This window comes from Roseburia lenta, assembly GCF_014287435.1.
GTDB lineage: Bacteria > Bacillota > Clostridia > Lachnospirales > Lachnospiraceae > Pararoseburia > Pararoseburia lenta.
This window is the reverse complement of record NZ_JACOPG010000001.1, coordinates 1-57,671: the sequence shown is the minus strand read 5'-3', so window position 1 is coordinate 57,671 and position 57,671 is coordinate 1. Positions and strand designations below refer to the sequence as shown.

The 57,671-nt window shown below is 45.5% G+C and carries 60 protein-coding genes and 1 tRNA gene (1 of these 61 running past the window's edge); 1 reads left to right on the top strand and 60 read right to left on the bottom strand.

The genetic code is table 11. From position 1 onward, the window contains the following. The 29 genes from nrdD to H8R94_RS00170 form a co-directional block, all read right to left on the bottom strand. Positions 1-1,626 carry the 5' portion of an anaerobic ribonucleoside-triphosphate reductase gene (gene nrdD / locus H8R94_RS00310; RefSeq protein WP_118281291.1) on the bottom strand. It extends 495 nt beyond the left edge of the window, so 1,626 of the gene's 2,121 nt are visible here — the first part of the coding sequence; it begins with the start codon at positions 1,624-1,626; the stop codon falls past the left edge of the window. A 113-nt stretch (positions 1,627-1,739) separates the two neighbouring features. Continuing rightward, on the bottom strand, positions 1,740-2,732 hold the full coding sequence (locus H8R94_RS00305; RefSeq protein ID WP_118281292.1) for an NAD(P)H-dependent glycerol-3-phosphate dehydrogenase: 993 nt from the start codon (positions 2,730-2,732) through the stop codon (positions 1,740-1,742). A gap of 63 nt (positions 2,733-2,795) precedes the next feature. Continuing rightward, positions 2,796-3,446: a glycerol-3-phosphate 1-O-acyltransferase PlsY gene (gene plsY / locus H8R94_RS00300; RefSeq protein WP_118534834.1), complete on the bottom strand. Its 651-nt coding sequence runs from the start codon at positions 3,444-3,446 to the stop codon at positions 2,796-2,798. Positions 3,447-3,448: 2 nt separating this feature from the next. Continuing rightward, on the bottom strand, positions 3,449-4,771 hold the full coding sequence (gene der, locus H8R94_RS00295) for a ribosome biogenesis GTPase Der (RefSeq protein WP_118281294.1): 1,323 nt from the start codon (positions 4,769-4,771) through the stop codon (positions 3,449-3,451). Between the two features lie 16 nt (positions 4,772-4,787). Continuing rightward, complete coding sequence (locus H8R94_RS00290) at positions 4,788-6,104, bottom strand: DUF512 domain-containing protein (RefSeq protein WP_186853567.1); 1,317 nt, start codon at positions 6,102-6,104, stop codon at positions 4,788-4,790. 22 nt (positions 6,105-6,126) lie between these two features. Beyond that, positions 6,127-6,957, bottom strand: a complete 831-nt coding sequence (pgeF, locus tag H8R94_RS00285; protein ID WP_186853566.1) for a peptidoglycan editing factor PgeF — start codon at positions 6,955-6,957, stop codon at positions 6,127-6,129. Further along, entirely contained in the window at positions 6,954-7,295 is a 342-nt protein-coding gene (locus tag H8R94_RS00280) for a YraN family protein (protein ID WP_186853565.1), read from the bottom strand. The genes pgeF and H8R94_RS00280 overlap by 4 nt, the downstream gene beginning before the upstream one ends. Positions 7,296-7,318: 23 nt before the next feature. Continuing rightward, a complete protein-coding gene (locus H8R94_RS00275; protein ID WP_186853564.1) occupies positions 7,319-7,627 on the bottom strand; it encodes an EscU/YscU/HrcU family type III secretion system export apparatus switch protein in 309 nt (102 codons plus the stop codon). A gap of 2 nt (positions 7,628-7,629) precedes the next feature. After that, entirely contained in the window at positions 7,630-9,306 is a 1,677-nt protein-coding gene (locus H8R94_RS12310) for a flagellar hook-length control protein FliK (RefSeq protein WP_186853563.1), read from the bottom strand. 21 nt (positions 9,307-9,327) lie between these two features. Beyond that, positions 9,328-10,098 (bottom strand): ribonuclease HII, encoded by a 771-nt coding sequence (locus H8R94_RS00265; RefSeq protein ID WP_118281300.1) that lies wholly within the window; start codon positions 10,096-10,098, stop codon positions 9,328-9,330. A gap of 21 nt (positions 10,099-10,119) precedes the next feature. Then, on the bottom strand, positions 10,120-10,704 hold the full coding sequence (gene lepB, locus H8R94_RS00260; RefSeq protein WP_118281301.1) for a signal peptidase I: 585 nt from the start codon (positions 10,702-10,704) through the stop codon (positions 10,120-10,122). 1 nt (position 10,705) lies between these two features. Further along, the gene (gene ylqF / locus H8R94_RS00255) at positions 10,706-11,575 is read right to left on the bottom strand and encodes a ribosome biogenesis GTPase YlqF (RefSeq protein ID WP_118281302.1); all 870 of its coding nucleotides are present in this window, start codon (positions 11,573-11,575) and stop codon (positions 10,706-10,708) included. A gap of 8 nt (positions 11,576-11,583) precedes the next feature. Further along, positions 11,584-12,213: a signal peptidase I gene (gene lepB / locus H8R94_RS00250; RefSeq protein WP_118281303.1), complete on the bottom strand. Its 630-nt coding sequence runs from the start codon at positions 12,211-12,213 to the stop codon at positions 11,584-11,586. A gap of 112 nt (positions 12,214-12,325) precedes the next feature. Further along, positions 12,326-12,679, bottom strand: a complete 354-nt coding sequence (gene rplS / locus H8R94_RS00245; RefSeq protein ID WP_118281304.1) for a 50S ribosomal protein L19 — start codon at positions 12,677-12,679, stop codon at positions 12,326-12,328. Between the two features lie 112 nt (positions 12,680-12,791). Continuing rightward, positions 12,792-13,526, bottom strand: coding sequence for a tRNA (guanosine(37)-N1)-methyltransferase TrmD (gene trmD, locus H8R94_RS00240; RefSeq protein ID WP_178010240.1), 735 nt, complete (start codon positions 13,524-13,526; stop codon positions 12,792-12,794). A gap of 4 nt (positions 13,527-13,530) precedes the next feature. Beyond that, positions 13,531-14,043: a ribosome maturation factor RimM gene (rimM, locus tag H8R94_RS00235; protein ID WP_118281306.1), complete on the bottom strand. Its 513-nt coding sequence runs from the start codon at positions 14,041-14,043 to the stop codon at positions 13,531-13,533. Positions 14,044-14,125: 82 nt separating this feature from the next. Further along, entirely contained in the window at positions 14,126-14,353 is a 228-nt protein-coding gene (locus tag H8R94_RS00230; RefSeq protein ID WP_118281307.1) for a KH domain-containing protein, read from the bottom strand. A 39-nt stretch (positions 14,354-14,392) separates the two neighbouring features. Then, positions 14,393-14,638: a 30S ribosomal protein S16 gene (rpsP, locus tag H8R94_RS00225; protein WP_118281308.1), complete on the bottom strand. Its 246-nt coding sequence runs from the start codon at positions 14,636-14,638 to the stop codon at positions 14,393-14,395. A 43-nt stretch (positions 14,639-14,681) separates the two neighbouring features. Beyond that, positions 14,682-16,034: a signal recognition particle protein gene (gene ffh, locus H8R94_RS00220; RefSeq protein ID WP_118534842.1), complete on the bottom strand. Its 1,353-nt coding sequence runs from the start codon at positions 16,032-16,034 to the stop codon at positions 14,682-14,684. 1 nt (position 16,035) lies between these two features. Beyond that, positions 16,036-16,380 carry a YlxM family DNA-binding protein gene (gene ylxM / locus H8R94_RS00215; protein WP_118281310.1) on the bottom strand — a complete coding sequence of 115 codons (345 nt, stop codon included), beginning with the start codon at positions 16,378-16,380 and terminating at the stop codon, positions 16,036-16,038. A gap of 87 nt (positions 16,381-16,467) precedes the next feature. Continuing rightward, entirely contained in the window at positions 16,468-17,679 is a 1,212-nt protein-coding gene (gene ilvA / locus H8R94_RS00210) for a threonine ammonia-lyase (RefSeq protein WP_118281311.1), read from the bottom strand. 11 nt (positions 17,680-17,690) lie between these two features. Further along, positions 17,691-18,620: a signal recognition particle-docking protein FtsY gene (gene ftsY / locus H8R94_RS00205; RefSeq protein ID WP_118534843.1), complete on the bottom strand. Its 930-nt coding sequence runs from the start codon at positions 18,618-18,620 to the stop codon at positions 17,691-17,693. 11 nt (positions 18,621-18,631) lie between these two features. Continuing rightward, entirely contained in the window at positions 18,632-22,192 is a 3,561-nt protein-coding gene (gene smc / locus H8R94_RS00200) for a chromosome segregation protein SMC (protein ID WP_186853562.1), read from the bottom strand. A 19-nt stretch (positions 22,193-22,211) separates the two neighbouring features. Then, on the bottom strand, positions 22,212-22,910 hold the full coding sequence (gene rnc, locus H8R94_RS00195) for a ribonuclease III (protein ID WP_178010234.1): 699 nt from the start codon (positions 22,908-22,910) through the stop codon (positions 22,212-22,214). Positions 22,911-22,976: 66 nt separating this feature from the next. After that, complete coding sequence (gene acpP, locus H8R94_RS00190) at positions 22,977-23,207, bottom strand: acyl carrier protein (protein WP_118281315.1); 231 nt, start codon at positions 23,205-23,207, stop codon at positions 22,977-22,979. Positions 23,208-23,222: 15 nt separating this feature from the next. Next, positions 23,223-24,242: a phosphate acyltransferase PlsX gene (plsX, locus tag H8R94_RS00185; RefSeq protein WP_186853561.1), complete on the bottom strand. Its 1,020-nt coding sequence runs from the start codon at positions 24,240-24,242 to the stop codon at positions 23,223-23,225. 139 nt (positions 24,243-24,381) lie between these two features. Then, the gene (rpmF, locus tag H8R94_RS00180; RefSeq protein ID WP_118281317.1) at positions 24,382-24,561 is read right to left on the bottom strand and encodes a 50S ribosomal protein L32; all 180 of its coding nucleotides are present in this window, start codon (positions 24,559-24,561) and stop codon (positions 24,382-24,384) included. A gap of 6 nt (positions 24,562-24,567) precedes the next feature. Beyond that, a complete protein-coding gene (locus H8R94_RS00175) occupies positions 24,568-25,092 on the bottom strand; it encodes a YceD family protein (RefSeq protein WP_186853560.1) in 525 nt (174 codons plus the stop codon). Positions 25,093-25,166: 74 nt separating this feature from the next. Then, positions 25,167-26,363, bottom strand: coding sequence for an acetate kinase (locus H8R94_RS00170; protein WP_118281319.1), 1,197 nt, complete (start codon positions 26,361-26,363; stop codon positions 25,167-25,169). A 210-nt stretch (positions 26,364-26,573) separates the two neighbouring features. On the opposite strand from H8R94_RS00170, the gene H8R94_RS00165 reads away from it, so the two are divergent. Further along, positions 26,574-27,815 carry a tRNA(Met) cytidine acetate ligase gene (locus tag H8R94_RS00165; RefSeq protein ID WP_186853559.1) on the top strand — a complete coding sequence of 414 codons (1,242 nt, stop codon included), beginning with the start codon at positions 26,574-26,576 and terminating at the stop codon, positions 27,813-27,815. Positions 27,816-27,867: 52 nt separating this feature from the next. Here H8R94_RS00165 and H8R94_RS00160 read toward each other — a convergent pair whose 3' ends face one another. From H8R94_RS00160 to H8R94_RS00010, 31 genes are all read right to left on the bottom strand, one after another. After that, positions 27,868-29,046, bottom strand: coding sequence for a phosphoribosylaminoimidazolecarboxamide formyltransferase (locus H8R94_RS00160; RefSeq protein ID WP_118281321.1), 1,179 nt, complete (start codon positions 29,044-29,046; stop codon positions 27,868-27,870). Between the two features lie 31 nt (positions 29,047-29,077). Beyond that, a complete protein-coding gene (locus H8R94_RS00155; RefSeq protein WP_118281322.1) occupies positions 29,078-29,791 on the bottom strand; it encodes an IMP cyclohydrolase in 714 nt (237 codons plus the stop codon). 217 nt (positions 29,792-30,008) lie between these two features. Beyond that, positions 30,009-30,770 (bottom strand): hypothetical protein, encoded by a 762-nt coding sequence (locus H8R94_RS00150; RefSeq protein WP_178010230.1) that lies wholly within the window; start codon positions 30,768-30,770, stop codon positions 30,009-30,011. A 109-nt stretch (positions 30,771-30,879) separates the two neighbouring features. Further along, positions 30,880-31,560, bottom strand: coding sequence for a uracil-DNA glycosylase (ung, locus tag H8R94_RS00145; RefSeq protein WP_178010228.1), 681 nt, complete (start codon positions 31,558-31,560; stop codon positions 30,880-30,882). 14 nt (positions 31,561-31,574) lie between these two features. Continuing rightward, complete coding sequence (gene hisF, locus H8R94_RS00140; protein ID WP_178010225.1) at positions 31,575-32,336, bottom strand: imidazole glycerol phosphate synthase subunit HisF; 762 nt, start codon at positions 32,334-32,336, stop codon at positions 31,575-31,577. A gap of 22 nt (positions 32,337-32,358) precedes the next feature. Then, positions 32,359-32,964 (bottom strand): imidazole glycerol phosphate synthase subunit HisH, encoded by a 606-nt coding sequence (gene hisH, locus H8R94_RS00135; RefSeq protein WP_118534852.1) that lies wholly within the window; start codon positions 32,962-32,964, stop codon positions 32,359-32,361. A 17-nt stretch (positions 32,965-32,981) separates the two neighbouring features. After that, positions 32,982-34,718: a hypothetical protein gene (locus H8R94_RS00130; protein ID WP_186853558.1), complete on the bottom strand. Its 1,737-nt coding sequence runs from the start codon at positions 34,716-34,718 to the stop codon at positions 32,982-32,984. A gap of 76 nt (positions 34,719-34,794) precedes the next feature. After that, entirely contained in the window at positions 34,795-35,712 is a 918-nt protein-coding gene (locus H8R94_RS00125) for a chemotaxis protein (RefSeq protein WP_118534855.1), read from the bottom strand. A 37-nt stretch (positions 35,713-35,749) separates the two neighbouring features. After that, entirely contained in the window at positions 35,750-36,430 is a 681-nt protein-coding gene (locus H8R94_RS00120) for a hypothetical protein (RefSeq protein WP_186853557.1), read from the bottom strand. A 94-nt stretch (positions 36,431-36,524) separates the two neighbouring features. Continuing rightward, on the bottom strand, positions 36,525-38,009 hold the full coding sequence (locus tag H8R94_RS00115) for a sensor histidine kinase (RefSeq protein WP_243238422.1): 1,485 nt from the start codon (positions 38,007-38,009) through the stop codon (positions 36,525-36,527). Then, positions 37,993-38,679: a response regulator transcription factor gene (locus H8R94_RS00110; protein WP_118281330.1), complete on the bottom strand. Its 687-nt coding sequence runs from the start codon at positions 38,677-38,679 to the stop codon at positions 37,993-37,995. Before H8R94_RS00110 ends, H8R94_RS00115 begins: the two co-directional genes overlap by 17 nt. 85 nt (positions 38,680-38,764) lie before the next feature. Then, complete coding sequence (locus H8R94_RS00105) at positions 38,765-39,493, bottom strand: hypothetical protein (RefSeq protein WP_186853556.1); 729 nt, start codon at positions 39,491-39,493, stop codon at positions 38,765-38,767. 13 nt (positions 39,494-39,506) lie between these two features. Next, the gene (locus tag H8R94_RS00100; protein WP_186853555.1) at positions 39,507-40,841 is read right to left on the bottom strand and encodes an Hpt domain-containing protein; all 1,335 of its coding nucleotides are present in this window, start codon (positions 40,839-40,841) and stop codon (positions 39,507-39,509) included. A gap of 1 nt (position 40,842) precedes the next feature. Further along, positions 40,843-42,186 carry a methyl-accepting chemotaxis protein gene (locus tag H8R94_RS00095; protein ID WP_186853554.1) on the bottom strand — a complete coding sequence of 448 codons (1,344 nt, stop codon included), beginning with the start codon at positions 42,184-42,186 and terminating at the stop codon, positions 40,843-40,845. A gap of 1 nt (position 42,187) precedes the next feature. Next, positions 42,188-42,691 carry a chemotaxis protein CheW gene (locus tag H8R94_RS00090; RefSeq protein ID WP_118534860.1) on the bottom strand — a complete coding sequence of 168 codons (504 nt, stop codon included), beginning with the start codon at positions 42,689-42,691 and terminating at the stop codon, positions 42,188-42,190. A 16-nt stretch (positions 42,692-42,707) separates the two neighbouring features. Next, a complete protein-coding gene (locus H8R94_RS00085; RefSeq protein ID WP_186853553.1) occupies positions 42,708-44,858 on the bottom strand; it encodes a chemotaxis protein CheA in 2,151 nt (716 codons plus the stop codon). A gap of 13 nt (positions 44,859-44,871) precedes the next feature. Next, a complete protein-coding gene (locus H8R94_RS00080) occupies positions 44,872-45,264 on the bottom strand; it encodes a response regulator (protein ID WP_118281336.1) in 393 nt (130 codons plus the stop codon). Between the two features lie 18 nt (positions 45,265-45,282). Further along, complete coding sequence (locus H8R94_RS00075) at positions 45,283-46,314, bottom strand: protein-glutamate methylesterase/protein-glutamine glutaminase (RefSeq protein ID WP_186853552.1); 1,032 nt, start codon at positions 46,312-46,314, stop codon at positions 45,283-45,285. Positions 46,315-46,325: 11 nt separating this feature from the next. Next, positions 46,326-47,135, bottom strand: coding sequence for a CheR family methyltransferase (locus tag H8R94_RS00070; protein ID WP_186853551.1), 810 nt, complete (start codon positions 47,133-47,135; stop codon positions 46,326-46,328). Positions 47,136-47,170: 35 nt separating this feature from the next. After that, a complete protein-coding gene (locus H8R94_RS00065) occupies positions 47,171-48,232 on the bottom strand; it encodes a response regulator (RefSeq protein WP_207722441.1) in 1,062 nt (353 codons plus the stop codon). Positions 48,233-48,246: 14 nt separating this feature from the next. Beyond that, positions 48,247-49,680: an ATP-binding protein gene (locus tag H8R94_RS00060; protein ID WP_186853550.1), complete on the bottom strand. Its 1,434-nt coding sequence runs from the start codon at positions 49,678-49,680 to the stop codon at positions 48,247-48,249. Positions 49,681-49,788: 108 nt separating this feature from the next. Beyond that, the gene (locus H8R94_RS00055) at positions 49,789-51,342 is read right to left on the bottom strand and encodes an ABC transporter substrate-binding protein (RefSeq protein ID WP_186853549.1); all 1,554 of its coding nucleotides are present in this window, start codon (positions 51,340-51,342) and stop codon (positions 49,789-49,791) included. A gap of 46 nt (positions 51,343-51,388) precedes the next feature. Continuing rightward, a complete protein-coding gene (locus tag H8R94_RS00050; protein WP_186853548.1) occupies positions 51,389-52,147 on the bottom strand; it encodes an ABC transporter ATP-binding protein in 759 nt (252 codons plus the stop codon). Between the two features lie 3 nt (positions 52,148-52,150). Next, on the bottom strand, positions 52,151-52,930 hold the full coding sequence (locus H8R94_RS00045; protein ID WP_178010473.1) for an ABC transporter ATP-binding protein: 780 nt from the start codon (positions 52,928-52,930) through the stop codon (positions 52,151-52,153). After that, positions 52,930-53,766, bottom strand: coding sequence for a nickel transporter permease (gene nikC, locus H8R94_RS00040; RefSeq protein WP_186853547.1), 837 nt, complete (start codon positions 53,764-53,766; stop codon positions 52,930-52,932). Before nikC ends, H8R94_RS00045 begins: the two co-directional genes overlap by 1 nt. Next, positions 53,763-54,707 carry a nickel ABC transporter permease gene (gene nikB, locus H8R94_RS00035; protein WP_243069533.1) on the bottom strand — a complete coding sequence of 315 codons (945 nt, stop codon included), beginning with the start codon at positions 54,705-54,707 and terminating at the stop codon, positions 53,763-53,765. The genes nikC and nikB overlap by 4 nt, the downstream gene beginning before the upstream one ends. 138 nt (positions 54,708-54,845) lie before the next feature. After that, positions 54,846-55,751 carry a LysR family transcriptional regulator gene (locus tag H8R94_RS00030; protein WP_158575176.1) on the bottom strand — a complete coding sequence of 302 codons (906 nt, stop codon included), beginning with the start codon at positions 55,749-55,751 and terminating at the stop codon, positions 54,846-54,848. 140 nt (positions 55,752-55,891) lie between these two features. Then, complete coding sequence (locus H8R94_RS00025; RefSeq protein ID WP_118534865.1) at positions 55,892-56,203, bottom strand: hypothetical protein; 312 nt, start codon at positions 56,201-56,203, stop codon at positions 55,892-55,894. A gap of 12 nt (positions 56,204-56,215) precedes the next feature. Then, a complete protein-coding gene (locus tag H8R94_RS00020) occupies positions 56,216-56,611 on the bottom strand; it encodes a hypothetical protein (RefSeq protein ID WP_186853546.1) in 396 nt (131 codons plus the stop codon). 146 nt (positions 56,612-56,757) lie between these two features. Then, positions 56,758-57,330 (bottom strand): rhomboid family intramembrane serine protease, encoded by a 573-nt coding sequence (locus tag H8R94_RS00015; RefSeq protein ID WP_186853545.1) that lies wholly within the window; start codon positions 57,328-57,330, stop codon positions 56,758-56,760. A 93-nt stretch (positions 57,331-57,423) separates the two neighbouring features. Next, a tRNA-Trp gene (locus H8R94_RS00010) sits at positions 57,424-57,494 on the bottom strand. Between the last annotated feature and the right edge of the window lie 177 nt (positions 57,495-57,671).

Sequence of the window (57,671 nt, the reverse complement as noted above, 5' to 3'; positions counted from 1 at the left end):
GTCTTCTTTTTTAAACTCATTGATCTTGTCATTGATGTGCTCCAAGACCTCTACCGCAAACTGTCCGTCCTCTACCAGGGACTTGCCATTGTAGAGTTCCTGCAATTCGTTGAATGCAGTAATGCCGAAAGAAGCTGTAGCTGTCTTTAAGATTGGTTTGATCTTGTCATTGTATTTCAGATGTCCGCCATAAAATCCGCCTTCACAATATGCCAGTGGATTGGTGGATGCACGCATCTCACCAAGATAAGCATAGGTACGGATATGGAGTTTACGGATAAGTTCCAGATAGTAATCCAACACTTCGTAAAAGTCGCGGCTCTCCTGTCTTGCCTTTGCCAAGATCATTGGCAGATGCAGGCTGACGGCTCCGATATTAAATCTGCCGACAAAGACCGGACGATCCTGATCGTCTGCCGGATACATACCGCCTCTTTCATACCAAGGAGAAAGGAAGGCACGACAGCCCATCGGACTGATGATCTCTCCGTATTGCTTATACATGCTGGCGATATAGCCCTTACCGGTCAGGCTCAGCCAATCCGGATACATGGTCTTTCTGGAACATTCGATGCCTGCTTCAAAGACATCTTCCAATTCCTTGCCCGGTCCGTGTAAATTCTCATCATATAAAAATACGATCTTCGGGAAAAGTACCGGTTTCTTATGTCCCTTTTTGCCCTGTCCGTTCATGCGGACACGGAGCATGCAGATGGTCGCCATCTTGGCAAAACGAGTCGTTCCGGTTCCGGCGGTCACCGTGATAAACGGATAATCTCCACGGCTGCTGGCAACGGTATTGAACTTGTACTCCCAGCCCTGGAAGCCCTGTTCAAAGTCACGTTCTACATCTGCCATAGCGGTTGCTTCTGCCTTTTCTTGGGAAAGTCCAAGACCTGTATATTTTTCCACATACTTGGCAAAAGAGATCTCTGCGTATTTATCCAGGATCAGATCTGCGCTTGGCACCGTAAAGCCGCCATACTGCTGGCTGGCAGCACTCAGCACGATATCTCCGATCACGTCAAAGGCAACATCCAGGGATTTCGGCTCATTGTACCAGATATTTCCCATCTCAAATCCGCCCTCCAAGACTGCTTTGACATCAAAAAGGCAGCAGTTCATGGTATCACGTCTGGCTGACATATCATGGATATAGATATAGCCGTCACGAATGGCTTGGATCTCCTCTGTCGTCAGGAAGAATTTCTTGTATAATTCACGGTTGAACTCGTTAAAGATCAGGCTTCGCTTGGTAGATACCAAAGCAGAGTCCGTATTGGCATTTTCCTTGTCACCGATATACATAATGGACTGGCTCTTGGTATAGACATCGTCTAACATCTGCACAAAGTCCTGCTTATAATTACGGTAATCCCTATAACTCTTGGCTACCACCGGATTGACTCTTTCCAGTGCGCCCTCTACAATGTTATGCATCTGTGCGATCTCGATGCGGTCGATACCGAGAGCAAATACTTTTTCTTCTACAAACTGGCAAATAAACTTTTCTTCTTCTTCTGTAAAATTGATCAATACCCTGCATGCAGATTTGTTGACTGCATCCACGACTTTTTGTACGTTAAAATCCTCTAATGTTCCGTCTTTTTTTACTACTTTTATCAACGCTTACGCTCCCTTTCTTATCTATATGTCGATATAGCACATCCTGCAACATACTATATCTTGTGCTCCGTTTCTACATTCTAGCATCATAGGAAATGGCAGTCAATAGATTTTTAAGCAATCTCTGATTTTTTGTCACGTTCCATGAGACTGCGCACGGCAAGGCGGGGATCTACGTCATGAAACAAGACCTCATTGACCTGTTCTATGATGGGCAGACTGACCTGGTATTTTTTTCCCAGCGCCAGTGCCGCCTTGGCTGAATAAACACCTTCTACGACCATATGCACCTGATCCATGGCATCCTTTGGACGCAAGCCCTGACCGATCAGCATACCTGCCTTACGGTTTCTGCTGTGACGGCTGGAACAGGTCACGATCAGATCCCCTGTGCCTGCAAGACCACTGAGGGTCTGCGGAAGTCCTCCCATGGCAAGTGCCAAGGAAGATATTTCCTTGATGCCGCGTGTGATCAGTGCCGCCTTGGTATTGTCCCCATAGCCCAGACCATCCGACATACCGGCAGCCAGTGCGATGACATTCTTTAAAGAGGCACCGATCTCAATCCCGGTCACATCCGTGCTGGTATAGACACGGAAATTTTCATTCATAAAGGCATTCTGTAAAAATTCTGCCACGGCTATATCGCGTGAACCGGCAACCACAACGGTCGGCAGACCTTTTACGACTTCTTCTGCATGAGACGGACCGCTTAGAACGCCCACCTTAGCATCCTTCCCCAAGACATCTTCTAAAATACCGCATTGGGTCAAAAGGCTATCTTCCTCGATTCCCTTGGAAACACTGCAAAGGATCTGGTTCTTTTCCACATAAGGCTTGATCTTTTCTGCGGTCTCTCTGGTTGCCGTAGAAGGAACCGCTAAGACCAGAAGATCCTTGCCCAAAAGACAGGAAGAAAGATCCCAGGTCAGGCTCATTTCCTTTGGAAGCATGACTCCCGGCAGTTTGTCACACTCCCCGCTTGCCTGCATCTTTTCGATCTGTTCCCTTCTATGTCCCCACAGACTCACCTGACATCCGTTATTCTGTAATAAAATTGCCAGCGCACATCCCCAACTTCCTGCGCCGATGACACCAACTTTCATTTTTTGCTCCTTTACTTCCATGCAAAAGAACCCTGCCAAAAGCAGGATTCCTTGACTGATTTGCTAGTCTCGTTTTGATTTAAAAGAAAACTTGTTTTCATTACCTGCCAAAAGTCGCTTGATATTGCCCCGATGCAATACAATGGCAAGGATACAGGCAAAAGATACTAAGATCTGGGCTTCTAAAAGATCCGACGTGGCAAATGCCAGCCAGCCCTTTGCCCCAAAGATCCAGATCTGTACCATGAGTCCCAGCGCCGCCAGGATAGATCCCAGAGACACATAGCGTGTGATCGCCACTGCCAGAACAAAGATCAGAACACAAAGTGGCAGACACTGCGGAAAGAGGGCTATGATCATACCAAAACTACAGGCAATGCCCTTGCCCCCCTTAAACTTCATAAAGAAAGGGAAATCATGCCCCAGTATGGCACCCAGTGCCCCGTATAATTCCAACAAGACAATATGCTCCGGGTATGATGTGCGAAAAAGAAGCCAGACGACTACCACTGCCGCCACACATTTTAAGCAGTCACACACCAGTGTCAGCGCACCTACCTTGATGCCTAAAATACGCATGGTGTTGGTCGTACCAATATTGCCGCTTCCCTGTTTGCGGATATCCACATCTTTTTTCTTGCCAAAAAGATAGCCCGATAAGATCAATCCAAAGGCATAACCGATCGCAAGTGCGACGAGCCTCATCAATTCCATAATTAGTCGTCCTTTCTCTCCCTGATGATAAACTTAAGGGAAGTCCCCTCAAATCCAAAGGCATCACGGATACGGTTCTCCAAATATCTGGTGTAGGAGAAATGCATCAATTCCTTGTCATTGACAAAGATAACAAATGTCGGCGGCTTGACTGCCACCTGGGTCACATAGTAGATCTTGAGACGCTTGCCCTTATCGGATGGCGGTTGCTGCATAGCAACAGCCTCGGTCACGATCTCATTTAAGACACCTGTCGCAACACGCATAGAATTATTCTCGATCACGGCATCGATGGTCTCATAGATCTTTGGCAGACGCTGTCCCGTCAAAACGGAAATAAACATGATCTGCGCATATGGCATAAAGGATAAGGTCTGTCTGATCTTTTCTTTATGCTTGTAAATGGTCTTGTCATCCTTTTCGATGGCATCCCACTTGTTGACTGCAATGATAATGCCCTTGCCGCGCTCATGTGCGATCCCGGCGATCTTGGCATCCTGCTCTGTCACGCCCTCGGTCGCATCGATCATCACGATCACGACATCTGCCTTTTCTACGGCAGCAACGGCACGAATGATACTAAATCGTTCCAATTCTTCCTTGATCTTGCTCTTGCGGCGCAATCCTGCCGTGTCGATAAAGATATATTCCTTGCCATGGAACTTGACCTTGGTATCGACCGCATCTCTGGTAGTTCCAGCCACATTGGAAACGATCACACGGTTCTCTCCCACCAGACGGTTGACAAGGGATGATTTTCCTACGTTTGGTTTGCCAACGATCGCGATCTTAGGAATATCCTGATCCTCATCTGCGCCAGCATCTTCCGGGAAATGTGCGATCACCTGGTCTAGCATATCCCCCAGTCCTAACATAGAGGAAGATGAGATTGGAATCGGATCCCCGATACCCAGATTATAAAATTCATAGACATCCGCCATGTATTTTTCAAAACTGTCAACCTTGTTGACTACCAAAACGACCGGTTTTTTGGAACGGCGCAGCATATCCGCTACTTTTGCATCCGCATCCACCAGTCCCTGTCTGACATCTGTCATAAAGATGATGACATCTGCCGTATCAATGGCGATCTGCGCCTGCTCACGCATCTGGCTGATGATAATATCTTTTGATTCCGGCTCAATACCACCGGTATCGATCATGGTAAATTCATGCTTCAACCATGTAACATCTGCATAGATACGGTCTCGGGTCACTCCCGGCGTATCTTTTACAATCGAAATCCTCTCTCCTGCCAAGGCATTGAACAAAGTAGACTTTCCTACATTTGGTCGTCCTACAATGGCAACTACAGGCTTACTCATATTTTCCTCCATCTATTTATAATGTAATTAATTGTTTCACGAGATCTTGTCCGCTTGATTTTACAATATCCACCTTTACTTGTAAAGCGTCACTTAACTGGGCGACCGTCACATCATCCAAGAAATCCTGTTCCTCGGCACGCACCATATTCTGCGGTAAGAGCAGGTGGCTTCCCAGCGGCTGTCCCTTGAGTTGTGCCATCAGATCCTGTCCTGTGATCAGACCAGAAACCGTGATCTTTTCGCCAAAGAAATCGTTGCGGATCTCATAGACATACACGGTGACCTTGGGAAATTTCTCCATGAATTCCTGACACAGCATGCGGATAAAAGGGGCTGCCAGCCTTCCGGTCGCGATCGCACATTCTTTTTTCCGCATAAAAGGATGCTTTTTCTCTTTGGCTAAGGCTTCCCGGAATTCGTCCATCAAAAGCCGGATCATGCCGACACCGTTTTCCAACTGGGTATAGCCGTCATAGCGTTCTTCCGTCGGCAGGTCATAACCGGCGATCAGATACCATTCATCCGATGCCTGCACAAAATGTGTGCCGTACTTTTCAAAACTGATGTCCTGCCATTTGTGGATGGTAGCAAGCACTTCGCGCGCTTCTTCTCTTTCAAAAGGTTCCAGCGGGTACAGCCCCTCTCGAAACTTGGTCAACCCTACCGGCACTACAGACATGCTCTGCATCTGCGGGTAAAAAGATAAAAGATCTCCGATGGAACGATCCAGTTCTGCCCCATCATTTTCTCCCTTGCACAAAACGATCTGGGCATTCATCTCAATATCGGCATCCGCTAACATCTTGATCTTGTCTAAGATGTCACCGGCAAAACGATTGTGGAGCATTTTGCAGCGCAGTTCGGGATTGGTCGCCTGCACAGAGATATTGATGGGTGCCAGATGATAGTGGATGATACGTTTGAGATCTTCCTCCTTCATGTTGGTCAGGGTCACATAGTTGCCCTGTAAAAAAGAAAGCCTGGTATCGTCATCCTTAAAATATAAGGTTTCCCGCATGCCCGGCGGCATCTGGTCAATGAAACAGAACATGCATTTATTGTGGCAGGACCGATAATCGTCCATCAGTCCATTTTCAAAGGTGATACCAAGATCTTCGCCCTCTGATTTTGTGATATGCACAAGATGTCTTGTCTGATCCGGCTTTTCGATCAGCATCTCAAATGCTGGTTCATCCTCGTAGTAATAATAATCAAAGATATCGATCAGTTCGACACCATTGATCTCTTTTATGATATCCATCGGTTCCACTCCTGCAAGTGCCGCGGGACTCCCGGATCTTACAAAAGCAATCTGATGTGATGTGCTCATAAATCTATCCTCATCTTTCTCGTCACTCGGTAAGCATCAAAAATGCTCCCAGATTTCCTCGTTTCCCCTTGCTGGCTCTGTGCGAAAATAATATACTGCTGTTGCAGCAGGTACAAAGCCCTGCAAGGTCTATATGCTCTTTCAATACACCTGCCTCTGTCAATACGATCTCATTGGCTTTCCACAGATCCAACTGGTATTTGCCGAGCGCTCCTGCCTGTAAGATCTCCTTTTCATGGGTCGGAAATGCAAATATAAATGCCTCTGCCACATCCCGGCTCACCTCATAGCAGTCCTGGCAGATGGATGGACCGATGGCACAGAGCAGGTCTTTCGGCTGACTTCCAAAGGATCTTTCCATGGCTTCTACCGTCGCCTGTCCCATACGTCCTACCGTCCCTCTCCAGCCGGAATGGGACAGACCGATCGCCTTATGCACCGGATCCACAAAATAAAGCGGGACACAGTCTGCATAGAAAGTGGCAAGCAAAACACCCGGCTGGTCTGTGATCATGCCGTCCACATCTTTATAATCGCGTGGGCGCGTGATCCCCTTGCCAAGATCTTCCTTTCCCACAGGTCTCACATTGGTCGTGTGGGTCTGGTCGCTCGTCACGATATGATCTATGGACGTCCCCAGTGCCTGAGCCACCCTTCGGTAGTTTTCCAAAACTGCCGTCTCGTCATCCCCTCTGGTAAAACTTAGGTTCAGGCTTTCATAGATATCCTTGCTGACACCGCCCTCTCTGGTCGTAAACATATGCCGGATATAAGGCAGTGCCTCATAGCTTGAAAAGGAAAGATAAGGCAGAACATATCCTTCCTCTGATCTGTAGTTTCTTGTTTCTATCATAAGCCGATATAAGGAAAGGCATTGGTAAGAAGTGTGATCTCGTCCTTTAAAATGGCAACGACATCAAAGCGGATCTGTAGATCTGCCCACTGTCTGTGCGTCAAAAGGAAATGATCCGCCACCCGACAGATGACCGTCTGCTTTCGCCAGCCGACCGCCTCCAAAGGATCTCCGGCGGCAGCATCCTTGCGGTACTTTACCTCCACAAAACAAAGGTAGACCCCGTCCCTCGCCACGATATCGATCTCACCCTTGCGGTTGCGATAATTCATAACAAGGATCTCATAGCCCTGACGCCTTAAATAGTCTGCCGCTTCTTTTTCATACCTGCTCCCCACACTTCTTTTATTTGCTTTCGTTCCTATTTCCTCCCGTCCAGTTTTGCTTTCACCTTTTCCATGCCGTCCACAAAGACCAGTATCTCCGCAACGACCTCATATAATTCCGGTGGAATGGCTTCTCCAATGTCAAATTTGGATAAGGTATCTGCCAGTTTTCCATCCTGATAAAAAGGCACATCATTTTCCTGGGCGGAGGTAATGATCTTTTCCGCCACATGTCCCTTGCCCGTTGCCACGATCTTTGGTGCAATATCATTTGGATCATAGAATAGGGCGACTGCTGTCTTTTCTTTTGAAAAATCCTGGGGTTTCCACTCTTTATTTTCCATACTTATGCCCTCACATCAAAGGAATACCGATGCACCTCGCCGCTGCTTTTCTGGTCTGCCTTTAAAAAATCTTCCACAAAATCGATCTTTTTGGCATCCTGTTCCAATTTCATGCTACAGGTGTAACCCTTTTTTTCTAAGCGCTCCGTCAAAAGATGCATATTCTCCTCCAAAAGCGTCAGACTGTCTGCATCCTCTAAGTACCAGTTGGCAGATACATTTTTTTGGAGCATATTGACCGAAATATCCACACCGCCCAGATTGTCCATATCAAAATGTAAAAAAGCCGTCAGTTCATCGTCTGCCCCCTTGTCGCGCCCCCCGTTGCGATAAACAAAAAGTTCGCTGTTGACATTCTGTCCGCGCAGGCGTATCGGCACCTGCACATAGGAATACATCTGGCTTAACTGGTTCATGAATTCTATATTTTGTGACAGGGAATTGGCTGTCCCCTGTATGGTCTCTTTGGCACTTGGAAATTTGTCTGCCAGTTGTTCCAGATCATGGATCTGCTGCGACATTTTCTCATACAGGTGGCTGATACTGTGTTCTTTTGGCAAATCCTGCGGCGCAACCGTCCACTCTTTTGTCACCAGATCAGAAAATAACTTCTGATAGCCCCTGGAACGTAAAAGATCTTGCACACTCTCCTTGGAAAGCCCGCCGGCATTTTGCTCTAAAAAAACAGAGACTTCCTGCAAAAAAGCATCCACCTTGGTCTGTGGTAGAAGTTGCCCCTCTGCCGTAAAAAAGTTGGCGTGTTCCTTGATAAAAGACGGCATCTGTCCCAAGACATTTTGCAGGTCTGCAAATGTCCCCAGATCCAGACTATTGCCAAGTGTTCCGGCTTCATAGGCATCCATATCCTCCAGTGTCTGCGAGAAGATCCCCGCCCTCTGGGATAAGTATTCCAGATCCACAGACTCCTGCCCTTCTGCGGGTAGCATTTCCTCTGCATAGACCGCTTCGCCTGTGGCAAACGCCTCCTGCATGGAAGGATCTCCGAAAAATGCCACCAGCCGGTTGTTCTGCCCGACCATCGTCTGGGTATCTACCGCATCATCTAAAAGAGACTCTCCCAATACCGCCACCAGATCCTGCACCTGACTTAGGACTTGACGCCTGTCCGCCTTATAATTTTCAAACTGCTCGACACTGTTGGCATCGATGGGAAGTTGTAATTTCTGCATCTGCACAATGGTCTCCGGCTGACTGCCCGGGACACTGCCGATCTGTCTTGCCATATTTTGCAGGCTTTTGGAATCGATCGACATGCCTTCTTTCATCATGGCATTTACCATGTTTAAGTTACGCTCGCTCACTGCCAGACTTGCGGCATCCAGTGCCTGCATCAGTGTCGGATTGCCCTGACCTGCTCCCATGGAGATCGGCTTGATCCGGATCTGTTCTCCGTCATTGGATTTCACCTGAAAAAAAACAGACTGCCCCTTAGAAAGAGACAAGCCCGCGTCCAATCTGGCTGTAATATTCTGTCCACTGCTCAGCCCTAATATTACCTGAGTACCGCGTATGCTATTTACGGTTCCCTCAAAGATATTGCCTGTCTTTAATTGTTTTACCGTCTCGACTAATTGCTCTATCCCCTTTGTCTTGGTGGAGACCTCACTGCCGGAAGATAAATTGTTTTGATACTGTGTCAGCAAATCAGAAACCTGCACTTCTCTTCCCCCTTAGAAAAGTTACTCACATTCCACAAAATGACCGATAAAGGACTTTCTGTGGATAGGACTTGGTCCGTACTTCTGTAACGCTTCGATATGTTCTTTCGTGCCATAGCCCTTGTTCTGTGCAAAGCCATACTCCGGCATGATGGCATCGTATTCTTTCATCAGTCGGTCTCTGGTCACTTTTGCAATGATACTTGCCGCCCCGATGGAAATGCTCTTGGCATCCCCCTTGATGATCGGCACCTGTTTGACGGATACCTCCGGTATGGTCACGGCATCATTTAACAAAAGATCCGGCGCAACCGCAAGTTCTGCGATTGCCTGACGCATGGCAATATAAGTCGCCTGTAAAATATTGACCTCATCGATCTTTTCCGGCGAAGCAAAACCAAGACCTACTGCAACTGCTTTTTCCATGATCTCATCATAGAGCGCCTCACGTCTTGCCTCCGATAATTTCTTGGAATCATTGATATAAAGGATCTCACAATCCCTTGGTAAAATGACTGCCGCCGCACACACCGGCCCGGCAAGCGGTCCTCTGCCCACCTCATCAATGCCACAGATCATAGGGTATGCATCTTCATAGCGGTGCTCATAAGTCCGCAAGACCTCCAAACGCTGCCTTTCCTGTTCCAACCGGTCCAGTCTTTTTTTCGCCTGCCCGATGATCTTGGCAACACCCGGTCTACCGTCTCTTATGTATTCTTCAATAAAATCCGGCAATTCCAGATCGTCTTTTTCCTTGTATTCCTGCTGGATATCTTTGATCTTTTTTTCCATATCCACGACTTCTCCTAAATGCTACTGGTGTTTGATGACCATGATCTTGTTGAATGGATAGATACGCACCCATGCCTTACCGATGATGTCCTGACGCTTGATCGCTCCTACCGAGGCAAAACGGCTGTCGGTACTGTTGTTGCGATTGTCACCCATAACAAAGTATTCATCATCGCCCAGTGTGATGGGTTCCGATGCCAGTCCCGGATTCTGGATGGTCTCCAGTCCGTAATTTTCTTTCAAAAGAGTGCCGTTGATATAGATCTCTCCGGCATCATTGATGTAGACCGTCTCGCCCGGAAGACCGATGATACGCTTGATATAATAGGTGTTTTCTTCATATTGATAAGGGAAGATGATGATATCAAAACGCTCAGGATCATGTAAGCGGTAAGAGATCTTATCCACGATCAGATTGTCCCCATCGGAAAGTGTCGGTTCCATGGAAGAACCACTCACGCGGGATCGCTGTCCCACAAAGGTTATGATCAAAAAACAGATTCCAAAAACAATAACGATATATAAAAGCAAACTTAAGATCTCATGTGCCGGTGATGTCTGCTCTGCCTGATCCGGTTTTTTTGTACTTTTTTGTTCTTGTGTCATTTTATACTTCCGTCTCTTCCTTTTTTATTTTCTCCGGAAATTCCAGAGAAATCTTGCCGATCGTTCCGCTGCGGAAATCATCGATCACCAGAAGGGCTGCCTTGCTGTAATCCAACTGGTTTCCCTTAGAGCGGCAATTCCGATTTTCAGCGATCTGCTCTAAGAAAGTAAGAACTTCTTTTGTCTCATCGATCTGATAACGCCCTGCCAGAGCCCCCGGATACTTGTCCTTTAAGATCTTGCAGAGTTCTAAGGCGAGTTCTTCTGTCTGCAAAAGTTCATCTTTGATCGAGCCGATGCATGCTAAATGCAGTCCGACCGTCTGATCTTCAAACTTTGGCCATAAGATGCCCGGTGTATCGAGCAATTCGACATTTTTATTGAGGCGTATCCACTGCTTGCCCTTGGTAACGCCCGGCTTATTGCCGGTCTTGGCGCAGGCTTTTCCAGCATAAGAATTGATAAAGGTCGACTTTCCTACATTTGGAATACCTACGACCATAGCACGCACCGGTCGGTTCTTGATCCCTCTCGCCCGGTCTCGTTCGATCTTTTTGGCACAGGCATCCATGACGACCTGTGTCACTTCCTTCATGCCCTTGCGATTGCGGGAATCCAGGGTTACGACAAAATATCCCTTATCCTGAAAATATGTTTTCCAGCCTGCTGTCACCTTAGGGTCTGCCAGATCTGCCTTATTCAGCAAGATCAGTCTTGCCTTCTGCTTGCCCAGTTCGTCTATATCCGGATTGCGGCTGCTCAGGGGAATCCTTGCATCCACCAGTTCGATCACCAGATCGATCAGTTTTATGTCCTCCTGCATCTGTCTTTTTGCCTTGGTCATATGACCCGGGTACCATTGAAATTCCATATCTACTCCTAGTTTACCGGTCCGAATCCCTTGAGGGATAAACAGAACCATACCTTTCCTATCATTTCCTTGCGCGTCACATTGCCAATGGATTCGTAGCGGCTATCCTCACTGTTGTTGACATTGTCACCCAGTACAAAGTACTCATCATCCCCTAAGGTGATCTCCGTCTCAGCCCGTCCGGCATCCTTAATAGACAATCCGGTCTGTTTGAGGTTTGTGGCTGTTCCGTTGACATAAAGTCTACCACTTTTGATCTGCACCGTATCCCCCGGCACCGCCACGATACGCTTGACATTATCGTTGGCACTGGTATTGCCCTTTGGTGTAAAAGCCACGACATCCCCTTTTTTCGGTGACCGGATGTGATATGCCACACGATCGACCAGCACACTGCCATTTTCCACAACTGCCGGTGCCATGGATTCTCCCGAGCAGGAGATTCTTTTGCCATAGCCTAAGGTAACAAGAAAGGCTAAGGCGATAACAGCTAAGATCTCTGCGATCCAAATACTGACATAGCGGACTTTTTCACCCTGTATCTTGCGACGTCGGCGGCGGAAATTCAGCCCACTTCTACCAGTGCCTATTTTTTTCCCTACCTGCCTCGCCATGCGTATAATCTGTCTTTTATTCATAATTCATCCTATTATCATATCTCATTTATCGGATATATAACAATCCTATATTACTATACACGATATGAAAAAAAAGAACAACCACATTTGTGGTTGCTCTCTTCTGGTCTTACTACTGAACTAATTCTTTAACCTTAGCCTTCTTGCCGATACGATCTCTTAAGTAGTTAAGTTTAGCACGTCTTACCTTACCACGACGTACTACTTCGATCTTCTCTACGTTAGGGCTATGCACTGGCCATGTCTTTTCTACTCCAACACCGTTAGAGAACTTTCTAACAGTAAATGTCTCACGATTGCTTCCACCCTGTCTCTTTAAAACAGTACCTTCGAATACCTGGATTCTTTCACGGTTACCCTCTTTGATCTTAGCGTGTACCCTAACAGTATCACCTACGTGGAACTCGTCTACTTCAGACTTTAACTGTTCTGCTTCAATGTTCTTGATGATTTCATTTGCGTTCATTTTGTGACCTCCTAATTAAATTATCTTGACGTTCTTAATACATGCGTACCAGAGGACCATCTCTTTTCACAACTCGTTGATAATATCATAAACCCGTGCAAAAGGCAAGTATTTATTCTATTTCCTTACATTTTTCTAAAAATTCCCGATCTTGTTTTGAAAGATCCGCTGCTGCCAGAAGATCCGGTCGCCTCTCTTTTGTACGAAGCAGGGATTGTTCATGCCGCCAGGCATCCACCTTGGCATGATCTCCGGATAAAAGAATGGCAGGCACCTTCTTGCCATTCCATTCTTCCGGTCTGGAATACTGTGGATACTCTAAGAGATTATTTTCAAAACTCTCCGTCTCTTTGGAGTCTCCATTGGAAAGCACGCCCGGAACCATACGGGAAATAGCATCGACCATGACCATGGCAGGAAGTTCACCACCGGTAAGGACAAAATCCCCAATGGACATATAATCGGTAACAACCTCCTCTAATACCCGTTCATCGACGCCTTCATAATGGCCGCAAAGCAGGATCAGATTTTCCTCCTTAGCCAGTTCCTTTGCATCGTTCTGTACAAAAGTCTTTCCTTGGGGGGTCAGATAAATGGTGCGTACACTGCCTTCCACACGATCGACAACAGACTTCCACGCATCGTAGATCGGCTGCGCCTGCATGACCATGCCCGCACCGCCGCCATAAGGATAATCATCCACTTTACCATGTTTTTCTGTCGTAAAATCTCTGATATTTACTGCTTCGATGGATATTTTTCCCTTCTCAACGGCGCGACCGATAATACTTGTATGCAATCCCTGCATTACCATCTCCGGGAATAAAGTCAAAATGAAAAATTTCACGTGATTACTCCTCATCCAACAGTCCATCCAGCAAATGAACCGTCATTTTTCTCTCGTCATCATTTACCTGTAAAATACAGTCATGAATGGCAGGAATCAAAAGTTCTTTTCCCGACTCCATCTTTACTGCATAGACATCATTTGCCCCTGTTGTAATAACATCTGTCAGTGTACCAAGTACACTTCCATCATCCGTCACAACTGTAAGTCCGATCAGATCTGCAATAAAATACTCATCCTCATCACATGCAACACGATTTTCTTTTGTCACATACAACTTGGCGCCCTTGTACTTTTCTACATCATTGATGCTGTCATAGCCCTTGAACTTTAAGATCACCAGATTTTTCTGTGGTCTCGCCGAGGTCACCTCCAGCGTAATCTGCTCTCGACCGGTATCTAAGATCAGATCTTTCATATTTTTAAAGCGCATCACATCATCCGTCAAAGGAAATACCTTGACCTCGCCCCGGACGCCATGCGTCTGAGTGATCGCGCCCACCTGATACAAATCCATACTTCTCTCCCAAAATTATTCTTTTATATAAGAAGAAATCCCCAACCGCCATACATTCGCATGGCAATTAGGGATCTTAGTCTTATACAATATCTACAACGACTTTTTTATCCGACTTTGAGGCTGCTGCCTTCACTACGGAACGGATTGCTTTTGCAATACGTCCCTGCTTGCCGATTACCTTGCCCATATCTGATGAAGCCACATGTAACTCAACAACAATGGTCTTGTCATTTTCTGTTTCTGTAACAACAACTTCCTCCGGGTAATCTACCAGTGACTTTGCAATTACTTCAACTAATTCTTTCATCACCTAATACCTCGTTCTTTCAATGCCTGTTTTTATGGATTATTTCTCAATACCAGCCTGCTTGAAAATTCTTGCTACAGTCTCTGTTGGCTGTGCTCCGTTAGCGAGCCACTTCTTTGCCAACTCTTCGTTTACATGATATACGGAAGGATCCTGATTTGGATCGTATGTTCCGATCTCCTCGATGCACTTACCATCTCTAGGTGATCTGGAATCTGCTACTACGATTCTGTAGAAAGGATTCTTCTTCTGTCCCATTCTTCTTAATCTAATCTTTACTGCCATTTTGTTTTCCTCCTAAGAAATTAAAAATTATAAATTTATGTTGTTAAAAAGGAAATTTCATTCTTCCTCTTTTACCACCCATCATGCCCGGCATTTTTTTCATCATCTTTTTTGTCTGATCGAACTGTTTGATGAAACGGTTGACTTCTGCAATGTCAACGCCGGCACCTCTTGCCAGTCGCTTTTTACGACTCGGATTCATAAGTTTTGGATTGGCTCTCTCCTCCGGTGTCATCGAAAGGATGATTGCCTCGATGTGTGCCATCTTTTTGTCATCAATAGCGCCCTCTAACTGTGAAACCTGCGCACTGTTCATGCCTGGGATCATCCCCGGCATCATACCAAGCACACTGCCGATACCGCCCATTTTCTTCATCTGCGCCATAGAGTCGAGATAATCATTGTAATCAAATTCTGCCTTGCGCATCTTGCGGGATAAGTCCTTTGCCTTTTCCTCATCAATGGATGCCTCTGCCTTTTCGATCAGAGAAAGCACATCACCCATGCCAAGGATACGGGATGCCATACGATCCGGATAAAACTGCTCCAGATCATCCAGTTTCTCCCCCATACCACAGAAAAGGATCGGCTTGCCTGTCACGGCACGAATGGAAAGTGCCGCACCACCTCTGGTATCACCATCTAACTTTGTAAGAACAACGCCATCAATACCGATCTTCTCATCGAAAGTACCTGCTACATTGACAGCATCCTGTCCGGTCATGGCATCGACAACCAAAAGCGTCTGTGCCACATCTACGGATTCCTTGATCTCTACCAACTCATCCATCATGCCCTCATCGATATGCAGTCGACCTGCAGTATCGAGGATCACAACATTAAAGCCGTTTTTCTTTGCATGCTCGATGGATGCCTTTGCGATATCTGCCGGCTTGTTCTTGTCTCCCATGGAAAATACCGGTACACCCTGCTTTTCCCCGTTGATCTGTAACTGGGTAATGGCAGCCGGACGATATACATCACAAGCAACCAAGAGCGGCTTCTTGCCTTTTTTCTTTACATGACCTGCTAACTTGGCAGTCGTAGTCGTTTTACCGGCGCCCTGCAGACCTACCATCATGATGACTGTAATCTGCTGTCCCGGACGATAAGCAATCTCCGTCGTCTCAGATCCCATCAGATTCGTAAGTTCTTCATTTACGATCTTGATGACCATCTGTCCCGGATTCAGACCGTTCATGACATCCGCACCGATCGCACGCTCCTGCACTGTCTTGACAAAGTTCTTTACGACTTTGAAATTGACATCTGCTTCTAAGAGTGCCATCTTGACTTCCTTAAGAGCAGCCTTGACATCTTCCTCGCTCAGACGTCCCTTACCACGAAGGTTCTTGAATACATTTTGTAGTTTGTCTGAAAGACTCTCAAATGCCATCTTATAACTCCTCTAGGATATCGTTGGATATGATTGTGATCTGTGCTAAGATCTCTTCCACAGAATGTTGATCGGTAGTGTGAACCAAAGTATCGATCGTCCTCACTTTGTCTCTGATATGAACAAACTTTTCAATCAGATGTAACTTGTCCTCATATTCTTCTAATGTTCGAGTGGATCGCTTGATCACATCATGCACCGCCTGACGACTGATGCCTCGATCGGCTGCGATCTCTCCCAAAGACAGGTCATTTAGTACGAAATCTTCATAGATGCTTCTCTGATGATCGTTTAAAAGTTCACCATAGAAATCATAAAGATCTCCCTGCTCAATCTTATCGTTCATATCATCACCTCGTATAATATACTATAGCAAAAAGCAGGTGTCAAGTATTTTTTCTTGACACCTGCTTGTATTTTTTATATTTTGCTCTTACAAACTCGTTCTCACAATCTTTGGCTGATAATCGCCCTTTTCAAGGGCATCTAAAATCTGGTTCTTATGATCTGTGCCAAATGCCTCCAAGGTGATGCGAAGTTCTACGGCTGCGTTACGGTTGGTCGTTACAAACTGGTTATGCTCCAATTTGATGACATTGCCCTGTACCCCTGCGATCGTCTCTGCGACTCTTGCAAGTTCTCCCGGCTTGTCCGGAAGCAGTACGGATACAGTAAAGATACGGTCTCTAAAGATCAAGCCCTGCTGAACGACAGATGACATGGTGATGACATCCATATTACCACCACTAAGGATAGAAACCACACGCTTGCCTTTGACATTTAATTTGTTTAAGGCTGCCACGGTAAGCAGTCCGGAATTTTCTACGACCATCTTGTGGTTTTCTACCATATCCAGAAAGGCTGCGATCAGTTCATCATCCTCAACTGTGATGATATCATCCAAATTTTTCTGGATATATGGGAAAATATTGCTTCCCGGTGTCTTTACAGCTGTACCATCTGCGATCGTATTGACCGTCGGAAGGGTTGTAACTTTTCCGTTTTTGATGGATGCCTGCATGCAATTTGCCCCTGCCGGCTCTACACCGATCACCTTGATCTTTGGATTTAAAAGTTTTGCCAGTGTTGATACACCGGTAGCAAGTCCGCCGCCACCGATCGGAACCAGGATATATTCTACCAGCGGTAACTCCTTAAAAATCTCCATAGCGATCGTACCCTGTCCTGTTGCAACTGCCAGATCATCAAAAGGATGGATAAAGGTATATCCATGCTCATCTGCCAGTTCGTAAGCCTTTGCGCATGCCTCATCATAGACATCGCCATAAAGGACAACTTCTGCCCCTAAATTCTTGGTACGGTTTACCTTGATGAGCGGTGTTGTGGTCGGCATAACGATCGTTGCCTTTGCTCCAAATTTCTTTGCGGCATATGCAACACCCTGCGCATGGTTACCTGCGGACGCTGTGATCAGTCCCTTCTTTCTTTCCTCTGCTGTCAGTGTGCTGATCTTATAATAAGCGCCTCTTACCTTATAAGCCCCGGTCAACTGCATATTTTCCGGTTTCAGATAAATGCTGTTACCACACTTTTCACTCAGAAAATCACTGTAGATCAACTTTGTCTCCAAAGTAACTTCGCTGACGATCTTACTTGCTTCTTCAAACTTGTCTAATGTCAACATCTTTTTCTCCTTTACTGTTCTTCTGTATAAAACAATGCATTCACAAATTCTTCTGCATTAAACTTCTCTAAATCCTCAATCGACTCACCGACACCAATATACTTGACCGGTATGCCAAGTTCTGCCTGGATCGCCACCGCGATACCACCCTTGGCTGTACCGTCCAACTTGGTAAGCACGATACCGCTTAGATCAGTGACCTCCGAAAACTCCTTTGCCTGATTGAGCGCATTTTGTCCGGTCGTACCATCTAAGACAACCAAAGTCTCCCGATAAGCCTCCGGGAACTCGCGGTCAACGATATTGTTGATCTTCCGCAGTTCTTCCATGAGATTTTTCTTATTATGAAGTCTGCCTGCGGTATCGATCAGGAGCACATCACACCCTCTTGCCTTTGCCGCAGATACAGCATCATAGACAACGGAGGCCGGATCAGAGCCTTCCTGTCCGCCGATCATATCCACCTGGGAACGGTTTGCCCATTCTTTCAACTGCTGACCTGCCGCCGCACGGAAAGTGTCCGCTGCTGCCAGAAGAACCTTTTTATTCTGTGCGCGCAACTTGGCTGCCAATTTACCGATCGTGGTCGTCTTGCCCACACCATTGACACCGACCACCAAAACGACCGATGTACGGTTTTCAAATTCATATGCCGCCTCACCGATATCCATCTGCTGTCGGATGCTCTCTATAAGCAGTTCCTTACACTCTGCCGGCTCTTTGATCTTTTGTTCTTTGACCTTGCGCTTTAAATCTTCTAAGATATTTTCCGTTGTGGTAACACCAATATCACCCATGATCAGGATCTCTTCGAGTTCCTCATAAAACTCATCATCAATATTGGTAAAGCCCCGGAAAATATAGTCCATGTTTTTGACAAAATTATCTCTGGTCTTTGTAAGTCCTGCCAGTAATCGTTTGAAAAATCCGCCTTCTGCCATTTTTTCTCTCCTTATGCATCCAAATCATTTTCGATCAGGTTGACGGATACCAGTGCAGATACACCCTTTTCCTGCATGGTAATACCATAGAGTCTGTCTGCCGCATTCATCGTACCTCTTCTATGAGTAATGATAATAAACTGCGTGTTCTTCGTCAACTTATGTAAATAATTTGCAAAACGTCCTACATTCGAGTCATCCAGTGCCGCCTCGATCTCGTCCAAGAGACAGAATGGTGACGGTTTTAAGTTCTGGATGGCAAAAAGAAGCGCGATCGCCGTCAGGGACTTCTCTCCACCGGATAACTGCATCATATTCTGCAGTTTCTTGCCTGGCGGTTGTGCGATGATACGGATGCCAGTCTCAAGGATATCCTCACCCTCGACCAATTCCAGTGTACCCTTGCCTCCGCCAAAGAGTTCTTTAAATGCCTTATCAAACTCTCTTTGGATATCGGCAAAACCTTCCGTGAACTGTTTGCGCATACCCTCGTCCAGATCGTCGATAATACCCATCAAAGTCTGTTCTGCCTCAACCAGATCGTCATGCTGTCCCTTTAAGAAATTGTATCGTTCCGATACTTCCTTATATTCCTCGATCGCATTGACATTAACATTTCCCATGCGACGGATCTCATCCTTGACACCGGATGTTGCCCTTCGCATCTCATCCAAATTATCATATTCCGGATCGCGAAGTTTTTCTGCCCCACGCTGGGTCAGTTCATATTCTTCCCACATATAGGTGTTCTGATAATTGATGGCTTCTTCCAACTTTTCACGCTGTGAATTCAAGCGGTAGATTTCTTTATCCAAAGCAGAAATGCGGTCTGCGATCTCTTCTCTCTGTCCGAAAAATCCCTTGTATTCCTGGTTCATAGCATCCTTTTGTTCCAAGGCTTCTTTCAGACGTTTTTCCAGTGTTGCGAAGTTGTCATCGCTGGCGATCATGGTCTTTTTGATTTCTTCAATATCGCCGCGTTTTTTATTGGCATCTTCCTTGCCATTTTGGGCTTCTTCTACCAGACGAACGATATCGGCTTCCTTCTTCTCGATCTCGCTTGCGACACGCTGGCAGTTTTCCATGACAAAAGTAACTTTTTGTCTGGCACTGGCTTCTTCGATCTGTGCCTCGGAAACATTGCGGGCTGCCGATGTCTCCATATAGGTCTTTTCATCCAAAAGTTTCTGATATTCCTCGGTCTGCTCTTTTAAGGATTGTTCCTTTTGGGCAGCTTCGCTACGCTCGCGCTCGATCTCTTTCTTGCCGGCAGCGATGTCACGCAACTGACGCTCCATCTCCTCGCTCTCGGTATTCAGACTGGAGAAAGCATTCTGGCTTTCGGACTTCTGCTCCTGCACACGCTGCAAATGGATCTGCGCCGTGTTGCAGGCAAGTGCATTTTTCTCCATCTCGCTGCGGTTTTCTTCGCGGTCTGCCTCCAAGAGCGCCTGTGCGGTCTCAATCTCTGCGATGCGGTCCTTTGCTGCCTTTTTTTCATCCCGCAGGGATGCCAGTTTCTTTTCCAGATCATCAATCTCACGGTTTCTTCCTAAGAGATTGCTGTTGTTCTTGAAACGTCCACCGGAAAGAGATCCACCCGGACTGAAATACTCGCCTTCGAGTGTAACGATATGTAAAGAATAATGATTCTTCTTTGCCAATGCGATACCATGATCGACCGTATCGACCACGATCACACGTCCCAACAGATAAGAAAGAACATTGGCATACTCTGCATCTGCCTCCACCAATTCGTTGGCAAGCCCCAGCACACCCGTATCGGATAAAATGCTCTTATCCTTGGCAAAGCCCTTGCCGGAAACGCTGGTCAGTGGCAGGAAAGTCGCACGTCCCAGACGATTTTCTTTCAGATAAGTGATCATCTTTTTGGCGGTTGCCTCATCCTTGGTCACGATATTTTGGATATTACCGCTAAGTGCCGTCTCAATGGCAATCTCATACTTTTTCTCTACATGGATCAGATCGGAAACAACACCAATGATGCCCGGATTGCTGTCCTTTTGCTCCATGACCTTGCGGATACTGTTGCCGTAGCCGTCATAGCGCTCAGCAATATTCTTTAAAGCCTCCAACTTGGAAGATAATTTATTATAGTCATCCTGACTGCTTGTCAGACGGTTCTGGGCTTCCCTGCGCTTGTTCTTCCACTCAACCGCCTTATGTCCGTATTCTTCTTCCTTATGCTTGCTGGCATCTAAGGCAGACTTGGCGTCTTCATATTCCTTCTGGCAACACTTTAGTCTTTCATTCAGATCTTCTTCCTCTGTCTTACGCTGTAAGAGTCGCTGGTTGAGTTGTGCCTTGCGGATATTGATCTGCTCTAACATGGTATCCAGACGCTGCTCTTTGGATTGGATGGTTCCCTTGCTATTTAAAAGTTCCATCATAGCCTGATTGTTCTGCTCGATCCCATCCGTGTATTTCTTGATGTCTGCCTGCAAGTCATCATTGAACTTACGCACAGAAGCAAGACGTCTTTCTACTTCTTCCAACTGCTCCTGCAACTGGGCTTTTTCAGTCCCGTAGGCATCTTTTTGACGGATATATTCTTTCTTTTCCGCCTCTAAGGCACCCTTTCTTTCCGAAAGATTCTCATCAGCACTCTCCGCAAAACGGATCTGTTCTTCCAAAATGCGGATCTGGTTTTCCAGTTTGCCCTTCATAAGCGTTGTATTGCTCTGTTCCTCACGGATACCCTGAATCTGCTCATCCATGGCATTTAATCCTTCTTCCAGAGATGCATACTGGTCTTTGATCTTTTCCTGCTTGTCCTTATTTTCCGTCATCTGCGTTTCGGCGATCTGATAATTTTTCTCGATCTCGGAAAGACGACGGTTCATATCTTGAATCTCAAGCAAAAACATATTGACTTCTAAGGTCTTTAACTCCTCTTTTTTCTTTAAGAAAAGTTTGGCATTCTCTGCTTGACGCTCCAAGGGTCCTACCTGACGCTCCAATTCGGATAAAATATCATTGACACGCACCAGATTTTCCCGCTCATGTTCCAGTTTTTTGACTGTTGCGGCTTTGCGCTTTTTAAACTTAACAATGCCGACCGCCTCGTCAAAAAGTTCACGGCGTTCCTCCGGCTTGCCACTCAGGATCCTCTCGATCTGTCCCTGACCAATGATGGAATAACCTTCCTTACCGATACCGGTATCATAGAAAAGTTCATTGACATCTTTCAGACGGCAAGGCGAACCGTTGAGCAGATATTCACTCTCACCCGAACGGTAGACACGTCTGGCGATCGTCACTTCCTCATAATCAATCGGAAGCAGATGATCCGAGTTGTCCATCGTGATCGCTACATAAGCGTAACTGAGCGGCTTACGGTTCTCTGTTCCTGCAAAGATAACGTCCTGCATGCTCGCACCACGCAACTGCTTGGCACTTTGTTCACCAAGTACCCAGCGGACCGCATCGGAAACATTACTCTTTCCACTGCCATTCGGTCCTACAATGCCGGTGATGCCGTTATGAAAATCAAATACGATCTTATTTGCGAAGGACTTGAATCCATACATTTCAATGCTTTTTAAATACATATTCTTCCCCAAAAACTTTCTATTTGTTCTGACTCTCCTGCCGCTTTAAATACAAGAGTCCATGATAAGCGGCTTCCTGCTCGGCTGCCTTTTTCGTACCGCCGCTGCCGTCGCCCAATTTGTGATCTCCCACCGTCACATCCACATGGAATACTTTGGCGTGATCCGGTCCGCTCTCTCCCAGAAGATGATAGGTCACATTCTGGTGGAACTTTGCCTGACACACTTCCTGTAAAATGGTCTTGCTGTCATAAAACATGCGCTTGTGCTCAATATCCGTCATGATATAACGGAGCACAAAGGCTTTGGCAGCGTCAAAACCGCCATCCAAAAAGATAGCACCGATCACTGCCTCCAAGGCATCTGACAAGACCGATTTGCGGGTCCTGCCCCCTGTCATGTCCTCTCCTTTGCCCAGATAGATATAAGATCCCAGATCGATCTCTTTGGTACAATAGGCAAGAGTCGGTTCACAGACCATACTTGCACGAAGTCTCGTAAGATCTCCTTCCGGCAGATCCCTGTAATTCAAAAACAAAAATTCACTGGAAACAGCCTCAAGCACAGCATCGCCCAAAAATTCCAACCGTTCGTTGTCGGATAACTTTTTCATATGCTTTTCATTCGCATAAGAACTGTGGGTCAGTGCCTGGCGCAATAAACTTTCGTTTTCAAACTCATATCCTATTACTTCCTGAAACTCTTTGATTGTCTTCACTTTTTTCTCCTTAACAGAGCAAAAGCCCTTGAACCAAGGGCTTTTGTCATCTAACATTCTGTTCGATTAACCAACCGTCTTTTTGATCAATTCTACAGCATCGCCAACGGTCACGATCTTTTCAGCCTCTTCTACATTCACTTCAATGTCAAGTTCTTCTTCAATTCCCATAATAATCTGGAAAACATCAAGTGAATCTGCTCCAAGATCATCCACAAATGTGGTATCCATTGTGATCTCTGCCTGATCTACATTCAAGACCTCGGCAATGACCTTTCTCAGCATTTCTAATTCCATCTCGAATTACCTCCTCTATTCTGTCTTATCTCCCACGCAAATGTTTGCTTGTATTTTACCACTAATATCCTGTTCTTTAAAGGACACACATTGAATAATTGAATTTTTGATCTCTTTTGCTTTGGAACTGCCGTGGGTCTTAACGACCAGCCCCTTCAAACCCAAAAGCGGTGCTCCGCCATATGCGGATGCATCAAATGCCTTCAAGGTGTTCTTCAAAGCCGGCAAAGCCAGTGCCGCTCCGATCTTGCTCCTTAAGGTACTCATCAAACCTGTCTTTATAACACCGATCAGTGTCGAACTGAGTCCCTCGTATAATTTCAAGATCACATTGCCCACAAATGCCTCACAGACAATGACATCCGCCTGTCCCGACGGAATATCTCTCGCCTCAATACTTCCTATAAAATTGATGTCCTTACATTCTTTTAATAAAGGATAGGTCTCCTTGACTAAAGCATTTCCTTTTTCTTCCTCAGCGCCAATATTGACAATGGCAACTTTCGGATTCGGGATACCTACGACATGCTCCATGTAGATTGATCCCATACGCGCAAACTGTACCAGATGGGAAGATCTCGCATCCACATTGGCTCCACAATCGATCAGAAGCGATACGCCTTTCTTGGTCGGTATCAATGGTGCCAAAGGTGCACGTTCTACGCCCTTGATCTTACCAACGATCACTTGTCCGCCCACTAAGACCGCCCCGGAACTGCCTGCGGAAACAAAGCCATCCACCTTGCCTTCCTTGACCAGTTTTAATGCCACAACGATCGATGAATCTTTCTTTTTGCGTATTGCCATAACCGGTGGTTCTGCTGTCTCGATAACCTGACTTGCCGGCACGACCTCGATGCGGTCTGTCGGATAGGTGTATTTGGTCAGTTCTGCCTGAACCACATCTGCAAGCCCCACCAAAAGGACTTTGATGTCTTCCCGCTCCTTGACTGCCTCTACACATCCCTTGACGATCTCTACCGGCGCGTTATCACCACCCATAGCATCTACTGCTACGACTTTTATATTATCCATGATACGCCTTCCTCCTATGCATAAAAATGCATCATAAGAAAAATATACTATAAGTGTACCTATAAATCAACACCAAATCTCCCCAGAAAAGGAGCAAAAAAATAAGGCTTTCCGTAGTCGGAAAGCCTCCTGTTTCATCTTAGTCCTGAGCGATGATCTCTTTCTTATTGTAGGAACCGCAGTTCTTACAAACTCTATGTGGAACCATTAACTCTCCACACTTGCTACATTTTACTAATGTAGGAGCTGTCATCTTCCAGTTTGCTCTTCTCTTATCTCTTCTACCCTTAGAAGACTTATTCTTTGGACAAATTGACATATCGGGTCACACCTCCTTAAATTCATTAAAGATATCTTGGAACTTTGCCATTCTTGGATCTATTACCTGACGATCACATCCGCAGTCCTGCTGGTTCAAATTCTGACCACACACCGGGCAAATACCCTTGCAATCATCCTTACACAAGACTTTTGTCGGCCAGTTCACCAAGATTTCGTCATAAATCAGTCTGTCAACATCTAACTCATGTTCCTCCAGAAAGGTATTTTCCTCGTCCTCTGCAAATTGCACATGACCATCTGCAAGCATAACCTTGCGATCAATGGCAATCCGGAGTGTAACATCGACATCCGACAGACATCGATCACACGGAACTACCACATCCAGAGTAGTGTCACCTGAAATCAATAATTGCTTATTGTTATCATTTGTCAGACATATACTGAATGGCTTAATGTCGGTAATAGGAAATCTTCCTCCGCTCACAGAAACTTCTGACATCTCTGTTGTAACAGGTATCTCCCGTTTCTTATCGGCTGTAGAAATGACATCTAAAATATCAAACTTCATAGTCTCTCCTATTCACACTCAAACTATTATACATAGATGTCAGGCGCTTGTCAACAACTTTTTCGCCCTATTTCTTATTTTACAAGTGCTACCGTTTCTCTTGCAATAGCAAGTTCTTCGTTGGTAGGGATCACGCATACCTTAACCTTGCTGTCCGGTGTAGATAAGGTAACTTCATCACCGAAAGTCTTAAGGTTGGTCTCCTCATCAATAGCGATACCAAGATAACCTAAGTATTCGCATACCTTGCGGCGGACAAGTGCAACATTTTCACCGATACCGGCGGTAAATGCGATGGCATCCACACCATTCATGGCTGCTACATAAGAACCGATGTATTTTGCTACACGATAACAGAATACTTCAACAGCGTCTGCTGCCAACTGGTTGCCAGCCTTGATCTCAGCCTGCAGATCACGGAAGTCGCTGGATCCGCCCTTTGTCATACCGGAAAGACCGGACTTCTTATTTAATACAGTAACCATCTCTTCGATGTTTAAGTTTTCTTTCTTTGCGATGAACTCCATGATTGCCGGATCAATATCACCAGAACGGGTTCCCATGACAAGACCTTCAAGCGGGGTCAGTCCCATGGAAGTGTCTACACACTCGCCGTTTAAAACAGCACTGATAGATGCGCCGTTTCCAAGGTGTGCTACGATGATCTTGGAATTTTTCAGATCCATGTCTAAGTACTCTGCACATCTCTTAGATACGAAACTATGGCTGGTTCCGTGGAAACCATAACGTCTTACTGCATACTTCTCATAATATTCATATGGAAGTCCGTACAGATAAGCCTTTCTCGGCATGGTCTGATGGAAAGCAGTATCAAAAACACCTACCATAGGTACGTTTGGCATAAGTTCCTTGCAGGCATTGATACCGATCAGGTTTGCCGGATTATGCAGCGGTGCAAGATCATTACACTCTTCGATGGTCTTTAATACTTCATCGGTAAGTACAACGGAAGATGCGAACTTTTCTCCGCCATGTACGACACGGTGTCCAACGGCATCAATCTCCTCCAGGCTCTTGATCGCGCCTGTCTTGTCGTTGATAAGTGCCTCGATCACAAGTTGGATTGCCTGCTTATGTGTTGGCATATCTGTCTCAGTGATCTCCTTATCCAGACCGGTCTTCTGATATACAAGTCTGCCGTCAATACCGATACGTTCACAAAGTCCCTTTGCAAGTACAGATTCGCTTTCAGAATCAATGAGCTGATACTTCAAAGAAGAACTTCCACAGTTGATAACTAAAATATTCATCGTTTATCTCTCCATTTCTTATTTCCTTTTCTTGGGACAAGCCCAAACTTAAATCTATTATACTATCAAATATTTTTTGGTACAAGATACCAGTATGGATTTATTTAAGTTCAATCTGCATGGCAGAATATGATTTGTCGCTTGTCGCCCGATCGCCTTTATGCTATCGTTTTAATATCAATATTGCATTTATCTTCAAGGAGACCATACATGAAAGTCGTAGGCATCATTGCAGAATACAATCCATTCCATAAAGGACATGCATACCAAATCCGCTATGCCAAAGAAAGGCTCGGCGCAGACTATGTGATCGTTGCTATGAGCGGTCCTTTTACCCAGCGTGGCACGCCGGCACTTTTTGACAAGTACAGCCGGGCAGGCCATGCCCTTGCCTGCGGTGCCGACCTGGTCTTGGAACTTCCGGTCGTCTATGCGACCGCCAGTGCCCAGGTCTTTGCTACCGGCGGTGTGGCTCTTTTGCAAAATGCAGGGCTGGTGGATACCCTCTTATTCGGCAGCGAATGTCCTGATCTTGCGGCTTTAAAAAATATCGCAGACAGGCTATCTGAAGAATCCCCTGCCTATCAGGCGCTCCTGCGCCAGGCTTTGCAGGGGGGATCCTCCTATGCCGCTGCCCGCGCAAAAGCCATAGAAAATCCTGCCTATGCCGAGATCTTAGCCCAGCCCAACAATATCTTAGCCATAGAATATCTAGGGGCTCTCTCCCGCTTAGATTCTTCCATGACACCCCTTTGTCTGCAAAGACAGGGTGCCGGCTATCACGAAACCTCTCTGGATGAGGACATGGCATCTGCCTCCGGCATCCGGCATTTTCTGGCAGACCATCCGCAGATGAGCGACCAGGAACTTGCCCTGCTTTTAGACCAGATTCCGGAAGCCTTGCATGCTTCTGTGAAAGAATTGATCCATGACGGACAATTTCTTTTTGCAGATGACACTTCGCTTCTGTTGCACTATGCATTGACGGAAACGCAGGACTTTACAGAGATCGCCGATTCTAATTTTGATATTTCGAATAAAATCTTGCAGAATCGACATTTATTTGCAAGTTTTCATTCTTTCTGTCAACTGTTAAAATCCAAAGATCTTGCCTATAGCAGGATCTCCCGCGTTTTATGCCATATTCTTTTGGATATAAAAAAGCAGGATATGCTCCTGCCAAACGATACTTGCCCTCTCGATGCAAAAGAACTGGCGCCATATCTACGCATTTTAGGTTTTTCAGATAATGGTCGTCCTTTATTAAAACAGATCAAAAAAAACGGAACTGTTCCTCTAATCACAAGCCCCCAGAATGCCAAGGGACTCCTCTCACCGGAGGCCATGCACCTTTTGGATAAGGACATCTTTGCATCGGATGTTTATCGCATGATGCTTTCCAATAAGACCGGACAGTTTTTTCCAAATGAATATACCAGAAAGTTTTCATAAAAAGGGGACACTCCTTATGGCAAAAGGAACGTCCCCACTGAAAAATTTCTGATTAGTGATGGAAAAGACGGATGCCGGTAAACGCCATCGTCATACCATATTTGTTACAGGTTGCGATCACATGATCGTCGCGGATAGATCCGCCCGGCTGTGCAACATATGCCACACCGCTCTTATGGGCTCTTTCGATATTATCCCCAAATGGGAAGAAGGCGTCGGATCCTAAAGCAACGCCTGTGTTCTTATCCAGCCATGCTCTCTTTTCTTCTCTGGTAAAGACCTCCGGTTTTACCTTAAAGATCTTTTCCCATTCGCCATCCGCAAGCACATCCATATAATCCTCGCCGATATACAGATCAATGGCATTATCTCTATCTGCACGACGGATACCGTCTACAAATTGCAGTCCCAGCACCTGTGGAGACTGGCGCAGCCACCAGTTATCTGCCTTGCTTCCTGCCAGACGTGTGCAGTGGATACGTGACTGCTGACCGGCTCCGATACCGATTGCCTGTCCGTCCTTTGCGTAGCATACAGAGTTGGACTGCGTGTATTTCAAAGTGATCATGGCAAGTGCCAGATCGATCTTTGCCTGCTCCGGAAGTTCCTTATTTTCGGTCACGATATTGGAGAAGAAATCGTCATCAATGACCAGTTCATTTCTTCCCTGCTCAAACGTAACGCCAAAGACTTCTTTTCTCTCGATCTTCTTTGGCTCATAATCCGGGTCGATCTCGATCACATTATAATTGCCCTTTTTCTTTTGCTTTAAGATCTCCAACGCCTCATCCGTATAGCCCGGTGCGATGACACCGTCAGACACCTCTCGCTTGATCAAAAGTGCGGTTGCCTTGTCACATACATCGGACAATGAAATAAAATCACCGAAAGATGACATACGGTCAGCCCCTCTGGCTCTGGCATAGGCATTGGCAAGCGGGGTAAATTCCATATCCATATCGTCTACCCAGTAGATTTTTCGCTCTACGTCAGAAAGCGGCAGTCCTACGGCTGCGCCCGCCGGAGAAACATGTTTAAAAGATGTTGCTGCAGCAAGACCTGTTGCACGCTTTAATTCTCTGACTAACTGCCAGCCATTAAAAGCATCCAAGAAATTGATATATCCCGGCTTACCGCAAAGCACCTTGATCGGCAGTTCGCCCTCTTCCATATAGATACGTGATGGTTTCTGATTTGGATTGCATCCATATTTTAATTCTAATTCCTGCATATTTTCGTCCCCTTTATATAATCAATACTATCTACTTGTTCTTGTTGATGATCTTTGACTCATATTTTCCTGTTGCAATATCGATATAACGAACAAACAGAGAAACTTTATTGTCCTCATTTAAAGACTTCCAGATCTTGTCTGCAAAAGCATCCATATCGTCTTCGATGGCAACCAGTTTCGGCTCTCCTTCAAAACTCGGAAGTGGATTGCCGTCACACTTGTAAGTATGGATAAAATGTCCCTCGCCTGCGACCGGATTTTCATAGGCAAAGGTATAACGATTACAGGCATCCGGATTGCCATTGTTACTCTTTAAAATAGACATGGCGTAATTGTATTTTCCGTCCTTGATATGCATGATACCTGAAATTCTAGGAGTGTAGTTTGGTCCGTCCGGCTCAAACTCTCTGGTACGCAGGGACTGCTCAAATGTCATCTGCTTGTCCATGAGTTCATAGATCGTATCTGTCTGGTCGCCATTGGTAACGATGGTCTTGTTGCCAAGCACGCGGACAGGCGCATAGATGATCAGACTTGGATCACTCAACTTGGATGGATCAAATGCCTGTGTGCGAATGCCTTCTCCGTCCTCTACAAATACACGATTACGGCTGTTCTCACTTCTGCCCATGATAAAATAGGCGGTCACTGCCTTCGTGCCATCCGGTGTCTTACCGATCACGATACCTCTGCCCGGGTAGGCATTTGACTGTAATTCCGCTTCTAATGATAACATTTCCATGAAATAACCTCCTAAAATTTTCTAGTCTATGCTATATGGCTTGTTACATAAGATGATTATAACGTATCGCGCCGTTTTTTACTATGCGCTTTTCCTAATGTGATTGATTAGTCTGTCTTATCACACGTCTTTCATTTATAAGTATCAGTGGAATTTCCTATTACATAAAAAATAGAGCCAGTCCCCTTTCCGGAGTCCGGCTCTATCATCAATCATATTAAATATAAGAACTATAGGTCGACATAAGGTCATTCATGGAAATGGCACCCGTTCTGGTATAAGAACCGCCGGAAGCCTGTGAAAGTACACTGCTTCTGACCATAGAAGCCTTTGCAGAAATCTGATAGCCATAGCCGCCGGATGTCTGGAATAAAGACTTGGCAACCGTCATATCTGACTTTTTAAAAGTCGCCTCATCCACAGACAAATGCCCATTGCTACCTACACTGATACCAATGCTCTTTAAGATAGAAGAATTGGCAGAAGTCAATCCCTCCATGCCGGATACCGCAGAGCGTACACCGGAAAGACTGGCACCGTCGCCACTATCGATCATGTCATTGTAGGCATCAGCAAACTTCTTGACCGCTGAGTAAATCTTGTCTGTATCATAACCATAGGTGGTCTTGCCATCCGCATCCTTTTGTTCAACCTTGCTGAATAAGGAATCGGTTCCCTTTTTCAAAAGTGTATTCGCCGCATCCGACAGTTCGGTAGCATCGCTTTTCCACTCTGCCATCTGCTTGTCCGTCGTCTGTAACTTGTCCTTATCGGTCGTTGTCGTTGTATCTGTTCCGTTCTTTGGTGTGTAATAAGAGCGAAGCAGTTTAAAATAAGATCCTGATTGGATACTATTGTATTCCCCTAAAAGACTGGTCATAGAGGAAAGAGATGATCCACCACTGCTGCTCGAACTGTTCAAACTGGAGAACAATGTGCTGATACTGGAAGAATCATATCCTGATACGGTAAGTCCCATTTTCATCACTCCTTTGATAAAAAAACATCCATGTACGTTACTTACTTATATACTTATTTTCGGCAAAAAGGCTTGCTTTCATAACCTTTTTCACCTAATCCTATACAGATTATACAATATTTTCGATCTGCCAGTCAATAGGGGCTGCACCATGCGCCTCCAAGAAGGCATTGGTCTGGGAAAAATGCTTACATCCAAAGAAGCCCCGATAAGCCGAAAGCGGACTCGGATGTGGAGCCTCCAGGATCAAATGATTGGGATTTGGCGTCAGAAGTTTCTTTTTCATCTGCGCCGGTCTGCCCCAGAGCAGGAAAACGATCGGCTGCTCCTGCTTATCTACAATGCGGATCACCGCATCCGTAAACTCCTCCCAGCCAATATTCTGATGGGAATTTGCCTGATGCGCCCGCACGGTAAGTACAGTATTTAAAAGAAGAACGCCTTGCTCTGCCCATTTAACCAAGTATCCGTTATTTGGAATATAGCATCCCAGATCATCCTGTAATTCTTTGTAGATATTGACAAGGGATGGTGGAATCTCTACCTCCGGTCGTACGGAAAAGCACAAGCCATGCGCCTGATTATAGTTATGATAAGGATCCTGTCCTAAGATCACGACCTTGACATCTGAAAGCGGTGTCAGATGAAAGGCATTGAAAATATCGTCCGCCGGTGGGAATACCGGTCCTCTTTGGTATTCTGCCAGAACCGTCTCATATAGTTTTTTGTAGTAAGGTTTACAAAATTCCTGACTGAGCGGTGCCAGCCAATCATTTGAAATTGCAGGCATATGCCATCTCTCCTTTATCTTCTGACAGATACGCCTTTTTCTGCCAGATATGCTTTTAGATCCATGATCTCTAATTCTTTGTAATGAAATAAGGATGCCGCCAGAGCCGCATCTGCTTTTCCCTCTGTCAAAGCATCGTAAAAATGTTCCTTGGTGCCCGCTCCACCCGAAGCGATCACCGGAATAGAAACCGCCTCAGCAATGCTTCTGGTGAGTGCAATGTCATAACCGGACTTGGTGCCGTCACAGTCCATGCTGGTAAGAAGAATCTCTCCCGCCCCCAAGGCTTCTGCCTTTTTTGCCCATGCTACAGCATCCAGACCGACATCAATACGACCACCATTTTTATATACATTCCAGCCACTGCCGTCCGCACGCTTTCTGGCATCGATGGCAACGACTACACATTGGCTGCCAAACTTGTCTGCCGCTTCCGAGATAAGTTCCGGACGGTTTAGGGCAGAAGAATTGATCGATATCTTATCTGCGCCCTCCCGAAGCAGAACGCGGAAATCTTCTACGCTGCGGATCCCGCCGCCTACCGTAAAAGGGATAAAGACATTGGCTGCCACCTTGCGCACCATATCTACCACCGTAGCCCGGTGATCGCTGGAAGCCGTAATATCCAAAAAGACCACTTCATCCGCCCCTGCCTTATCATAGGCAGCCGCGATCTCCACCGGATCTCCGGCATCTTTTAAATCTACAAAATTAACACCCTTGACCACTCTGCCGTCCTTGACGTCCAGACATGGTATGATTCGTTTGGTAAACATATATCCTCACGCTTCCTATCTCTTATAAATCCGCAAAATTCTGTAAGATCGCCAGTCCGACTTCCCCGCTTTTCTCCGGGTGGAACTGACAGGCAAACACATTGTCCTTTTCCACCGATGCATGAATCTGCACACCATACTGGCAGGTTGCTTTTACGATGGAAGGATCTTCTGCCTGAAGATAATAAGAGTGAACAAAATAAACATAAGCCCCCTCTGAAATACCGGAAAAGAGTCTTCCCTCTGATGGAAAATCCAGAGAATTCCACCCGATATGTGGAATCTTCAGTCCCTCTGTTTCCGGGATCCGCAGGCACTGTCCCTTTAAAATGCCAAGTCCCTCAACGCCCTCTGTCTCCTGACTTGCTTCAAACAAAAGCTGCAGTCCCAGACATATACCAAGAAATGGCTTCTTCTCGGCAACGACTTCCCGGATGGCACGATCTAATTCGTATTTCTTGAGGTGCGCCATCGCATCGCCAAAGGAACCCACACCCGGCAGGATGACCTTATCCGCCCGCAGGATCTCATGGAAATCCCTTGTCAGAATGGTTTCCTGTCCCAGATGGTTCAAGGCTTTTTCTACACTTTTGATATTGCCGGCATCATAATCGAGTATTGCTATCATATCCTGTCCTTTTCCTCTTAGTCGTCTAAATGCAAGGATGCAATGATCTCATCAATGCGGAGCGAATAATCCTCGCGGTTCAACTGATACATAGCGACCGCATCCTCGCTTGATACGCCATATTGATCCTGCAAAAGTTTTGCTAATGCATCTCCCAACTTGGTGTATTCATCCTCGATACCAAGTTCTTTTGCCTCGTCTAAATTCTCCTCATATCTGGCAACACCTATTACCAGAGAATCCAATGCCAGATCATACTTCTGTCTTTTTACAAAGACCTGATATTCCTGATCCCGTTTTTGCAGATCACCCAAAAGTCTCGCTTTCTTGAAAAGATCCTCATCTGCCTCTTTTAGATCCATACCCATCAGATCTTCATAGGAAGTAAAGTAATCTCCTGCATTATATGCGGTTCTCGCATCACTTAAGGATAATTTATATCCCATCATATGCTGCGCGAGTGTGATCAGCGCAACGATAGAAACCGCCAGTACCAGGAAGATGACAATGACCTTGGCTGGGATCTTAGGAGAATTGTCCGGTTCCTTTGGTGGCTTCGGTGGTTTTTCCTTCTTTACTTTTACCTTCTTTTCTTTTGGCTCTTTCGGTTTTTTCTCTTTTTTCGGCTTCTTTTCCTTTTTTGCCTTTTTGGATTTCTGTTCAGCCTCAGAAAGTTCTTTCAAGATATCCAGATTTTCCTGATTCAGATCCTCCTGCGGTGCCTGAGAGATATCTAAGACCTGATCTTCCTCTTTATCCTTTTTGCTAAAGATGGATTTGATCTTATCGATCAAGGCTCCCAAACCCTTTTTGCCCGGTGCCCCGTCTCCTTCTGCCGGACTGCCTTCGGGGTCCGCATCCGCAGAAGGGTCTGTCTGTTCTGCCAACTGTTCAAAAGTCTCCTGGGCTTCTTCTAAAGGCTGATCCTCGCCGTCTGCCTGTAACAAAGCGCCTATATCATCCAGATCTTCATCCCCGGACAAAAGTCCCATGAGATCCATATCTTCATCGTTTTCGTCCAATAAAGACGGTTCTTCTGCATCTGCTGCCTCGGCATCGTTCATCTGTAGATACTTTGCCAGTAGGTCCTCGCCCGCTTCACCGATCGACTCCTCCGCATCCGGTTCTTCCTTATCCTCGGCAAATTCCGCATCCATCTCATCTTCGCCATAGCCATCCAGCGCCGGCAGGTCATCATCGCCCTGTTCGATCTGCTCTTTTGCCTTGTTGACGACTTCTTCGATATTATCCAGAAAAGATGCCGTATCATCCGCAGGTCTGTCTTCGTCGGATGCCTGCACATCAGATGCCTGATCCTCGGCTGGTCCTTCTACCGTATCTTCCTCGGTTACAGTTTCCTCCGGCACTGAGATTTCTTCTTCCGGCGTCTCTTCTAACGATGCTTCCTCTTGGAAGGACTTTTCGTATTCCAGTTCATCCTGTGCGATCTCATCTTCAAATTCGCGTATAAAGTCATCCGACTGATCAAGATCCTCGCCCAGTTCTTCCTCGAACATCTTGAGGAAATCATCTTCTGACAATGCCTTGCGCAGATTTTCATGGCTGGTCGGTTCCGGCTTATAATCACGGATCCCGCTGGCTTCCATAAAATCATCATCCGGCTTTATTCTGTTTCTCTGTTCCTGTTTTTCTCTCAGGATTGCTTCTGTCTGCTTTTGGGCATCCGTAACATCCTTGCGCACGGTCTGTACCGAATTCAACAGACTATCCAAGTAATCTTCTGAATTAGCCAAATTGTTACCTCCAAAATGGTTATTTACATACAGATAAGGGATGTGTCAAAAGCACATCCCTCTTCTAAACCTTATATTATTTGCGGTTTGCTTCGTATTTCTCGATCAATCCATCAATGGCTGAAACCAACTTACCGATCTCCGGCTTTGTCAACTGTGCATCCGCTCCAAGGGATTCTCCTTTAAGTCTGATCTCTTCATTGATCAGAGATGAGAAGATAACCACCGGAATCTTCTTCATGACATCATTTTCCTTAACCAGTTTGGTCAGGCGGTGTCCATCCATCAGTGGCATCTCGATATCTGTAATGATACAGTGAACATCATCTAAGACTGTGCCACGCTCATTCATCTCACACAACTTGTCCCATGCTTCCTGACCATTCATATTGACGATCAGATTGGTGTAGCCTGCCTTGCGCAGACATTCGCAGATCAACTTGCTCAAGAGTGGAGAATCTTCTGCAATGAGAATCGGAGAAGAACTACGGTCTCTCTCCTCATAATTATCCATATCGGAAACCTTAAGTCCGGTCTCCGGGTTGATGTCAGACACGATCTTCTCAAAGTCTAAGATCACGACCAACTTGTCATCCAACTTGACAACACCGGTAGATACGGCAGAATCATCTGCACTGATAGTCGCATCCGGCTTGATGATATTTTCCCAGGATACTCTGTGGATACCAAGTACCTCGTCTACATGGAATGCTGTGTTTAACTTGTTGAAGTTGGTGATGATAAATAATCCGTCTGTCTCAGCCGGCTCAGTAATATTCAAGCATCTGCGAAGGTTAATGACAGAAATCATCGTATCTCTCGGCATAAAAATACCTTCTACGCACGGATGTGAATTTGGAAGTGGAGTGACCGGTTGATACAATAAGATCTCACGGATCTTGGCTACGTTGATACCATAGTGATTATCCGCTACCTTAAACTCCAAAATCTCCAATTCGTTTGTCCCTGACTCAAGTAAAATATTAGTGTCCATACCTTTTTCCTCCCAAATGCCTACTAGGCAATGTATGCTAATTGTTTAAATCAATCGTGTTCGTCTGTCCATCCTTGGTAACCAGCAGTTGAAGCGTATCAATGGACTCTAACTCGGTCTGGCTGACCTGAAAAAGAAGTACCGTATCCTGCGTCGCCTGTGCTTCCAAAGATTTGTTGTAATAGGTAGAAAGATCTGCCATAGAAAGTGTCGTGATACCATCGATCGCCGTCCCGTCATTGATCTTGACCTGATAAGTGACCGGCTGGTTGATCAGATCGACCGTCACAGCCTGATCTGTCGTATTTGCCACCTGCACATGTAAGATCAGATAAGAATAGCCCTCTCCCGCATCCGGTATGGCAACATCTGTCGTTTCATATGAGGAAGATATATCATATCCCTGGTATGAAAAACTGATCCCAGATATACCAATAACATCCGACAATGTCATCTGCGTTTGCTCCTGTTGCGTCTCATCCACCGATGCATCGTCTGATTGTCCCACGTCGGTATCCTTTTGCTTGTCCTTATGCTCATCCGATACATAAGAGTAACCTGTGTCCTGTGCACGGTTGTACTTGGAAACCATCTTGGCGGCATAAAGCACGACCTGATTTTCCTCATCATCGGTCATGACATATAATTTTCCGCACCCGGTCATGCATAAGCAGAAACACAACATCAACCCGCAAAGAACCTGTTTCTTGTATTTCATATTGCGCTCCTTGCACATGATATTGTTCTATATATACTATCATGTTATCATTCTTATTGGCAATATTCAACAAAAATTTGTCCTTTTTCTGAAATCAGCACTCGACTTCAAACCAGAATTCTACGCCATTTTCATGATTTTGCACACCATATTCCTGCCCCATGCTCTCCATGATCGCCTTGACGATGGAAAGCCCGATTCCGGTGCCGCCATATTCTCTGGTACGCGCCTTATCCACCTTGTAAAACTTGTCCCAGATATGCTCCATGCTTTCCTGCGGGATCGGGTCACCCGTATTAAATACGCTGACGCGCAGTACATGCTCTTTCTTTGTCAGTTTGATATCGATCTTCTTTTCATTTTTGGCATAATGAATGGCATTGCTGAGATAATTGCTGACGACCTGTTCCACCGAATATTCATCGGCATAGACAAAGATCTCCTGATCGTGTGCAAAAGACAGGCTGATGTCATTCTGCTGCAAGAGGATCTTCATGGACTGGATCATGCCTTCCAGCAAGGCAACGATGTCGAAATGATCGTACTCCATCTCGTTATTGCCGGTCTCGATCTGGTTGAGGGAGATCATGGACCAGACCATACGGTTCATTTTCTTGGCTTCATCAATAATAACATCACAGTAAAACTCACGGCTTTCCTCATCATCCGTAATACCCTCTGCCAACCCTTCCGCATAGCCCTGGATCAAAGCGATCGGCGTTTTCAGTTCGTGTGAAACATTGGAGATAAACTCCTGCTGCCGTTTCTGATTTTCCTCTTTTAAGGCAATATCTGCCTGCAATTCATGGTTTGCCTGCTTTAATTCCACGATCGTCTCTTCCAGCGTTTCGGACAGTTCGTTCATGTGCTCACCTAAAACATCCACCTCGTTGCGCTTTTTCTGACTGTGATATTTGGCTTGAAAATCCAGACCGATCATGCGCTTGGAAAGGTCTGTTAAGGCAAGTATCGGCTTGGTGATCCTTCTCGTCAAAAAGAAAGTCGCTAAAATACTCAGCGTCAGTGCCAGAATACCGATCCAGATCAAAAAGCGGTTGGTCAGGTTGGTACTTTCACGGATACCCTCGATCGCAGAACGGAGCATGATGATATTGCCGTTGTCAAGTGTTCCCCAAAGGACAAGGTATTCTTCGCCCAGCCGGTGATCCATCTGCTGTTTGATGACATAGTTGTCACCACTTCTTTCTGCCCCCGAACTGCCCTGCATCTGTTTTCCAAACATGGCGTAATACAACTGGGAGTTCATGTCCTCCGTGTCATGTGCCGTCGTCAAAAGGACATTTGCCGCCGAATCTACAACGACAACGGAAATACTGTAATTAGCATGCGCCTTTTCCAATTCATCCAGAAATTTCTCGTCATCAAAACTGCCTGCGACTGCCGCCCGATTGACCAGATCAAAGGTCGAGATCATGGCTTCTTCCTTTTCGTGCTGATAAAAATAGCCCAAAAAGCAGAAATTGATGATGAGTGGTGCCACGATCGTCAGGGCAATGATCGTTATGTAAATGCCCGCCATCTGGCGGTTGATACTCTGTACTTTATTCTTCGACTTCAAACTTATACCCCATTCCCCAAATGGTCTTGATATAATTGCCCTTGTCGCCTAATTTAGCCCGCAGTTTCTTAACATGGGTATCGATGGTTCTGGCATCCCCAAAATAATCATAATTCCACACGCCATTTAAGATCCGGTCTCTCGACAAGGCGATTCCCGCATTTTGCATAAAATAGGTCAGCAGTTCAAATTCCTTTACGCTTAGGATGATCTCCTGTCCGTCAATGGTAACGATATGTGCCTTGCGGTCAATGACAATACCACCTGCTTCCAAGAGGTCTTTGTTGCCGTCATCTGCATCCGATGTCCTGCGGATAATGGCATTGACATGTGCCACCAAGATCTTTGGACTGAAGGGCTTTGGAATATATTCATCCGCGCCATATTCATAACCGTTTAGAATGTCATTTTCTTCACTTTTTGCGGTCAGCATGACGATCGGGATCTGGGAGGTCTCTCTGACTTCCTTACATACCATAAATCCATCCACGCCCGGCATCATCACATCCAATATCATGAGGGAAAGATCTTTTTCCCGGTAAAAGATATCCAGTGCCTGCTCACCATCTGCGGCTTCCAATACCTCATATCCCTCACGCACCAGATAATCTGATACCAGTTTGCGCAATCTCGCCTCGTCATCTGCGATCAATATCTTCTTTCCAGCCATCTTACACTACACCCTTTCTGCTACTGTTTTCTCTCATGCTACACATATATTATGTCAAAATTGTGACCTTATCGTCTCCAAGTCCCTATTGGTTCAACTTCTGCTCTCTTTCGTTTAACTCCTGTTCCCTGGCATCCAGTTCTTCTTCCCATGACGCATACTTGTCTACGATCTTTTCTTCATAATTCAAGATCGTCGGATTCTGGCTGGTCGCATTGATGGCAAACATGCCAATGATAATAAGGAGCATGGTAATACATGCGATCAGAAGTAGTCGGGATAATTTCTTATATCGTTTCAAAGCCACCGTCATTTTTTCTGGCGTCAGATCTTCTATTTTCTCTTTTTGCTTTTTTTCCTTACGAGAAGCCTTTTCTACTTTTTCTTCTTTTGTCTGCCTGGTCGGGCGGGATGCACTCTTTCCCCCGGCTCTTTTTTCTTCTGCTCCTGGCTTAGGCGCCGGCTTTGCCCCTTCTTTCTTTTCTACAGGTCTTTTGGGTGCCGGTGCTTCTTCTTCCTTGATCAGTAACCGCTCGGTCTGTGGCTTTGGCGGAAGGCTTGGCACCGGCGGCAGATCTGCCGCATCAATTTCCGGAAGGGCAAGCAGTTGTTTTCTCATGTCTTCCAAAAATCCCAGCCCGAGTTTTGTATGAAAGAGATCTTTTTTTACCATCTGCTGATAGGCTGCTAATACTGCCTTGGGATCTTCGTTATCGATCTGCTTCATAATATAGGAGATCGCCTGGACTTCCTTTTGTGCCTCTCTTGCATCTTCTTCTGTTTCAAATGAAAAATCACCGATCACGTATGCCATACCATTTCTCCTTTTAGGTAAATCTCTTTTCCACCAGATCATAGGCGGACAAATAATCTTCGCTGTCTATCTTTCGCTCTACTTCCTGTAAAAGCCCCACAAAACCGCCGGACGCCTCCAGTGGCTGAAGTATCTTTAACATTTCCTGTCCATCCAGCCCGTATGCTGCATCTTCCAACTGCGTCAGAAGTTCTTTTTTCTCTGCTTCGGATAAGTTGACAGATGCACTTTCTTCGTTTTCCGCTCCCACATCTTTTCGAGGGGAAAGCGGCATATCAAAATATGCCTGTATGCTATGAATATCCCGGATAAAAAACTGCATCATTTTTTCGTGGTGTGACAGGATATAAGGGATGTCGCCTTCTTTTCCGGCGGCTTCCAAAGCCTTTGCCTCCTCTGACAGTTCCATAGCACCGATCGCCTTCATGGAACTCTTGATTCCATGTACCTCGATCCTGTAATTGTCCCAATCCTGCTTGGCAAAAAGTTCCTCTATCCGCACCCAGTTGTGTTTTCCCCGCAAAGCATAGTCTTTTAAGATCTTATGGTAGATCTCATCATTGCCGCAATAGAGCCGTCCAACGGATGCATCCAGCGTAGGCAGGACATCCTCTTTTTCAGGCAGAGGACTGACAATGGCATCTGCCAGTTCCAGACTGCTAAAAGGAACATAGAGAGCGCTCTGATTCGTGCGTTCTTCTATCCTGTGTCCCTGCCGGCAAAAGACGATCAGACGCACATGCTCCGGCAGATGGGAAAAGTATGCCTGATGCACCTCATACTGCGCCATGGATAACATAAGACAGACTTCTCTTTTCTTTTGCAGTTCTGCCTGCAAATGCTGTATGGTGCCACAGAGAACAAAAGGCAGTCCCATTTGCTTGGCCAGATGCTCCTGGGTGATCAGATATGCCTGTCGCTCCCCCGCATCCATATTTTGTTGTCTTTCATAATAACCGATCAGTTGGCAGGGTTCTTTACAGGTGACAAGCGGACCTTCTTCTACAAGTAATTGAGGGAGAACCAATGTCTCGGTTCTCCCCATCATTTCATGCGGTGCCTGCCCCTGATCCCGAACAGGATGTGTCTGTATCAGTACTAACAGATTACCTGTCGGAAGGCTTCTTTCATAAGTCAGACGTATGACCAAAAGTCTGGTCTTGCCATAACTTAAGACCTCTTGTATCTTTTGTAAAATCTCCTGCTGCGTCGTTTGCAGATCCCCTGTCAGTCTTTTGGGCACATTGACATCACAGTCGATGACCATGCCCATAGGTTCTTTTTCATAGGTCTCGTGCAAAAACGCCATCAAATGATCGATCAGATCATTTTCTGCGTAGGATTCCATCTTAGTATTTTCCAAATCCATCATCTAAATGAATGTATGGTGTCTCAGCAGCATCTTCGTTAAAAGATCTTTCCGGCAACTCGTGATGGCTGATATCTCCCAGATGATAGGTCGATAAAAGTTCCTGCATACGGTTTGCCTGGTTGGAAAGTTCAATGCTGGCTGCGGCACATTCCTCGCTGGTCGCAGAGTTGTTCTGTACGACCTGGGATACCTGATCGATCGCCTGATTGATCTGTGCGATCGCCGTTGCCTGATAATTGGATGCCTCGGAAATGCCAAGGATAATGCCTTCGCTCTCCTCTACGGCGCTTGTGATCTCTGCTAAAGCATTGGCTGTCTCGGATGCGATCTTGGAACCTGCATTGACTTTGTGGATGGAATCTTCGATCAGTTCTGCGGTCTCGGATGCTGCGGTAGCACTCTTTGCTGCAAGGTTTCTGACTTCTTCCGCAACAACGGCAAATCCCTTTCCCGCTTCTCCGGCTCTTGCTGCCTCTACTGCAGCATTTAAAGCAAGGATGTTGGTCTGGAATGCAATGTCATCAATCACCTTGATGATCTTTGAAATGCTCTCGGAAGAATCGTTGATATCACGCATAGCGTTCATCATCTCGCTCATCTGGTCATTGCCTCTATGTACGTTATCTAAAGCATGTTCTACCAACTCTGCTGCGTTGGATGCTTCTTGGGCGTTTTCCTTGGTCTTGCCGGCTACATCACTGATAGAGGCTGTGATCTCCTCGATCGCACTTGCCTGCTCGGTAGATCCCTGTGCCAATGCCTCAGATGCATTTGCCACCTCAGAAGAACTGGTCGATACCTGCATGGCTGCATCGGTAATATGAGACAGGGTTGTCTGGTTCTTCTCCACCATGTTCTTGAGTGCTGCACCCAGTGCATCATTATCCGAAGATGGCTTGACATCGATCATCAGATTACCCTCTGCCACCTGACCTGCCACCTGTGACTCATAACGGATATTGTCTACGACCATCTGGAAAGAATCTACCAGTTCGCCGAACTCATCATTACGTTTTTTCTTTAATTCTACATCCACATTTCCCTTAGCAATCTCTCTTGCAGCCACATTCAGGCTTGCCAATGAAGTGCGGATGCTTCTGGAAATCGTAATGCAGACCGTCGTGATCAATGCAATGCAGATCACCAATTCCACAAACAAAAACAGATTGTATGACTGTAAGTATTTCGGTGACATCATACCATGCTGTGCCTTAGCCACAGACTTATACGAAAAGATCTGCGTAATGATCAAAAGGATCTCCGGCACGATAAACGCAAAGATCAATAATGTGTGTACCTTGATTGCTTTTTTCTCTTTCATGTTACTCTTCTCCTTCTTCACTCTCATCTTCATTATTCAAATGTCCTACCAGTGCGGCTTCTTCATCCCCAAGTAACTTGGCAGGATCTAACAACAACTTGACATCATTTCCAACTTTACCTATACCGGATACGAATCGGCTTTTGGCATTATCATTTTTGCCAATCGAAGGGGAAGGTAAAATGTTTTCTGCCGGTATCTCTACGACCTCGGCGATTTTTTCAACGATCAAACCTACGACCATCTGCTCATAACGGATCACGATGATACAGGTCCTGTCCGTATAAGGAATCGGTTCCTGATGAAAACGCAGGCGGACATCCACGACCGGTATGATCTTGCCGCGCAGATTGATCAATCCCTTGACATATTCCGGGCTTTCCGGAATCTCTGTTATCTCTTGAAAAACAATAATCTCATTGACATATTCGATCTTAAGTCCAAAATATTCACTCCCCGACTGGAAAGTCACATATTTGTCTTTTTGTGTGTCAAACTCACTCATCTTCTTTCGTCCTTTCCTAGTATTCCATCAGACCGGCGGCATCCAATATCAATGCGATGCTTCCATCTCCCAGTTGTGTGCATCCCGACAAACCTTTGACCTTTTTTATGTACTTCGGTATCGGTTTGACGACGATCTCCTGTTTGCCGACCAAACGGTCTACAAATAGACAGACTACATTTTTTTCTATTTCTACTAGAACCATCATACCATTTGCAATCTTGGTCTCATAGTCATGTAACTCATAAAAATCACCCAGACGGATGACCGGGTAGCAAGCCCCACGAATCATGACCGACTCTCTGCCATCCGGCTCATGGATAAGCATATCCTCCGTGACATGGACGAATTCCCTTACGGCTCCTGTCTCCATGACGAAAGAAGAATCCCCTACATCCATAACAATGCCATCAATAATGGCAAGTGTCAATGGGATCTTTAAATTCATTGTACTTCCCTGACCGGGTACGCTGTCGATCTCTAACGTACCTCCGATCTTTTGCAGGTTGGAAACAACGACATCCATACCTACGCCTCTGCCGGAGAACTCCGTCACTTTCTTGTTAGTCGAAAAGCCCGGCAGGGTAATGAACTGATATACCTCTTTATCTGTATAAGAGGACTCCGATCTGCCCGGTTCCAAGAGTCCCTGCTGTCTGGCTTTTGCCATGATCTGCCCGCGGTCTAAGCCTTTTCCGTTATCCGCAACAGAGATCCATACCTTGCCGGATTCTGTCTTGGCGGAAAGTGTGACCTTGGCTTTTTCCTGCTTGCTGCTCGCCAATCTCTCCTCATTGGTCTCGATACCATGATCCATGGAATTGCGCACCAGATGCATGAGCGGATCCGAAATATGTTCGATGATGTTCTTATCTACTTCTGTCGTATCGCCAATCATTTCAAAAGTTACATCCTTGCCAAGTTTCCGTGACATCTCAAAGACGATACGGTTCATCTTCTGGAAGGTATTGGTCAGCGGCACCATACGCATGCTCATGATCACATTTTGCAGATCGGTCGAGATCTTTTTCATCTGCCCGGCTGCCTTGTTGAAATTGTCTAAATTCAGTCCCGGCACTTTCAAATCCGGGTTTTGTAAGACAACCGACTGGGAAATGACCAGTTCACCGATCAGATCCATGAGTTGATCCATCTTGGCAATGTCGACACTGATAAAGGAAGCCTTATCCTTTTTCGCCGGACGCTCTTTTGCCAGGTTCTTGCCCTTGCCCGGTTCCTTGGAAGCAATGACGAAATCACCGGGTGCGATCTTCTTTTTCGGTGCAGTATCTGTCTGCCCCTCTTTGGCATCCGCCCGCTTTTCGATCTCCTCCACGGAGGAATCCAGATCGATCAGAATCTGTGCCTCCTCTGCCTCGAATCCTAGTTGAAATTCCTGTGCCGTACATTCATAGACCTCAACTTTAGTCAGATCATAGCCCGGCTGTACGATCTCGCGGATATCCTCCTCGGTCGCATCTGTTTTGATCAGGATATTAAATCCATCTTTAACAATCTCATCGGATGTCGCCTCGTTTGTCAGGATATCCTCCGGCGAGTATAAAATGTCCTTGGCGATCTTCTTTAAGGCAAATACCGTCTTGTAGGCATGCATACTTGCCATCTGGATCTCAGGATTATAAGTCAGATAGATACGGAAAAAATGACTGTTGCCACCGGTTTCCGGCGCAATATAGAACTGCTTTGGTGTTTCTTCCTTTTGTACCGGTTTGGTATCCGCTTCTTTGGCTCCATTCTCCCCCTTGATCTTTTGCAAAAAAGCATCCAGACTTGCGACCAGTTCTGTCGCGTCGCCATCGGCATCACCGCCATCCGATAACTTGTCCATCTCCGCCATGATAAAATCTGAGACATCCAGCACATGTTCCACCAGTTCTACATGTGGTACTGTGGTCGGATGGGACTCACGGATAAAATAAAAGACATCTTCCAACTTATGAGATACTTTTGTGATCTCATCAAACATCATAATACCGGAAGATCCTTTGATCGTGTGCATGGTACGAAAGATCTCATTGATACTATCTTCGTCAAAGCCATCCGCATCTTTTTGTTCCATTACGATATTCTGCAGATTTTCCAGAAGCTGCTGGTTTTCAAATAGATAAACACTGAGCATATCGCCAGTATTAAAATCGTCTGCCATGAAAGACTCCTTTCTATATCAAGCCTAATTTCTTTAATGCCTGATCGAATTTTTCTTTGTTGATCGGCTTTCCGGAATACACACTGCATCCCAGATCAAATGCCATCTTTACATTTTCTTCATCGTTGAGCGCCGTTGTCATGATGACCTTGACCTGTTCTTCCTCCGGTATGCCGTGATCAGCCTCCAGATCACGGATGCTACGCAAGACCTGATAGCCGTCCATCACCGGCATCATGATATCCAGACATGCCAGATCGTATGGCTCTCCGTCCTCCAATGCCATGAGATAGGCATCCACTGCCTCCATCCCATCGACAGCCGCATCACATTCTCCATAAGATGACAAAAAATTCATCATAAACTTACGCGTTACAAAATCGTCTTCTGCCAGTAAAATCCTCATATTCCCTCTCCTTATCCCTTATTTGTTTAAAACATTATAAATTCTTTTTGCAATATCCGGTAATTTTTCCTGATATTCCACTGCCCCGATCTCATAAGCGACCTTGGGCATACCGTAGACGATACAGGTCGTCTCGTCCTGTCCGATCGTATGGGATCCGTTTTTGCGCATCTCCAAAAGCCCCTTGGCACCATCGCCTCCCATGCCGGTCAGGATCACCCCCATGGCATTTTCCTTGGCATGCTTGGCTACCGAAGAAAACAAAACATCTACCGACGGGCAGTGACCGTTTACCTTTGGTGCCTTTTTGAGTACTATTTTATACATATTGTCCTGTCTTATCAACTCCATATGTTGATCACCGCCCGGTGCCAAAAGTACCAGCCCCGGTCTGACAATATCTCCACTCTTTGCCTCACGCACTTCCAATTCACACCGCTCGTTCAGGCGGCTGGCATACAGTTCCGTGAAGCCTGCCGGCATATGCTGTACCACAACGATTCCCGGCACATCTTTATGTAATCCCTGCAAGACATCGAAGGTCGCCTCCGTGCCACCGGTCGATGCCCCGATAGCGATCAGGTCGCATTTTCCGGTCGGCTTTTGAATATGCAGGGCATTTACAACTTCTGCATGCGTCCGTCTGCGATGGATCTTTGCAATGGACGCGATCTTGATCTTGACCGGCAACTCCGTGCGGATAAATTCTTCGATTGCTCTTCGTTCTGTGGATGTCGGCTTTGCAACAAAGTCAACCGCTCCGGCGTTCATGGCATCAAAGACACGGTCACTCAGCGAACTTATCATAACAACCGGCATAGGATACTGGGGCATAAGTTTCTGTAAGAACTCTATGCCATCCATACGCGGCATTTCAATATCCAGGGTCATGACATCCGGCTGATATTTGAGGATCATGTCCCTCGCTTCAAAAGGATCCCTTGCCGCAGCCACGACTTCGATTCCTTCGTCTTTATTCAAATTTTGTACCAGGAGTTCCCGGAATACCAGGGAATCCTCCACAACTAACACTCTAATCTTTCTAAGCATCAAGCCCCCTCCTATTTGCGAAAAATCGATGGCTGTATCATTTGAAATGGTGCTACCGAACGATCTATCGTTTCCGTCCTTCCTATAAACAAGTATCCACCCGGTTCCATATACTGATAGACCTTGCGGATCAGTTCCTGCTTTGTTTTGTTATCAAAATAGATCATCACATTGCGTAAAAAGACAATGTGAAATTTATGCTTGAATAAAAAGGGACTCATCAGGTTAAAACGCCTAAAAAGGATCTCCTTTTTGATCTCGTCCGTCACCTGATAATGCAAGCCATCCGGACATGCCTTAAAATAGCGCCGTTTCCATTGCGCCGGCATGGATGCGATCGCATCTGCCGTATAGATCCCCCGCGTCGCCTGCTCCAGGATCTCAGCGGATACATCCGTTGCCAGGATCGTTGTATCCCAATTTGCATGATCCAGACCGAAATAATCCTTGATCAGCATAGCTAACATATAGGGTTCTTCTCCACTGGATGCCGCCGCACACCAGATTCCCAGATCTTTTGTCTTTGCCTCTTTTTGGGAAAGTTCCGGCAAGACCACGCGGGATAGATATTCCATGTGTTCAAACTCCCGCATAAAAAATGTATGATTGGTCGTAAGCATGCCAATCAGGCGCTTTTCCATATGACCGGTCGGATCTGTCTCCAAGGCATTCATAAAGGCATCATAGGAAGCGTAGCCATGTGCGACCACATAGTTTTCCAGACGCCCGGTCATGATCTCTTTCTTTTTTGACATATCAATTCCATAATGTAACTTCACGTATCGGTAGATACGTTGGAATTCTGCTTCTGTCATCTTCATTGTACTATAGTCCTCATTCTCTTTTGTATTCTCCCCTATACCAACTGTCGTTTTATCATATAAAGCACATCGTAAAGTGCCGGATTAAACTTGACACCTGCTTCTTCTCCTAAAATCTCCACGGCTTTCTCCTTGGAAAAAGCACTACGGTATGACCTATCTTCTGTCAGCGCACAGTAGGCGGTAACAATATTTACGATCTGTGCCGACAAAGGAATCTCCTCTCCCGCAATCCCGGTAGGATAGCCGCTGCCATCCCAACTCTCATGGTGATACTTTACGATATCCCGCGACATCTGTATAAAATCATTTCCCTGCTCCTCGTCATCGATCCCCTGCAGGATACGTTCCCCGACTTCGGTATGACGCTGCATGATGCGGCTCTCCTCCGGTGTCAGGCGATCGGTCTTTTGTAAGATCTCTGTCGGGACTGCCACGTTTCCGATGTCACACACCGGGGCAGCCAGTTCTATGGTATCCACATATGCATCCGAGATCAGGTCTGCATATTCCTTGGTCAGTTGCAAGGTTTCTGCCAGGACACGGCAATTCTTACTGATGCGTTCCATATGCGCCACATCATAGGCAGCATTTTCTCTGGCAACCCGCAGCAGGGCGTAGAGAACATTTCTTTTTTCATTTTCCACACGCCGCAGTTGTTCGATCACAGATAACTGCAACTTGTGGTTCATATCCTGTAACTGGCGTGTCGTCTCATATAATTTAAGATGGATGTTAATTCTTGCTTTAACAATATCCGGTACAAAAGGTTTTGTGATGTAGTCTGCTCCCCCGCAGGCAAAGCCCTGTTTGATATCCTGTGGATTGTCCAAAGCGGACGTAAAGATGATCGGGATCTCTCTCGTCCTCACATTCTCCTTGATCTGCCGGCATACTTCAAAGCCATCCATTTCCGGCATGGCAATATCTAAGATAACAAGATCGATCTGCGTTCTTTCCAAAACCTTGATTGCCTGCATACCGCTTTCCGTCAGAACCGGGGTGTAGCCCGCCTGCCGGATGATATCACGCAAGGCAAAGCGATTTGCTTCTACATCATCTACCACCAGTATCTTAGGTGTCGTAATCTGATCCATAATCTCCTGCCTCCCTAGTTCTTCAAGATCTCTTTCAACGCCTGATAATAGGTGTTGACGGTATCGTAATTTTGTTTCTGGACTGCCATCTTAAGGCGGAGCACACCGCTTTTGACTTCCTGTGGTGCATCCATGGTCAATTCCCGCACCGTGGCTGCAAATTCTTCCGCCTTGACCCAATTATCCATTTCCACGGATAATATAAGTTTATTTAAATCTCGTTTTAATTCTTCTCTATTTTCCTGGGTGCCATATTTCCTTACATGATCCATACCATTTTCCGCTGTAAACTCCGCAAGACTATGGATAGAGGAAACATACTTAGTCGTTGGATCCTGCAGGCTCCGGCTGGTCTGCAACTCGCTCTGTGGTGTCTCGACCCAGATCTGAAAGGAGAACATGGAACCTTGTCCCTGCGTACTCTCCACATGGATCGAGCCATCCATCAGTTCTACTAACTGCTTACAGATATTCAGCCCTAATCCCGTACCGCCATAGCGTCTGGATATAGAAGCATCCACCTGGGAAAAACTTTGAAAAAGTTTGTCCTGGTCTTCTTTGCTGATGCCAATACCGGTATCGATGACCAGAAAGAAGAGTTCCATACGATTGTGGATCTGGGAAGTCTTGACGACCTCCACGGCAATACGTCCTACCGATGTAAACTTGCAGGCATTGGACAAGAGATTGTTGAGCACCTGCACAATACGGAGTTCATCTCCAATGATATGTTCCGGTATCTCCGGGGAGATACTCATACTAAACTGCAAGCCTTTTTCTGCGATCTTGTTCTTATGGTTCGCCTTGACATATTCCATCATAGAGCGGAAATCAAACTCCCGCTGCTCTAATGTAAACTTGCCTGCTTCCAACTTGGAAAAATCCAGGATATTATTGATAATGGCATTCATATCAGCACAACCGCGTTCCACTAAAGATATGATCTGCAATTTCTTGGAATCTTCTTCGATCTCCCGTAAGGACATGATATTGCCCAAGATCCCATTGACCGGAGTCCGCAATTCATGTGTGATATTTGCCACAAATTCTGATTTGACTTTGGCTGCCGCCTTGGCTTCTTCTCCGACCTGGTCGACCTTACGCGTCAGATAGATCTCCTTTGTCCGGTCGTGTGCAATGCAGATATAATCTGCATTCCCAGTATCTAAAAGGCGCATCCACACCGGAAAACAGGTCCGGTTGTATCGATAGATATCCACCGGCAAACGATCAACCTCGGTCTTTTGTCTGGTCTCTGCCAGATCTTTTGCCTCAGTAAAAATGCCGGGAAATATATCAAAAATAGAAATGGAAGGATCACTCACAGGATATTCCAGTTGTTTCTGTGCTGTCTCATTCATATAAATGATCCTGCCGGTCTGATCACAGGCAAGGATCATATCACAGATCTGATCTATGGATTTTGCAATGATTTCCTTTTGTTCCATCTAACGTGTCCTCCATTTAGAAAAACCCATATTTTATTGTAAAGAAGTGTCTGCTAAAGTGCAAGAAAAAAGAATGTGCAAAAACACATTCTTTTCACAAAATTGACACTATTCGATATCCAGATCTGCGGTGATCTGGTAGTAATCACAGGCGTGCGAGGTATAATTGGATACATTGGATCTTGAGATCATGCTCATCTTGAGGAAGGAACAAAAGACAAAGGCATTGTCATCCAAAAGGATCTGTTGCATCTGCACTGCAAGGTCTGCACGTTTTGCCGTATCAAATTCCTGACTCAACTGCTCATCCAGTGCATCCAACTGCGCATTGGAATACTTGCCCTGGTTTTTCGCGGAATCGCTAAGTGCAAACACGCGGAACCAGTATTCCGGATCCCCGGTCGGTGCCTGCACATTTGCCATGGCATACACATCCCAGGCGGATGCATCCTGAACCACCTCATTGACATCCAGCGTATTGTTGATATCCACCTCGATACCGATCTCCTTCAGGCTTGCCTGTGCGGCTTCCGCCAAAAGTGGCAGTTCCTGGCGCGTCGGATAGGTCAGCCATTTAACGACCAGTTTCTTACCATCTTTTTCCCGGATGCCATCGCCATCCGTATCGACCCAGCCGGCATCTTCCAAGACCTTCTTTGCCCCCTTGGGATCATAGGATTCGGTCGTTACCTTATCTCCGCCAAATGCAGTCTGATCCGGGAAAACACCATTTGCCACATAGCCGTTGCCTTCTAAAAGCGTATCTACAAAACTCTCTTTGTCAATTCCCATAGCGATCGCCTTTCTGACCGCAGGATCTGCACACACCGAATTTTCATCAAAATTCATCTTGGCAAAAAAACAGCGTGAAGTCGAGATCCGTGAAAACTGGTAATCATCTCCTTCAAATAAAGGATAAGACTCATATGCCATACCGTAAGCCGCCTGTACCTCATCTGCCTGTAAAGCCTTTGCCAGGGTATTGCCATCGGTAATGGATTTGATCGTGATCTCATCGATCTTTGGATCTCCATTCCAATAATTGTCATTCTTTACCAGTTTTAAATAATCATCCGTCTTTAGATCGACCGCAATGTAAGGTCCTGTTCCCGAAACAATGCCATTATCAAATCCTGCTTTAACATCTATAATACAAGCATAAGGATCTCCCAGGTAATTGAGAAGTGCCGGTTTAGGCTCGGATGTCTTGATCGTCAAGACCTGACCGTCTGCTTCCATAGAGGCGATCTTGGTATCTGCTGCCGCACGATCGTGCACAGCAAGCAAGTGTTCCAGACACTCCTTGACTGCCTCCGCATCCATATCCCTTCCGCTGGAAAATTTTACATTGTCCTGTAAAGTGATCTTCCAGGTCAGTGGATCGACATTTTCCCATGCCTTTGCCAGCCATGGCTCAATCTCCATATCGTCGGAATACTTGACCAGAGTCTCCCCGATACCATAACGGATACAAGCCCAGCCCGCATAAGTATTATGCGGATTGATGTCTGCCTCCTCATTGGCACTGTTAAAACTGACATCCCCTATGACCAACGTCTTTTTCCCATCACTTGCCTCTTTTTGCGTCTTTCCACAACCACTTAAAGTCCCAAGTGCCAGACAGATGCCAATTAGCACTGCCATCATCTTTTTCTTTTGCATACTCCCTTATCCTTTCTTAACTCTATATATAATTTTTATTTTTTTACTATAAAACACTATCCATCAGCATTTTTGTATAAGCATGTTTTGGATGTCGGATGACCTGGTCTGTTGTACCCTCTTCCACAATCTTTCCTTTTTGCATCACGATCATGCGATCACAAAACGCCTGCACGAGCGCAAGATCATGGCAGATAAAAAGATAAGACATATCTCTATCTTCCTGTAAACTATCCAGTAAGCCTAGAATCTCTTTTTGCACGGTCATATCAAGTGCGGAGGTCGCCTCGTCCAAGATCAATAATTTAGGTTGGATCGCCAGTGCCCGCGCAATTGCTGCCCTCTGGCACTGCCCACCACTCACCTCATGCGGATACCGGGTCAAAAATTCTTTGCCTAGTCCACATTCCCCCAGTAAGCGTTCTGCTTCTTCCCATGCTTCTGCTTTTTTCATCCCCCGGTTGATCAGGCTTTCCGCGATACCGTCGCCCAGCCGTCGCCGGGAATCAAAAGAATCTACCGGCATCTGAAAAACCATCTGCATTTTCTGATAGATATTTCTTAAATTGTGTCCTTTTGCCCGCGTAATATTTTCTTCTTCCAGAAAGATCTGACCGCTTGTCGCCTCCGTCAGCCGTGTGATCATGCGGGCAAGTGTTGTCTTTCCACTGCCGCTTTCTCCAATCACTGCCATTTTTTCATGAAACCCTAGCGAAAACGACACATCATCTACTGCCCTGTATGTTTCTCCTCCATGCGTTGAGAAATCTTTTGTCAAATGTTCTACCCGCAACAATGTCCGCATATGCTATCTCCTAAACCTCGGCACTGCCTCCAATAATTTTTCAGTATATTCCGATGTCGGCTGTGCCAGAATATCGTCTTTCTTACCATAATCAACTGTCTTTCCCTGATGTAAGACCAAAATCTCATCTGCCATGGCACGGATCACACCGATATTGTGGGATACCAGCAAAATAGATGTACCAAACTTTTCCCGGATCATCAGAAACTGCTCTACCACCTGCTTTTGCACCGATACATCCAGTGCAGAGGTCGGTTCATCTGCCAGCAAAACGCGCGGATGCAAAAGCATGGCAGCAACAATTCCTACGCGCTGTTGCATACCGCCGGATAATTCAAAAGGATAGGACTCTAGGATTCGATCTGGCTTGTCAAATCCAAATTTATTCAGAAGGTCTAAAGCCTCATCCATAAATTCTGCCTTACTGATCCTTTTGTGCGCCCTGACGGCTTCCTGCATTTGCACGCCTAAGGTGCGAATCGGGCAAAAACTGCTTCCTGCCATCTGAAAGACCATGCCCAGTTCCCTTCCACGGATCTTTTGCATTTCTCTTTCACTGCATTGCCCCAGATCTTTCCCATCATACAAGATCTTTCCCCGGCAGAGTTGCCCTTCTTTTCCCAAAAGTCCCATACCTGCCTTTAAAAGTGTGGATTTTCCGGAACCGCTCTCCCCCACGATTCCCAAGATCTCACCGCTCGCCAAGTTAAAATCCACATCCTCTATGACCAGAGATTGCCCATATCGGATATTTATATGGTCATATCTTAATAATTCCGCCATCATGACCTCCCATTCTTTGGATCCAACCAATCACGCACTGCTTCACCAAACAGATTGAAGATAACAACCGAGATAAAAATAGCGATTCCCGGCGATAGCGTGACCCATGGCTGTGTCGTCAAAAGATTTCTGGTCTCGCTCATCATACTGCCCCATTCCGCGATCGGAGGCTTTGCACCCAAACCTAAAAAAGACAGCCCCGCCAGTTCCATCATCATGGTTCCGATATCCAGCACGGCAGTTACCAAGATCGGTCCCATAATATTGGGAAGAATGTGTCTTACGATCAGTTTCCAATCACTATCTCCCGCTAACCGGGCAGCCTTGATATAAGTTGCCTTTTTTTGTGTCAAGGTCTGGCTGCGCGCCAGACGTGCGTATTTTGGCCAGGAGATCGCAGCCAGTGCTATGATGGCATTTTGCAGACCTCCGCCTAAAACCGCTGCGACTGCAAGGGCAAAAACCAGTCCCGGAAAGGCCAGAAACATATCGGCAATACGCATAAGAATGACATCGATCGTGTTTTCAAACCAACCACAGATCAAACCGATCATGCTCCCAAACACGCTAATAAAAGTTACCAAAAGTAACGTTGAGAAAATACTGGTCTTACTTCCTACAATGATGCGAGATAACATATCGCGTCCATACCGATCGGTTCCCAATGGGTGTACAAAAGAGGGTGCCGCTTTCGCATTACTTAAATCCTGTAGATAGGGATCCATCGGACATAACTTATCACTGAACAGAGAAAAAAGGATCAAAAGTCCTGCCAGGGATGCAAATACTACGAGACGGAATTTAACGATATTTCTTTGTTTCCTGCTTTTTTTCATTGCTTTGCCTTCTCCCCCAATCGTATTCTTGGATCCAGCACACGGTATAAAAGATCCGTAACAAGATTGACCAGCACATAAATGATCGCCATCCAAACCACATAAGCCAATATCATAGGATAATCTCTCATGTTAATAGAATCCACTGCCAACTTACCAACACCATCCCACATAAAAATGCTCTCAATAATCGCAGTTCCTCCTAAGAGACTGCCAATAGACAAGGCAAGTAGTGTCAGTATCGTAACCATGGCTGACTTCATGACATTTTTCCACAGGATGTCCCTGCTCCGCACGCCTCTTGCCTTAAGTCCTATGACATAATCTTTGTTCAATTCCTCCAGAACAGTCGCCCGCACCTGCCGCATATATTTTGCCGACATAGAAATAGCAAGTGTCAAGGTCGGCATAATCGCACTTTGGAACGACACATCGCTGGCAATCACCGGCAGCCAGCCCAACTTGATGCTGAGCAATTCCATCAGCAGGATAGCAACGAAGAAATTCGGCATGGCGTTGCCGATAAAACTGCTTATCCGAAGCAGATGATCCATCCACTTTCCCTGCTTTATGGCAGCCAGAATCCCCAGCGGGATAGAAATCAGTACCGTAAGCAATATGGATAAAACCGTCAATAATAAGGTGGCCGGTAGTTTTTCCATAAATGTGTCTAAAACATTTCTTCCGGTCACATAGGATATGCCCATATCGCCGGTGAGCATACCCTTCAGCCATGTAAAATACTGCGTCAAAAAAGGCTTATCCAAGCCTAACTCCGCTCTTTTGGCATCTATGATTTCCTGTGAAACTTCGACACCTCGATTTGTATATAATTGCGTGACCACATCTGATCCGGCAACATGCATCATTGCAAATGATAAAAAGGTAATACCTAATAAAATGGGAATCAGTTGTAACAAACGTCTGCAAACATATTTCACTGCTACTATCCTCTTTCTTGGCACTCATGTCCTTTTCGGACAATGCAAACACTGTTTAACATTATAACAAAAAAATTGGAATGCATGACGAGAATTGCCTCATTATGCATTCCATTTTGTTATAGCATATGTCATTTTTTACGGCAGATTTAATCGTTTTTCCATATAAGAAAGAAATTCCTGTGCCAGTGGTACAATGTCCTCGCCACTGCGTTTTACATAGCCAAAGGAAACACATTTTTCCCCATGATAGAGTATGCTTCCCTGAAACATAGAACGCTTCTCCAGATGATTACTGCTCACATTACAGAGATTTGTATTTTTGAGTAACATATTCATGACGTAATCACTATTGGTGATCACACCAATTTTGTCGGAAAACAAATCTTCTTCCTGACCTTTCACCATTTCCCAGTAATGATTCAGTGCAAATTCATCCTCATAGGCCTGTACCAACCGTTTATCTGCCATATACTCTTTGATGTCAGTGCCCTTTTCCGGAGCCGGATTTTGTCCATAATACAGAACAGCCTCGCTTTTTTTCAATTCATGGAATTCTAATTGTGCCCTTTGTAACTTGTAATCCAGATGTTCCCTCTGCGATTCCATAAAGAAAATGAAGCCAATATCATCCTCGCCACTAGACACACGCTCCAGAATATGATTCAGATTCGCTTCTATCAGTTGGTAGCGGACCTGTTTTTTGCCAAATTGTTGATAAAAAGAAGTAAAGGTTTCCGCAATCCACGAACTCGGGTTGCTGGACATATTTACCTCTTCCCTGTCATCTAACTGATAAATTTCTGCCAAATGTTTTTCCTGCTCTAGGATTTTTACTGCATATTCGTAGGCTCTTCTCCCCTTATTGGTAAGCGTTATTCCTCTATTGTCTCTGCGAAATACAGGAAATCCCAGTTTGCTTTCAAGACTCTTGATCACCTTGCTGACATTGGGCTGGGTCGTATAAAGCACCCTGGCGGCCTTGCTAAAAGATCTCACATCTGCACAGATCACAAAATATTGTAACTCCTTCACTTCCAGCATAGATAACATATCTCCTCTTTAAGTATTCGATTTTATTATAACGTCAAAAATCTATCCCGTCCAGTTATCTTCTATGCTTGACAGATTATCTGCATAAAAGAAACCTCTACTTTTCAAAGTAGAGGCTTCTTTTTTACCAATTACTGATTTAATATTGCATTTCTAACAATCTTCTTAGGATCTTGGATCAATAAAATCACCAACCATATGATCAGACCAAATGCAACTACAGACAGCCCAAGGAACAAATCGTTGAGCATATCCATCGGATCCGGGGTAAAGTATGCTGCATGCAATTCTGCATATTCAAAGATAGCATCTACAAACCACATAATAGAAGCACCCCAGTACATTAAACTCAATGTTCCCAAACGCAATTCCTTACGGTTTTCTTTTTGATACCAAAGGATAGTAGAAATTATTGCCGCAAAAACAGTCACAAGTAATGTCATAATTCTATCCTCCTATCTTTTGTTGGTAAGTAAGACATCTGTATCACGTTTTTCCAAAATATTAGAAACTGCCACCATACCTATCCATACTACAGTAACTAATACCGCCATAAGTACACCTGTCGTACTCATCTCATGAAGCATTTCTGCCGCATCGGATGGATTGGAAGCCGCTGTCAAAAATGGAAAGAACGGAACTACCTCTCCATGCCATACATGTTCAAACGCTAATAAAGCCGCACCGCCCCATAACATCGTGTTTAACCATTTTAATTTTCTTGAAAATGTTACCTTACCCTGTTTCTGAAGTGTTTGTCCCTTATCTTCTTTTTTTTCATGTGCCTCAACATTTTTTTCAACAATTGTTGTAACAATTGCCTCTGTTGTTGGAACTAAAAAACATGCCATTTCATTCTCCTCCTTTATGTGCATTTCATAATGCGTATAAATAAATTATAAACGATATGACAAATTTTTCAATTTCATAGTCATTCCATTCTGTTATGTATCACAGGCAAAATATGCTGTCATTCCGTATCTTCTATAACATTTTGTTATTTATTCCATTTGAATCCAACGATTGCACCAATGATTCCGCCCACAATATGTGCCATATGAGAAATATTATCCTGCAGGGTAATTCCCTCATAAACCTGCTGTCCGATAAAGACTGCAGCAACCAGCAGAAAAGTAAGCGGAATGTCTCCGCTGCGGAATCCGGTAAAGGAGGTCATTACGATAAAAGCAAAGGCAATACCACTGGCTCCGCACAAACCAACACCAGGGAAAAAAATGTAATTGATAATGGCTGTCACAAGTGCTGTAATCAGGAACACTTTTAAAATATTCTTAGATGAATATTTCTCCTCCAGCATCGGTCCCAGTAAAAGGATATAGGTCATATTTCCCAGAAAATGATCCCAGCCGGAATGTCCAAAGACATGGGTAAAAAATCTAACATAAGTCAATGGATCCTTGAAAGAAGAATGATAGGTTACAAATAGAAGTTGATTGCTCCGTCCGCCGGTGTGTTCATTTAGGAGTGTTACCAGAAAACAGATCAATACAAATCCTAAAATGACCGGTGAATTAAAAACAATGCGAATACCTCTCTTACTGTTTTTCATAGAATTTCTCTCCTTTTTTCACTATAATTTTCCTATTGCCATAACAAAAAGCCTTGAAACATTGCAACACAATATCTCAAGGCTTTACTAAGACAGGGGATCCAGGAATCGAACCCGGCTCTGGAGTTTTGGAGACTCTTATTCTACCGATGAACTAATCCCCTATATATCACAAAACCTATAATACTAGATTATAGGATGTAATGCAAATATAAATTTTTATAACACCTTCAAAATTTCATACAGATTCTTTGAATCAAACCTTCTTGGTTAAGCCTTCGATCTATTAGTAACAGTCAGCTACATGTATTACTACACTTCCACCTCTGTCCTATCTACCT

Excerpts from the sequence above, each read along its gene's own strand:
- H8R94_RS00305 (WP_118281292.1), bottom strand. The coding sequence starts at position 2,732 with ATGAAAGTTGGTGTCATCGGCGCAGGAAGTTGGGGATGTGCGCTGGCA.
- plsY (WP_118534834.1), bottom strand. The coding sequence starts at position 3,446 with ATGGAATTGATGAGGCTCGTCGCACTTGCGATCGGTTATGCCTTTGGA.
- der (WP_118281294.1), bottom strand. The coding sequence starts at position 4,771 with ATGAGTAAGCCTGTAGTTGCCATTGTAGGACGACCAAATGTAGGAAAG.
- H8R94_RS00290 (WP_186853567.1), bottom strand. The coding sequence starts at position 6,104 with ATGAGCACATCACATCAGATTGCTTTTGTAAGATCCGGGAGTCCCGCG.
- pgeF (WP_186853566.1), bottom strand. The coding sequence starts at position 6,957 with ATGATAGAAACAAGAAACTACAGATCAGAGGAAGGATATGTTCTGCCT.
- H8R94_RS00275 (WP_186853564.1), bottom strand. The coding sequence starts at position 7,627 with ATGGAAAATAAAGAGTGGAAACCCCAGGATTTTTCAAAAGAAAAGACA.
- H8R94_RS00265 (WP_118281300.1), bottom strand. The coding sequence starts at position 10,098 with ATGGAAAAAAAGATCAAAGATATCCAGCAGGAATACAAGGAAAAAGAC.
- lepB (WP_118281301.1), bottom strand. The coding sequence starts at position 10,704 with ATGACACAAGAACAAAAAAGTACAAAAAAACCGGATCAGGCAGAGCAG.
- ylqF (WP_118281302.1), bottom strand. The coding sequence starts at position 11,575 with ATGGAATTTCAATGGTACCCGGGTCATATGACCAAGGCAAAAAGACAG.
- lepB (WP_118281303.1), bottom strand. The coding sequence starts at position 12,213 with ATGAATAAAAGACAGATTATACGCATGGCGAGGCAGGTAGGGAAAAAA.
- rplS (WP_118281304.1), bottom strand. The coding sequence starts at position 12,679 with ATGAACGCAAATGAAATCATCAAGAACATTGAAGCAGAACAGTTAAAG.
- rimM (WP_118281306.1), bottom strand. The coding sequence starts at position 14,043 with ATGGATTTGTATCAGGTGGGCGCGATCACTCAGACGCATGGCGTCCGG.
- H8R94_RS00230 (WP_118281307.1), bottom strand. The coding sequence starts at position 14,353 with ATGAAAGAATTAGTTGAAGTAATTGCAAAGTCACTGGTAGATTACCCG.
- rpsP (WP_118281308.1), bottom strand. The coding sequence starts at position 14,638 with ATGGCAGTAAAGATTAGATTAAGAAGAATGGGACAGAAGAAGAATCCT.
- ffh (WP_118534842.1), bottom strand. The coding sequence starts at position 16,034 with ATGGCATTTGAGAGTCTTTCAGACAAACTACAAAATGTATTCAAGAAC.
- ylxM (WP_118281310.1), bottom strand. The coding sequence starts at position 16,380 with ATGAACGATAAGATTGAGCAGGGAGATCTTTATGATTTCTATGGTGAA.
- ilvA (WP_118281311.1), bottom strand. The coding sequence starts at position 17,679 with ATGTTGACATTAGACAAGTTTGAAGAAGCAAGTAAGATCGTCAGCGAA.
- ftsY (WP_118534843.1), bottom strand. The coding sequence starts at position 18,620 with ATGGCAGAAGGCGGATTTTTCAAACGATTACTGGCAGGACTTACAAAG.
- smc (WP_186853562.1), bottom strand. The coding sequence starts at position 22,192 with ATGTATTTAAAAAGCATTGAAATGTATGGATTCAAGTCCTTCGCAAAT.
- acpP (WP_118281315.1), bottom strand. The coding sequence starts at position 23,207 with ATGGAATTAGAAATGCTGAGAAAGGTCATTGCCGAGGTCTTGAATGTA.
- plsX (WP_186853561.1), bottom strand. The coding sequence starts at position 24,242 with ATGGATAATATAAAAGTCGTAGCAGTAGATGCTATGGGTGGTGATAAC.
- rpmF (WP_118281317.1), bottom strand. The coding sequence starts at position 24,561 with ATGTCAATTTGTCCAAAGAATAAGTCTTCTAAGGGTAGAAGAGATAAG.
- H8R94_RS00175 (WP_186853560.1), bottom strand. The coding sequence starts at position 25,092 with ATGAAGTTTGATATTTTAGATGTCATTTCTACAGCCGATAAGAAACGG.
- H8R94_RS00170 (WP_118281319.1), bottom strand. The coding sequence starts at position 26,363 with ATGAATATTTTAGTTATCAACTGTGGAAGTTCTTCTTTGAAGTATCAG.
- H8R94_RS00165 (WP_186853559.1), top strand. The coding sequence starts at position 26,574 with ATGAAAGTCGTAGGCATCATTGCAGAATACAATCCATTCCATAAAGGA.
- H8R94_RS00160 (WP_118281321.1), bottom strand. The coding sequence starts at position 29,046 with ATGCAGGAATTAGAATTAAAATATGGATGCAATCCAAATCAGAAACCA.
- H8R94_RS00155 (WP_118281322.1), bottom strand. The coding sequence starts at position 29,791 with ATGGAAATGTTATCATTAGAAGCGGAATTACAGTCAAATGCCTACCCG.
- H8R94_RS00150 (WP_178010230.1), bottom strand. The coding sequence starts at position 30,770 with ATGGGACTTACCGTATCAGGATATGATTCTTCCAGTATCAGCACATTG.
- ung (WP_178010228.1), bottom strand. The coding sequence starts at position 31,560 with ATGCCTGCAATTTCAAATGATTGGCTGGCACCGCTCAGTCAGGAATTT.
- hisF (WP_178010225.1), bottom strand. The coding sequence starts at position 32,336 with ATGTTTACCAAACGAATCATACCATGTCTGGACGTCAAGGACGGCAGA.
- hisH (WP_118534852.1), bottom strand. The coding sequence starts at position 32,964 with ATGATAGCAATACTCGATTATGATGCCGGCAATATCAAAAGTGTAGAA.
- H8R94_RS00125 (WP_118534855.1), bottom strand. The coding sequence starts at position 35,712 with ATGGACACTAATATTTTACTTGAGTCAGGGACAAACGAATTGGAGATT.
- H8R94_RS00120 (WP_186853557.1), bottom strand. The coding sequence starts at position 36,430 with ATGAAATACAAGAAACAGGTTCTTTGCGGGTTGATGTTGTGTTTCTGC.
- H8R94_RS00110 (WP_118281330.1), bottom strand. The coding sequence starts at position 38,679 with ATGGCTGGAAAGAAGATATTGATCGCAGATGACGAGGCGAGATTGCGC.
- H8R94_RS00105 (WP_186853556.1), bottom strand. The coding sequence starts at position 39,493 with ATGGCATACGTGATCGGTGATTTTTCATTTGAAACAGAAGAAGATGCA.
- H8R94_RS00100 (WP_186853555.1), bottom strand. The coding sequence starts at position 40,841 with ATGGAATCCTACGCAGAAAATGATCTGATCGATCATTTGATGGCGTTT.
- H8R94_RS00095 (WP_186853554.1), bottom strand. The coding sequence starts at position 42,186 with ATGAAAGAGAAAAAAGCAATCAAGGTACACACATTATTGATCTTTGCG.
- H8R94_RS00090 (WP_118534860.1), bottom strand. The coding sequence starts at position 42,691 with ATGAGTGAGTTTGACACACAAAAAGACAAATATGTGACTTTCCAGTCG.
- H8R94_RS00085 (WP_186853553.1), bottom strand. The coding sequence starts at position 44,858 with ATGGCAGACGATTTTAATACTGGCGATATGCTCAGTGTTTATCTATTT.
- H8R94_RS00080 (WP_118281336.1), bottom strand. The coding sequence starts at position 45,264 with ATGAGGATTTTACTGGCAGAAGACGATTTTGTAACGCGTAAGTTTATG.
- H8R94_RS00075 (WP_186853552.1), bottom strand. The coding sequence starts at position 46,314 with ATGCTTAGAAAGATTAGAGTGTTAGTTGTGGAGGATTCCCTGGTATTC.
- H8R94_RS00070 (WP_186853551.1), bottom strand. The coding sequence starts at position 47,135 with ATGAAGATGACAGAAGCAGAATTCCAACGTATCTACCGATACGTGAAG.
- H8R94_RS00065 (WP_207722441.1), bottom strand. The coding sequence starts at position 48,232 with ATGGATCAGATTACGACACCTAAGATACTGGTGGTAGATGATGTAGAA.
- H8R94_RS00060 (WP_186853550.1), bottom strand. The coding sequence starts at position 49,680 with ATGGAACAAAAGGAAATCATTGCAAAATCCATAGATCAGATCTGTGAT.
- H8R94_RS00055 (WP_186853549.1), bottom strand. The coding sequence starts at position 51,342 with ATGCAAAAGAAAAAGATGATGGCAGTGCTAATTGGCATCTGTCTGGCA.
- H8R94_RS00050 (WP_186853548.1), bottom strand. The coding sequence starts at position 52,147 with ATGCGGACATTGTTGCGGGTAGAACATTTGACAAAAGATTTCTCAACG.
- H8R94_RS00045 (WP_178010473.1), bottom strand. The coding sequence starts at position 52,930 with ATGGCGGAATTATTAAGATATGACCATATAAATATCCGATATGGGCAA.
- nikC (WP_186853547.1), bottom strand. The coding sequence starts at position 53,766 with ATGAAAAAAAGCAGGAAACAAAGAAATATCGTTAAATTCCGTCTCGTA.
- H8R94_RS00030 (WP_158575176.1), bottom strand. The coding sequence starts at position 55,751 with ATGCTGGAAGTGAAGGAGTTACAATATTTTGTGATCTGTGCAGATGTG.
- H8R94_RS00025 (WP_118534865.1), bottom strand. The coding sequence starts at position 56,203 with ATGACATTACTTGTGACTGTTTTTGCGGCAATAATTTCTACTATCCTT.
- H8R94_RS00020 (WP_186853546.1), bottom strand. The coding sequence starts at position 56,611 with ATGGCATGTTTTTTAGTTCCAACAACAGAGGCAATTGTTACAACAATT.
- H8R94_RS00015 (WP_186853545.1), bottom strand. The coding sequence starts at position 57,330 with ATGAAAAACAGTAAGAGAGGTATTCGCATTGTTTTTAATTCACCGGTC.